This is a genomic window from uncultured Sunxiuqinia sp., from assembly GCF_963974515.1.
GTDB lineage: Bacteria > Bacteroidota > Bacteroidia > Bacteroidales > Prolixibacteraceae > Sunxiuqinia.
The window spans coordinates 57,672-108,482 of the sequence record NZ_CAXBDD010000005.1 but is presented as its reverse complement, the minus strand read 5'-3'; the positions used below and the strand labels follow the sequence as shown (position 1 = coordinate 108,482).

The following is a 50,811-nucleotide window of genomic DNA, read 5'->3' as shown; positions in this document are numbered from 1 at the left end:
CTTCTCGAGTGCTTCTATCTCTTCCTTTTTTAGTGATACATATCTCATAATGAGATAAATATAGCTACTTTATTGCATTAAACCTACAAAATAGGACATGATATTATTCTTAATGCTTAATTGCCGTAAGCATCAAATTATTCAATGTCAAACGTCAATTATTTACCGTCACTGGTCGAAACGTTTCGACCAGGCTAATTAAACAACTTCAGTCCAAAGTAGATGGTTCGTGGTTTCGACGGGCCATAAACATAGTTGCTGTCGCGATATTTCCCCTTGTCGAAATCGTCCTGGTACTGGTTGAAGATGTTGCTCACGCCACCAAAAAATTGCAGTTTCGAATCCAGGTGTGGTAAATTGAAGTCGTAGGACAGTTTCAGATTGGTTTCCCAAAACGGATCCGATTTAAACAGAATATCTTGTTCGGGCGTGCCTGCATCACCGGGCAGTCCGTAGTGCGGAATGAGCATCTTGCCGGTGTACAAACCTGACAAGGTGGCCATAAAGGGACTTTCAGGCGTGAATGTAATCGTATAATAGCCGTAGGAGTTGGGTGTGCGCAGAAAATCTTTTGTTCCGTCAATTTCGGTTGACCAGGCTACCGCATTTTCGTATTGGCTTTTTTGAAGGGTCAGCCCCGCTTCGAACTGGAGTTGCTGATTGAAGTTGGCACGTGCCTCAAAAGTGCCTCCAAACACCTCCGAATTTCCGCCATTTCGTTTTTCAAGAATTGAATTTCCTTCGGGGGTGTTATCCAGCTCTTCCAGAATAAAAGCATCGTTGAGAACGGTGTAAAAACCTTCGATGGTAAACCCATAAATGTGTGTTTCGGTGGCACGATCCCAGTTGAGCGAGCTGCTCAGACTTTGCGAACGTTCTTCGTCCAAGTCGTCGGCCAGTTGCACCTGTTGAATGCCGCCACCTGAAAAAGCAATGTGCATATCGGTGTCAAACGCCTGGGGCGCACGAAATCCGGTTGACCAGGACATGCGGAACTGGGTTTCCTGGTTGAATTTGTACAGGGCGGATAAACGCGGATTTAAAATAAGCCGGTCGACATAGTTGTGCTGATCGGCCCGCACGCCGGTCAGTAAGGTCAATTTCGAACTGACAGACCAATCGCTTTGCAAGTAAAAACCAGTGTTTTTCGACGTTTGATCTAACAAATAATCGTAAGTTTCAATCTCATCCATCACATCATCGTAGTTGTATTCCAAGCCAGTGGTAATCACATTGAGTCCTCCCAGAAAATCGTATATCGTGTGGTTAAGCTGAACGCCGCCCATGAACGTATTGTTCTTGGTGTTGCCATAAGGAGGCAGTGCGTAATGGGCAGCCAGAGCTGCTTCGTCGTCGGGCAATATGCCGGTGTAGTGTTTGCGCTTGGTGTATTGTCCGGCAAAAAAGGCAGCAAAAGTCGTTCGGTTATTTTCAAAATCAAGCGTGTAGTCTGTGCCACCCATCAAAATATCATGCGTCCGTTCTTCCGACTGATCGGCCAGGTAGGCGGGTTCATCGTTCAGGTTTCCACCCCGGCGGTACTCATGCAGACTGGCCATATTCACTTCCAGCTTCTGGTTTTGGCTGAGCCTGAAATAGGAGTTAAAACCAAATGAATTGTTCTGCAATGCGGGCATTTCGGAGTAGCCATCATCGTTGTGATCGTACGATTGACGGTCTCTCCGCGAAACAAAAATCGTTGCCCCGGCGTTGCGCTGCGTGCTCAACAGCGTTATGTTCCCATTAATATGATTGTCGTTGGCCTGCCCGTTAATAATCGCATTGCTAATCGATAGATTGTACGCATTTCGCGACGGGAACTTGGTGATCACGTTCACCGTCCCTCCAATGGCACTTGAGCCGTACAAGGCCGAGGCACCACCACGCACCACCTCAATCCGTTCAACCATTTCGGTGGGAATCTGCTCCAGTCCGTACAGGCCGGTCAATGGGCTGAAAATAGGTCGGCTGTTAATTAAAATCTGCGAATAAGCGCCACCCAGTCCATTCATGCGCAACTGGGTATAGTTGCAGGTCTGGCAATCAGTTTCCATTCGTATGCCCGATTGAAAACTCAGTCCTTCAGAAATCGTATTGGCTTGCACGTAATCAAATATTTTTGAGTCGATCACGTTCACAATCACGGCTGACTCTGTTCTGCGCTTGAAGGTTTTTGTTCCGGTAACCACCACTTCGTCCACGGCCAGGCTCTGCTTTTCGAGCTCAAAGTTCAACTCGATACTTTGTCCCTTGACCAGATTGACAGATTTTCTGACGGGCTTGTATCCAATCATCTTGGCTACAAGCGTATGCTCCCCAACAGGTAGGTTCACCAACAAATAGTGTCCGGTTTCATCGGTCACTGTTCCATAGTTGGTGCCATCAAGATAAATGTTGACGAAAGGAATGTGTTCTCCGGCTGATTGCACATCGCCAAAAACATTGGCATCTGTTTTTTGTGCGACTGAGTGAAATGAATGTAAAAGGCTGATTATAGAAATAAAAAATGCGTAACGTCTCATGGTATTTAACTATTGAATTAATTCACTCAAACCAGAAATGTGCTGCAAATGTTTTTGAAAACGGAAATCTATTTGAAAAAAGGAAATTCGGATTGAATCAGTTGGCATAAAATTGTTAAAAGATGAATTTTGACTGTTTTATATTAAACCAACAGAATTTTATGATGTTATCATTAAATGTGATATTTTAAGCATTGGTGTGCTTTTTATTATATCGATGTTTTTTATTTCTTTGCAGATTATTATTCAAAATCAATCTAAATAGTTTAAAATGGCAATTACTAAAAACAAAATGGTTTCTTTGACTTACGATTTGAGAATCGAAGGAGCAAACGGAGAATTGATAGAACAGGCAACGGCTGAGAAACCACTAAACTTTGTTTATGGTGCTGGCTTGATGATGCCAAAATTTGAAGCGCTTCTGGAAGGGCTGGAACAAGGCAATGACTTCAATATAAATCTTTCATGCGACGAAGCATACGGGCAAATCGACGAAAACGCCATCGTAGATCTTCCAAAACACCTTTTTTTGGTAGAAGGAAAATTTGATGATGAAATCATAAAAGTGGGCAATACCGTTCCGATGATGAGTGCCAGTGGGCAACGTATGAATGGATTGGTGCTTGAAATTACCGACGAAATAGTAAAAATGGATTTTAACCATCCGCTGGCTGGCGAAGATTTGTTCTTTAAGGGTAAAGTGCTGGAAGTCCGTGAAGCAACCGACGAAGAGATTGCGGCAACGGTTCAAGGAGGCTGTGGTTGTGGAAGCGGTGGTAGTTGCAACGATGGCGGCTGCGGTTGCGAAGATGAATCGTGTGCCACCGAAGGCGCCAGCGCTGGCGGTTGTGGCTGTGGCTGTTAAGGATCAGTAAAGGAATGCTCATTGTTGCTTTTGAGCAATCAGAAGCAATAAATTTTTAGTCGATACGCATGAATAGCTTTGGACAAATTTTCAGGTTAACCTCTTTTGGAGAATCACACGGTGTTGGAATTGGAGGAATTATTGACGGCTGCCCGGCAGGTGTCGAAATCGATCTTGATTTCGTTCAAAACGAGTTGGATCGGCGTAAACCCGGCCAATCAAAAATCACAACCCAGCGACAAGAATCCGATCAGGTTGAATTTTTGTCCGGTATTTTTGAAGGGAAAACCCAGGGAACTCCGATTGGTTTTCTAATCAGGAATAAAGATCAACATTCGAACGATTACAACAATCTGAAAGATGTGTTTCGTCCGTCGCATGCCGACTATACCTACCTGAAGAAGTACGGAAGTCGGGACCATCGCGGAGGTGGTCGTTCTTCGGCCCGGGAGACCATTGCCCGCGTTGTTGCCGGCTCAATCGCCAAGTTGATGCTGAAGCAATTTGGTGTCAGCGTTCACGCATTCGTTCAGCGGGTGGGTGAAGTTGAACTTGGGAAAAGCTACAAGGAATTGGATCTGAGTCTGACCGATGGCAATATTGTTCGTTGTCCCGACGCGGAGACCGCTGAAAAAATGATTGCCAGAATCGAAGTAGCAGGAAAAAACCATGATACGGTTGGTGGCATCGTCCAAGGGGTTATTCAAGGCGTGCCGGTAGGATTAGGTGAGCCCGTGTTTAATAAATTGCATGCCGATTTGGGACATGCTATGTTGGGGATCAATGCTGTAAAGGGGTTTGAGTATGGATCAGGCTTTGAAGGAACCCGGCTGAGTGGTTCGGAACACAACGATGTGTTCATCAAGTCAGGCAGTGGTATCCGAACAAAAACAAATAACTCCGGAGGAATTCAAGGTGGAATTTCTAATGGTGAAGACATTTATTTCAATGTGGCATTCAAGCCCATTGCGACATTGCTGAAAGAGCAGCAAACCGTCGATAAAGAAGAAAATGAAGTGACGATTAACCCGAAAGGGCGTCACGATCCCTGTGTGTTACCACGCGCTGTTCCCATTGTTGAAGCAATGGCAGCCTTGGTTATTGCTGATCATTATTTGTTGAATAAAATAAATCAAAGTTAAATGCCTCGTAAAAAAAGACAAAGACGCCTGTTGGCGCCACCTTCAGTAAAAGGTTTTTCCGTGTTTGGACCGAAGAACAGAGCCGAGCAAGTGGTTCTCTTTTTTGAGGAGTATGAGGCCATCAAGTTGCTGGATTACGACAACCTGACACAAGAGGAAGCTGCCGTATGCATGGAGGTATCTCGTCCGACATTGACCCGGATATATGAAGCTGCCCGTAATAAAGTGGCGCGCTCTATGGTTGAAGGTAAGGATTTGCTAATTCGTGGCGGGAATTTCCAATTCGATGAGAACTGGTATCGTTGCAATGATTGCAGTGCCAAGTTTAATATGGCTGATAAGAGTGAAAATTGCCCGGTATGTCATTCAAAGAAAACCATTTCATTGAATGAGTACTACCAAAAAGGTTAAACTTGCAGCGACTCTCCTTCACTTTTTGCAATTAAAACAGCGCCACAGCTATCGCTCCAAACGTTAGTTGCGGTGCGAAACATGTCCAAAATCCTGTCAACAGCCAATATCAAGCCAATTCCTTCCAAAGGAAGTCCGACGGCGGTTAATATGACCGTAATCATCACCAACCCAGCCATTGGAATTGCCGCTGCACCAATGGAGGCTAATAGAGCCGTTGCGACAATAATGGCTTGCTGAATGATGCTTAGATCGTGTCCATAGGCTTGTGCGATGAAAATTGCCGCAACACATTCGTAAAGCGCGGTGCCATCCATATTGATCGTTGCCCCGAGTGGCAGCGTAAAACTGCTTATTTTATTCGAAACGCCTGACTTTGATTCGACCGCTTCAATGGTCAATGGCAGCGTGGCACCTGATGATGAAGTTGAAAAGGCAGTGAGCAGGGGAGTGGTCATATTCTTGAAATGCTTTCGCGGGTTTAATTTTCCTACAAATTTCAGCAATAGCGGAAGTGTGATGAAGAAGTGAACGCCCAATGCTAAAATCACGGTTGACATGTAGATTCCCATTCGCGACATCAGCCCGGTTAAATCATCCTGGTCGGCGATTACCTTGGCAACAATCCCAAAAATGCCAAGCGGCGTAAACCGGATGATGAACATGGTAATCTTCATCATGACATCGAATATGGCATTGAACGCCTTTTTGAGGACTTCCCGGTTTATGAAATCAATTTTGGTAATGAAAAAGCCAAACAGTACAGCAAAAAAGATGATGGAAAGCATATCGCTGTCGGTCAAAGCCTGAAAGATATTCTCTGGTACAATTTCAATCAGTATTTCCCGAAACGAGCGCTGCTTCTCTACCAATCCTTCCACTTCTTCTTGAAAGTTCAAATCAGCTCCAAGCCCTGGTTTAAACAAGTTGACAAAAAGCAAGCCGGTGACGATAGCCAGCATCGACGTCAGCAAGTAATAACCCATCGTTTTTAGCCCCAGCCGCCCAAGATTCTTACCCGTACCAATATTGGTAATTCCAGAGATTAAGGAGCTTAATATCAATGGGATTATTAGCATTTTTAACGATCGAAGGAACAGATCACCCATCCAGCTTATGGCGTTCACCTCGGGATTGCTGTAGCTGGATTTTCGGATGGCGGACCGATAGGACTCGTATTCGTCTACTGTCAACACCCGGCGAAGTTGCGACTGAAAATCCTTCATGGTGTCGTACTGTCCGCCTTGAAGTGGTTCAAGCTTTTCAATCACCTGAACCGGGAGATTCTTCTTGGTCAATTCGTTCAGTGAGTCTTGATCGAACGTATAGCTTGTGGGGAATAGAATACCGTAAATAATAGACAGAATAAGTGCAATCAAGATTTGCCAGTGGAGCTCCAGTTTGAATAAACGCATACGTTTTGATTGAGATTTGTACAAATCTAACTTTTTATAGCATGCTCTGCAACATCCTTTTTATATCAAAATCTTGTTATTTTTGCAGCACAGTACAGGACAATACAATCATTCAAAAATTAACACGATAAAATTATGAAAAACCGATTAATCGGGCGCTTGCCCAAAGTTGGAATTCGTCCAGTTATTGATGGTCGCGAGCGCGGTGTTCGCGAATCACTGGAAGTTCAAACCATGAATTTGGCCCAGGCAGCAGCCAGGCTAATTGAAGAAAATCTGCGATTTCCGTCGGGCGAGAAAGTGGAATGCGTTATTGCTGACACTACAATTGGCGGAGTGGCTGACGCGGCCCATTGTGCCGACAAATTTCAACGTGAAGGAGTGGGCGTTTCGCTAACGGTAACACCTTGTTGGTGTTACGGAACGGAGGTGATGGATAGCGATCCGTTAATGCCGAAAGCAGTCTGGGGATTCAACGGAACTGAACGTCCGGGTGCCGTTTACCTGGCCGCTGCTCTTGCCGGATACACCCAAAAGGGCTTACCAGCTTTTGGTATTTATGGTCGCGATGTGCAGGATGCCGGAGATACTTCCATTCCAGATGATGTGCGCGAAAAGATTCTACGTTTTGCGAAAGCCGCTTTGGCCTCGGCTCAAATCAAAGGCAAATCCTATCTTTCCATTGGCTACACGTCGATGGGAATTGCAGGCTCGATGGTGGATGCCAACTTTTTTCAGGATTATCTCGGCATGCGCACCGAGTTTGTTGAATCGATTGAACTGATTCGTCGGATGGAAGAAGGCATTTATGACCACGAAGAGTATGAAAAAGCTTTGGGCTGGGCAAAAGCGAATTGTCAGGAAGGTGATGATCCCAATGCTCTGGATAAACAAAAAGACCGAAAACGTAAAGACTGGGAGTGGGAAACGGTGGTGAAAATGACCTTGATTTGTCGCGATTTGATGATTGGTAATCCAAAGTTGGCAGAGAAGGGTTTTGGAGAAGAGTCACGTGGCCGCAATGCTATTGCCGGAGGTTTTCAGGGACAACGTCAGTGGACCGATTATTATCCGAATGCTGATTTTACAGAAGCGATCCTGAATTCTTCGTTCGACTGGAATGGTCTGCGCGAAGCCTTTGTTTTTGCGACTGAAAACGACAGCTTGAATGCCGTTCCGATGTTGTTTGGTCACTTGCTGACCAATACCGCCCAGATATTTTCGGATGTTCGAACGTTCTGGAGTCCGGAGGCCGTGAAGCGTGTGACCGGGAAAGAACTTACAGGATTAGCTCGTGGTGGTGTCATTCACCTAATTAATTCTGGCTCGACAACATTGGATGCCACGGCACAACAAAAAGATTCCGATGGAAACGCAGTAATGAAACCCTACTGGGAAATTTCGGGAGATGAAGCACAAGCTTGTTTGGACAACACACGTTGGTGTCCGGCCGACTTAGGTTATTTCCGTGGTGGCGGTTATTCGTCACAATTTAAAACCGCTGGCAAAATGCCGGTAACCATGTCGCGAATCAATTTGGTGAAAGGGCTGGGGCCTGTGTTGCAAATTGCTGAAGGCTGGACCGTTGAATTGCCGGATGATATCCACCGGACACTGGATGTGCGTACCAATCCAACCTGGCCAACAACCTGGTTTGTTCCACGCTTGAATGATTGCGGAGCCTTTAAAGATGTTTACAGTGTGATGGCCAATTGGGGGGCTAACCATGGAGCCATTTCCTACGGTCATATTGGCGCTGACCTGATTACTCTGGCATCGATTTTACGAATTCCTGTATCCATGCATAATGTCGATGAAAACAAGATTTTCCGTCCGAGTGCCTGGGCTTCTTTTGGAACCAATAAAGAAGGTGCCGACTATCGTGCCTGTGAAAACTATGGCCCGCTGTATGGCAAATTGTAAAATTTGGACTATTTTGGACGATTGAATGCGTATGAATCAACTTCATATCAAAACATTAATCAGCCTCCTAATTGTTTTATCGGTAGCAGCGTGCGCTGCTACCGATAAGAATAAAAATGAATCGATGACACTAGAAAAAGGCCAGTACGGCTATGATTTAGAAAGACTTCAAAAATATTACTCAACCATTGAACTGGTTGCCGGGGCATCGCGTGTGGTGCTTGTTCCCGAACTGCAAGGACGGGTGATGACTAGTTCGACCTCAGGTGCTAAAGGATTTTCATTTGGATGGATCAATCACGAATTACTGGGCACAAGCCAATTGTCTGAAACATTCAACCCGTTTGGTGGTGAAGAGCGCTTTTGGATCGGTCCCGAAGGTGGGCAGTTTTCTTTTTATTTTGAAAAGGGAAAACCCATGGAAATGCAAAACTGGCGTGTTCCCGAAGCGATTGACACCTTGCCCTGGGACGTGATTGAAGCCAGCCAGGAAACGGCCACTTTTCAGAAAGCTTTTCGCCTGAAAAACTATTCGGGAACTAACTTTCATATCGAAGCGACCCGACGCGTTAGCATCATCGACCCGATTGAGATTGAAGAATATCTTCCCATCAAGATGGATGAATCCGTCCGGGTGGTGGCTTACGAATCCTTGAATCAGCTTAAAAATGCCGGTGCCAGTGACTGGATCAAAGAAACGGGTATGCCGTCAATCTGGATGCTTTCCATGTATCAGCCATCACCGGAGGTGACCATTGTTGTCCCTTTCAAAAAGGAGGGCGAAGGGCTCGTGGTTACCGATGATTATTTTGGCAAGGTTCCGTCCGACCGGCTCAAAGTGGATGATGGAGTGATCTATTTCAAGGCCGATGGCAAGTTTCGCAGCAAGATTGGGGTGTCGCCAGAGCGGGCATTGCCAACCCTGGGAAGTTACGATGATAAAAACAAATGCCTGACGATCCTGATCTGTTCGCTGGATTCCACCTCGACTGATTTTGTCAATTCTTCGTGGGTTGAATTTCAGGATGAACCATTCAGGGGCGATGCCATCAACGCATACAACGACGGCCCTTTGGCTGATGGTGGTCAGTTGGGACCATTTTACGAGTTGGAATCATCTTCGTCGGCCGCCGCCTTAAAGGCAGGCGAAGTGAAAATGCATTTTCAGCAAACCTACCATTTTGAGGGAGACGAGAAAAGCTTGAATTCCATAGCCGAAAAGCTTTTAGGAGTTTCCATTAGGCAGATAAAATCGAATTTAGAACATAGATAGTAAACTTTCCTAAACTTAAAAACGTGAAAACAAAAGACAAAATCGTACCCAGGGAATACCTTTTTCCTTTCATTTTAATTACCAGCCTTTTTGCCTTGTGGGGATTTGCCAATGATATTACCAACCCCATGGTTGCGGCTTTCAAAACCGTGATGGAAATTTCCAACGCCAAAGCGGCGATGGTGCAGTTTGCATTTTACGGAGGCTATGCGACGATGGCAATTCCTGCGGCTTTAATCATCAAGCGCTACAGTTATAAAGTGGGAATTATCATCGGACTGGCTTTGTATGCCACCGGTGCCTTATTGTTTTTTCCGGCAGCCCAGTTCGAGGTTTTCGGATTTTTCCTGGTTTCCCTGTACATTTTAACATTTGGCCTTGCTTTTCTCGAAACAACAGCGAATCCATATATTCTGTCGATGGGCTCCGAAAAGACAGCTACGCAACGGTTGAACCTGGCGCAGTCATTTAATCCCATGGGATCAATACTGGGTATGTTTATCGCGTCACAGCTAATTTTATCAGCCCTTGAATCGGATAAACGGGACGCCTCAGGAAACTTGATTTTTGAAACGCTGAGTGCGGCCGAAAAGGCTGTAATCCGTACGAATGATTTGCAGATTATCAGAAACCCATACGTCATTCTCGGATTTTTTGTGATCCTGATGCTGGTGATTATTAGCGTTTCCAAAATGCCAAAGCGGGCAAAAGCCGATCATACGATCCATGCCAAAGACATTTTTAAGCGGTTGATTCGCAATGTGAAATACCGCGAAGGTGTTATCGCGCAGGTATTCTACGTTGGCGCACAAATTATGTGTTGGACCTTTATTATCCAGTATGCCGATAATCTAGGGATCCCGAAAGCCGAAGCTCAAGGTTACAATATCGTGGCGATGGCCATTTTTATAGCAAGCCGTTTTGTGAGCACTTTTTTGATGAAGTATCTAAACGCTCGTTTTATGCTGACATTGTTTGCAGCAGGGGGCATGCTGACCACCACGGGGGTGATTTTGATCGAAGGAATGCCCGGATTGTACTTGCTGGTGGCTACTTCTGCGTTTATGTCGCTGATGTTTCCAACCATTTATGGCATAGCGCTCGAAGGGCTTGGCGAAGATGCCACGCTGGGTGCGGCCGGATTGGTTATGGCAATTGTTGGTGGCGCATTAATGCCACCATTACAAGGTTTAATCATCGATCAGGGAACAATTGGCTGGCTGCCTGCTGTTAATTTTTCGTTTATTTTGCCCTTTGTTTGCTTTGTGGTCATTGCCATTTATGGATACCGGACCTTGAAAATTCATCTGGCATAGGTCTTTGTTGAAGCAGATGATGGTTGAAAAAAAGTTGGAGGCTTAAATTATAAAGACTATGGAATTTACTTTTAAACTGGACGAATCGTCTTCTCAAACCAAGTTGCAGCAGTTGATTCATGCCATCAATGAAGCCATCAGCAACGGAACGTTGAAGGAAGGCGATTTTTTGCCATCGGTGAATAAGTTGAGCCGAAACAGTGGCTTGTCGCGCGATACGATTTTTAAAGCCTACACGACACTCAAGCAGCGCAGTGTCATCGCTTCAACCCCAACCAAAGGGTATTTTGTAAGCAACGAATCGTTTAAAGTGATGATGTTGCTCGACGATTTTAGCGCGTTTAAGGAGCAACTCTATGGAAGTTTTCGAAATGCTTTGCCTGAGAATTATTCGGTTGATTTACTTTTTCACCATTACAATACGGCTGTTTTTGAGCAGTTGATATTGAATAGTCTGGGACGCTACAGCATGTATGTGGTGATGAATATTCACAACGAGCGCCTGGAGCCGGTGCTGACGAAAATCGATTCCAACAAGCTGTTGATTCTCGATATGGGCAGACCTGACAGTCCCGATATTGCCTACATTGTCCAGGATTTTAAGCAGGCATTTTATCGCTGTCTGGAGGAAGGAAGCGAGCAGATTGCCAAGTACGAGGAGTTTAATTTAGTGTTTCCGGAGTCTACGCCACATCCAAAAATTACTGTAGAAGTCTTTAAACGGTTCTGTGAGCAGCATCAATTTAAATACGAACTTGTTTCAAAAATTAAAAACAAAAACATTGGAAAAGGACAGGCCTACCTGGTCATCAAAGACGAAGATTTGGTGCACATCATTAAGCAATGCAAAAAGAAAGGCCTGAAGCCTGGCGAAGATGTTGGAATTATCTCCTACAATGATTCGCCGATGAAGGAGATTGTGGGGAGCGGAATTACTGTGATTTCGGTCGATTTTGAAGCAATGGGGAAGCAAGTGGCCCACTTCGTTGAAAGCAAGCAAAAGATCTTTGAAACGCTTCCAAGCAGGTTGATTATGCGGGGATCGTTGTAGTTGGAAGAAACTGTCCGGGCCGGGACAACCCATTGATCCCGACCCGGACATTTTTCTTGTAAGTTCACTGAGCTAGAATAGGTCTTTCTTCCGGAAGATAATGATTCCCGTTACCGACATCAAGGCTGAGAAAATAACGATGGCGAAGAAAGCCCAGCTTTTTTCTTCCAGGTTGTTTGGAACATTCATCCCATATAAGCTGGCAATCAAGGTCGGGATCATCAGAATGATGGAAATGGAAGCCAGTTGCTTCATCACGACGTTCAGGTTGTTGGAAATGACCGAGGCAAAGGCATCCATCATGCCACTTTGGATATCGGAATAGATTTGAGACATTTCCAAAGCTTGCTTATTTTCAATGATGGCATCTTCCAGCAGATCCTCATTCAGTTCGGTCATACTCTTTTTAAAGGCATTACGAATTTTAGCCAGAACAATTTCATTGGCTTTCAGCGAAGTAATAAAAAATACCAGGCATTTTTCCATCTTCAGCAGCTTGTTGAGCTCTTTATTTCGGATCGATTTTTCCAGCTCTTCTTCAATGCGTGCTGTTTGCTGATTGATTTGTTTCAGGTAGCTCAGGTAAGTACTACCCGATTTTAGAAACAATTTGATGGTGAAGTTTAGTTCATCATGGATTAGTTGGTTTTGACCGCGGTAAAGTGCCGGCTTTTCGAAAGGCAAAACCTCGTTGATCGTAGAGCATATGGTGATTGTGATGTTACTGACTCGAAAAATGCCAAGAGGCACTGTGTAATAAGGAACGCCATTGCTTGGGCTTTCCACCGGTATGCGCAAAATAATGAGTGACCAGTCATCGTCCACTTCGTAACGCGGGCGTTCGTCTACGTCCAGAATGTCCTGAATAATGTCTGCGGGAACAACGAATTCGGTTTGCAAACGGTCGATTTCGTCTTGTGTCGGCTGAACCACATTGATCCAGCAGCCTGCTGCGGCTTTTGGGGTTTCAACGTAACCACCAAAGCTCTTGAAAATTTTAAGCATGATTTTGCCTCCTTTCATTCTCTGCAGGAGGCTTTGGGCCCCTACAGCGAGGTTAATAATTCATTTTTCTTACGACTCGGGCCTTCGTCCATGTGATTGCTTTTTAATTGCGGTGCAAATCTAGCTAAAAAGGGAGCTTAAAAAGAATAAAATTGAATGATTGTGGAAGAAAAAAAGGAAAGAACAAATAAAGGATTTTAACCTATTGGTTGTTAACTCCAAGCTAAAATCCTTTGGTCGAAAGTCGTTTCTATTTTGGCAAGCTGCGTTTTTCAACGCCTTCGAAAGTCATTTTCACAGGTTTAATGGTTCCATCTTCATTGAAATACATGCGATCAATACATACCACGCGATGGTCTCGGTCTTTGTTTGGAATCGGCCGGCGATGGTAGATGATATACCAGTCGTCCGTTCCCGGGATATTCATCACCGAATGATGACCAGCACCGGTAGCAATGTCCGGATCCTGTTCCAAAACGGTTGCCAGGCGCTCAAATGGGCCAAACGGACTATCGGCAATGGCATAGGCTACTTTGTAGGTTGAATTGCCCCAGCCGCCTTCCGACCACATGAAATAATACTTTCCGTCGCGGATGAAAAAAGTCGGGCCTTCCACATAGCCTTCGGGCGTAATTTCTTTCACCATCTGGCCATCTTCAAACGGAATCAGGTGGGTGAAATCATCGCTGATTTGTCCAATGTTGCAATGTCCCCAGCCCCCATAAACAATGTAATACTTGCCATCCAATGCTTTAAACACATACTGGTCGATGGGCTGTGCCCCGTTGTAAAAATCCTGAATTAGCGGGCGTCCGAGTAAATCAACATAGGGGCCTTCAGGCTTTTTTGCCACACACACGCCAATGCCTCCCTGTTTGTTCTTGTCTCCCAGACTGGCATCATACATCGGCCCGCTTTCGTTCTGAATGTCGTTGCCGGCAAAGAAAACGTAGTAGTTTCCATCTTTCTCAATAATTGATGGTGCCCACATGGCTTTGTTCACCCATTTGACAATGGTGGTGTCAATCACGCGTTTGTGTTTGGTCCAGTGGACCAGGTCATCCGACGAAAAGGCATCCAGGAACACCTGATTCTCGTATTTGGCCGAGTGGGTGGGGAAAATCCAGTATTTTCCGTCCAAAATGGCTACTTCCGGATCAGCATACCATTCTTCTGAAATTGGATTGCCTGAGGTTTGGGCTTCCGCTGTTTCTTCTTTTTGCTTTTCTTTCGTTTGGCCGCAGGCCATCATTGCCGCCATGGTCAGCAGTAAAATCGAGTTCTTCATGCGTAACTTGTGATTTAGGTATTTGAATGTTGTCCGAGTTGCTTAGTTAAATAGCTTTTTCAGCTTGTCGCCAACGTTTTTTATCGATTTATCCAGCTCCTCTTTCGTCGATTTCTTTATCTCATCCTGAATTTGCTTTTTAGCCTCGCTCATATCCATCGACACTTTCGGATCTTTCAAATTGCCGGAAATGCCAACGGTAACTGGAATGATGGTGATGTTTTTTGTTCCGGGTAAAAATCCAAGGGCGCTGTTGATATCATCACTGATATCTTCGCGGTTCACTTTGAAGTCCATTTTTAGATCCAGAATTTGGGCTACTGAAAGCTTTCCATAGATTGAAACTTCCTGATCAGCAATCTTGGTCTGGAACGGTCTCATATCAACATTGCCGTTATCCAGACTAAAGTGGGCTGTAAAATCGTCCACCCGGACATTTTTTAATTTTTCTTTTTTGATGAAATTTCTGATTTGATCAAAGGTTGGCGAATCAACAATTTGAAGATTTTGGGTATTGAACAGACCGCTTCCATCAAGGCTCGATGGAATAATATCGAGTTTCTCGTTGAGTTGCCCGTTGAATTTTAGCTTGGTCGATATTTCGCCCTGGCTGCGTGCCGCAATCGGAAGGTACTGCTGCACCAATCCAAACGAACGATAAAAGGCCGGAATTTGAACCGTACTCAGGTCGATATCAAAATCGAAAAGCGGCTGGTTGGCATCATTACTTTTGTAGGAGCCATCCACCGTAAGTTTTCCTTGCAACATATTCATGTTCAATTGCTTCAGTTCGAGCATGCGGTCTTTCACGACGATGGAACCAACAATGTTGTTAATCTCCATTTTGTCGAAGCTAGCCCGGTTGATTTTGGAATTGAACGCCAGGTTCAGGTTCGCTGGCACCTGAAACGCGATCACACTGTCTGTAGCCGTTGTTGCCACGGTGTCTTCGGCCATCAGGTTGGCGAGTTCATTAAAATTTACATAGTTTGAGTTCAATGTAAAATCGCCGTTTAAGGTTTTATCCATCAAGAAGTAGGGCAGATAATTCGATAGTTTCCCTTTTAGCTGAAAGTCGCTCTGCCCGGCTTTTCCATCAAACGAAGTCAGCGTGATGGCCGTATTGTCGACTTTTACGGTGCCTGATTTTATCTCAACAGCTTGGGTGATTTGGGGCGTTTTAATCTTGAAATCACGGAAGTCGAATGCACCGGACGAGGCAATCTTTTCGTAATCTTCCTTTTCGATGGCCGACATTCTGCCTTTCACGGACAGGTTTCCTTCCATGAAACCCTGTAGTTCAATGCTGTCCATCGGAATGACATCAGCCAGGCCTGTAAAATCGATTTTACCATTGAAATAGGCATCGAACTGCGGATCGCTCATCGGGTGGGTGAGTGTCAGGCGCGCATCCACTGGGTTTTCGCGAATTTGAATATGGGCATTGGATACATCCACCGTCAACAAATCAAAATTGCCCTGGGGTTTGGTAATCTGTCCATCCAACGAAATTTGCTCCACTTTCTCAGGCGAGCCGGCGTATTGCAGGGTGGCATTCTTAACGTAGATCCGCGCATTGATTTCCGGATAGGTTTCTTCGTAGAACCAGCCTTTCACATTTCCTTCAAAACCAGCTTCTCCGGTCGTTTCAATGTCTTTTAGATACGATTGATAGCTTTGTGGCACCATGGCCAGCAAGGTTTCAAAATCGCTTTCAGGCTGCTTAAATTGCAAGTCGAAATACATGCTGTCGGAGGGCATTTCAAAACGGCCGCTCAAATCAAGGGGCAGTTCATTCAGATGCAAAGTCGATTCGCCAAACTCAAAATTCATTTTATCGTAGTCGGCCATCAGTTGGCTTTTTACCCTCAGTATCGTGTTGGAAATGTATTGGGTTGAATCGTACTCCACTTTGAATTCACCAATTTCCGCATCCAAATCAAAATGGGTAATGGTTCCGTCCATCCGTCCGTTGGCATCAAGGTTCGAGTGTAGCAAAGCCACAACTGTAGCTGTAGCTGCATCCTTGTATATCAGGCTCAAATCCCGCACTTCAATATCCTGAAGCGAAATGGACATGCTTTCGCCCGGCTCATCCGATTCCGTTTCAGCACTTTCCTTCGCAATGTCCCAGTTCACCTGCCCCGATTGGTTCGAAAGCAGATTCACTTGCGCTTGGTTTAAACGCAAGCTTTGGATGGTAAAATCTTCGCCTTTAAATAAATCGCTCAGCGAAATGTCGGTGGCAAGTGACTGCATGGAGACCAGCGTATCGCTTTCAAATTCTCCGATACCAACGACAGTCAGGCCTTCCAATTCCATCATCACATTGGGAAAACTTCTCCACAGGTTAAGGTTGAAATCAGTGAACTCGACTTTAGCATTCACATTATTGTTGATGGCTGTTTTCACCTTGTTCAACAGTGGGCCTTTAAAAACAACAGGCAAAACAACAATTGCAGCGATTAAAAGGACCAGGATTGCTGCTATGATAATCAATAGTTTTTTCATTGGATCAGACTTTTATAATTTATTAATGTCTTTTTCTTATACAGGCAAATGGTCCGATTTACTTATCATCAGGCCCATTTTTTTTGTTAATTTTTTTATTCCTCTAAGTTATGAAAGAATCATGCCAAATGCGGATTTTCGATCAACAATAATTGGCGCAGCAGGTTAATGGCCGCTTGTGAGGATCGCAAAATATTACGTTCGCGGTTATGTGCAAAAGTATAACGTTCCAGTTTGATGTTCTGTTTACTGATCACGGCGATCCAAACCGTGCCGACAGGTTTTTCGGCAGTTCCTCCATCCGGCCCGGCAATGCCGGTTGTAGCCACCGCGTAATCGGTGTTCAGTGATTGCTGAACGCCTTGCGCCATTTCCAGGGCCACTTCCTTGCTAACGGCCCCGTGGGCTTCAAGTGTTTCGGATTTCACGCCCAGTATGCCCACTTTTACTTCGTTTGAATAGGCCACAATACCGCCTTTCAGGTAGGCTGAACTTCCGGAATTGGTAGTAAACATATGCGCAATCATGCCGCCGGTGCAACTTTCGGCAATGCCCAGCGTGGCTCCGGCTTTAACCAGCAAATGGCCGGTTACGCCCGCCAGAGAATCGCTGTTGTACCCAAAAATATGCTCCGGAATCAACAGTTTGAGTTGATCAATCTGCCGGGCGACTTCCTGTTGCAAGCTTTCCATCTGGTTGCCGTACGCGCTCAGGCGCAGTCGGATCATCAGCTGGCTCGGCAAGTAAGCCAGCTTAATAAAATCGGGTAGGGCGGTTTCCCAGGCTTCAATTTTCTCGGCCAGCATGGATTCGGGGATGCCGTAAACCAGCACCGTCTGGTGGAAAATCGATTTGGCCTTGCCGTTTTTTGCCAGGCGGGGCAGCACTTCTTCGCTCATGATGCTTTTCATTTCAAATGGCACGCCCGGCATGGAAACAAACAGGGTGTCGCTCTTTTCGAACCACATGCCCGGGGCTGTTCCGGTTGAGTTATTTAAAACCGTGCATTTGGAAGGAACCAGCGCCTGGTCTTTGTTGAGTTGGTTCATGCTCACGTTGCGCTTGGTCAGCCGCTCGGTCACATTGGTCAGCACCTGTTCATTCAATACCAATTCGCAGTTAAAGTAATCGCACAGCACTTTTTTGGTAATGTCGTCCTTGGTTGGTCCCAGTCCACCCGTGACGAGCACCAGATCGGCATGTTTTTCAGCGTTTGCCAGCGCTGCCATAATATGATCGTGCTGGTCGTGTACCGAGGTGATTTGAAAAACTTCGATCCCGTGCAGGTTCAGCTGTTCGCCCATCCATGCCGAATTGGTGTCAACGATTTGACCAATCAATATTTCGTCGCCTATGGTTATGATTTCTGCCTTCATTATTTAAAGTATTGAATTTGATAGTTTTGAATTTATGAGTGGGGAGAGTGAAAACGCGAGATCATTCGCTCCCCATCTCTCTATCCCATCTTCTCTCGCACTCTAAGATGCTCCATTTTTCGGGAGATCGTTACATGTTCACCAGCATTCCAATAATATTATCGTATTCCTCATCTAATTTCCTATAAACCGTTAGTTCTCGATGCGTTTTGATTCGTTCCATAGTTTTATCATTGAATGGTTATTACCTTTTTTAAATCTCCCCATCCCACTTTCTCATCTTCTCATCGCCTCCAGGCGTTGCAGCAGCGGTGGATGCGAATAGTGCACAAACACATAGGCCGGGTGAGGGCGTAGGTTACTGAGGTTTTTCACAGAGAGTTTTTTCAGGGCCGAGGCCAGTGGTTCCCCATCGTAGTTTTGTGCGGCAAAAGCGTCAGCTTCGTACTCATTTTTACGCGAAAAAAGATTCATGCCGATGCCAATCATTGATGACAGGGGCGAGTACAAAATGCCAAAAGCAATTAGTCCGATATGGAAGCTGGGTTCGCTGACGCCCAGGGCTGCCGAAAGGGCCGGACTATCGATCAGCAAAGAGAAAATGTAAAGCATCAGCCCGGTTTGAATGATGCCGAGGAGCAAGCTCCAAAGGACGTGCTTCTTCTTGTAGTGCCCGATTTCGTGTGCCAGCACGGCCACCAGTTCCGGGATTTCCATGTCGTTGATCAGCGTGTCGTAAAGCACAATGCGCTTTTTCGGGCCCAGTCCGGAGAAATAGGCATTGGCTTTGGTGGAACGTTTGCTGCCGTCGATCACATAAATGTTGTCGAGCTTGAAGCCCACCCGGTTGGCAAAATCCTGAATGGCCTGTTTCAGTTCACCTTCTTCCAAAGACGTTTGCTTGTTAAACAGCGGCACGATGAGCGACGAGTAGAACATGGCCATGAAAATAGAAAAGCCGCTGACCACAAGCCATACATAAAGCCAGAACCATGCTCCCGTTTTAAGGTAGATGAATAGGATGAGCGCCAGCAACCCTCCGCCAATCAGCGCGCCAAGCAGCCAGCCTTTCAGCTTGTCGAGCAGGTAGGTTTTGGGCGTGGTTTTGTTGAAGCCATATTTTTCTTCAATCACAAAGGTGCTGTATAAGTCGAATGGCGTGGTGAGCAGATCGGAGGCCAACAGCAAAATACCAAAGAAGATTAAGGCCGACCACACCGGGCTGGCGGATACTGAAAGAGCCCATTGATTGACGAGGGCGAACCCTTCGAGAAAAAGCATCAGTACAATCAGCACAAAGCTGAACGAGCTGGTTAGCATGCCAAAGCGGTGGTTGGTTTTTGAATAAGCTTGTTGGGTGCGGTATTTGTCTTCGTCGTAAATGCCTTTTACTTCGTCCGGTAGCTGGGTGCTCCAGCGGGTGGTGTTTAAGTAATCGAGTACCCGTTCAACTACGAAATCCAATATCAGAATACCAAGAATAATCCAGAATAGCATTGTCATTTTATGCGATTTTAAAATGCTTTCAAAGGTAAGAAAAACTGGGTAGTTGCCGTTTGGAGCCGGAATGAAATTTCTGGTCCCTGTCAGCGTTCTGGCCGACCTGTTCAAAATTCCAAATTCCATCCGCCAGTTGGCGGCTAAAATCCAAAGTGATTGTTTCAGGTGGCGTGTTTTATAATCACGCAATTGTTCAAAGGTCGATTACCGAAATCAGAGTATCCGGAATCCAGTCTTAACCACAGATGGATTCACAGAGTTTCATTGTCGCTAAACCCTTATACTGACCGATTGAGCGAAGCAGGCAGGCCAGCGCCTGATCCTTTGCGTTGTTTTGATAAATTCAGTAGAATGATTCTGAATTGCTATTGTGCCAGTGAATTTCATTTTCAATTGAATATTTTTAAGAGGAATAATATATTTTTGTTTAGTGTCTTAAAATGGAACGTTGACCTGAAAAAAATCTAAATGAAACGGATCTTTGCTTCCAGCTTGCTTTTCTTGCTAGTCACCGCCTCTTTTGGGCAATCGCCATTTCAAGTTGGACTATACACCGAAGGTGGCTTATTTTTCCCAGCTGAAATCAGTTCGGAATTACCATCACTTAAACAGGGTTTTATGGCCGGGGGCGGTTTGTATATCGCAAGTCCGGTGGTTGAAAAGTTCGCAGTATCGGTGGGCGTGGGGTATCGATACAAAGAAAATCATCAGAAATACTCCAATACATTATCATGGTACCCACCAACTAGTGGCGGTTATAGTCCCTATGGTTATGGCCCCACGGCTGAAGCAGAACCATTCGATGGTATGGTCCGCTCTTGGATACCTTTCCAGCAACATTACCTGATCGTGCCTTTGCGATTAAAATATTTTGTTTGGAGGCAGCTTTTTGTAGCGCCGGGAATTGATGCGGCATGGTTGCTCAATTACAATTACATTCGCGAAGAACTTGAGCTGGACTGGAACATCGGGCTAGGATGGGAGCTTGGCCGGTTACAGTGCTCGCTGAGTTATTGCCTCGGACTTAAGGATCAGGTAATGGGCGACGTCGATGGCTACGAAGAAGAATTGGGACAGGCATATCGCAGCCACCTGCTGACCATGAATTTGTCGTATGCTTTGTGGTACAAAAAATCGAGATGAAATTCACCCGCCCGGTAATCCTGCATTTGGCTTACTTCTTTTTATCGACGATGGCCGTCGGACAAACCGGATTTTCCTATTTTTTGCTGGAAGCTTATATGTTGGACACTCGTGGTACCAGAAATGGACTTGCAGAGCTTGGTGAAGAGATTATTGGGCTAATGAGTTTGAGCGGGGGATATGAATTTCAGCTCGATGATTCTAGGTCGGCAGGATTGGATGCCGATCCTGCCATAGGAAATTTTGCCCCTGAACATTGCGAACAACTCAGCCTAAATAATCGCAGATCGGAATCCTTGGTTATTTAGGCTGATTTCGAATCGAAGCGTGCAAAATCTGTGGGCAAGTTTCTATCCCTGCAACTAGTTAAACTTTTTCAGGATGGCGTTCACCGCTTCTTTGTGGATGGTAAAGCCCATCATTTTCAATTTGATGTAATCTTCGTGAAAGAAGTAATATCCAAACTTCGGATCGTCGGTCCCAACATTTCGCGAGCCGGAGCTGGAGTCTTTAATCAGATACCAGTCGTCGCCAGTTCCTTTGTAGTTCTCCAAAATTCCAATCAGGTGCATGCCGTGATCGTCGGTGGTTGTTTCGTTTGAGAAACGGAATTGGCGGGCATCTTCGTTAATAAACTCAGAAGGAATATCATAGTCCGGAATCAGGGCGCAATTGGTTTCGCGGCTAAATCCTGTCTCCGATACATCGCCGCCGATGCTCATGCTGTAGCCCCTCTTGATGGCGTTTTTCAGCGCATCCATAAACACATCAAGCGGAACGTTATAATACTCATCGCTGTGCCACCAGTTGTCCGGAACTTTGTATTCCACTTGTTGCCAGTAAGGTTCTTGCTTGTATGATAAAATCTCGACAAAATCGTTGGGGTCCAGTTTCAGGTAATCGGTCATGTAGCTTTTGGGTGTATATCTTTTTCCTTCAACTGTAAATTCGACCGGAGGCTCTCCAATGTGATGATTCATAATGGCTTTAATGGTCTCCAGACCGTAATCTACATTCCAGGCATTGTTTGCTTTCATCGACTGCAGGAACCCGCGCATTTCTTCCATCATTTTGGCATGGGTGTGAAACTGGCGACCGTGCAACAAGCCCGTATACATTTCTTCCGGCACAATGCCGTAGCGGTTCATCATGCGGGCAACGGCATTGCCTTCCGAGCCCTCGTCGAAGTTGGAGTCGCCACGTTTTTCAATGAATCGGCGGGCCTTTTCAACATATTCCCAGTAAACGGTATAAATTTCAGACAATTCCACCTGCTTGCCGGTTTGGCGGTAAACCTCCGATTCGTAGAATGAAGTGGTTGAAAACGACCAGCAAGTGCCGGCGTTGCCCTGCGACTCGGTTTTGTGGCACCAAACCGTTTCGTAAAGCGAAGGATCATTAGGAAGATCTACGTCCGACTGGTCCATGTTGAACCGGATAAATGGCTTTTCTTCTTCCAGCTGTTCATTGACAGCCTTTACATCTTTCAAAATCGACTCGTAGTAATAGCCTTTTCCTTGCTCGTAAACTTCAACTTTCCCCTTGCTTTCGTTTTTTTGCGCAAATCCGCTAAGCGCCATTATTACCGCGAGAAGTGTTAACAACATTTTATCCATATCGATTTTTTTTGTTCCCGCCAAAATAACCATTATCAGTCAATCAGTCGATGAGCGATGTCAGGAATTACGTCAACAGCAAGTTATTTCTTAAAGCGCATTGTAGTTGCGCAATCAAAACAGAGAGCAAGCATTGGAAGCTTTCTGGAAATTTATTTCGTTTTTTATTTTTCATAACAATCGAATAAAGATAGCCAACGTTCCTGTGTTTTGCCTTGCTATGAAAGAGCCAGCGGCTATTCAATGATTTCTTTAGTAACGAAATATTCCCTCGCGTGGGGGAATTGTGGATGTGTTGAATCTTTAAAACTGACATTTGGAAGCTTGTTTTCCCCCGAGTTCTATTATTTTCGCATAGAATAATTTGCACGATCTCGGATCAGCCCAAGAATTGTTTATGCGAGACAAATGGCATGATGGATAGTGGCTGGATGAACGGGCTGACAAATTATCTGATAACAAACAATTCAAAACTCATGAGAATACCTTTAGCGCTGATTGATAAGTATAATGTCCCGGTTCCCCGGTATACGAGTTACCCACCCGCCAACTTTTTTGGCGACGATTTCACAACGAACGATTATTTGGCGGCTGTAGAAGCTTCGAACGACAAGCAGCCCGAGAATATTTCCATTTACCTGCATATCCCGTTTTGTACACAGTTGTGTTTGTATTGTGGTTGTAATACGCATATTACCAAGGATCAGGACATCATGAAAAACTATGTGGCTGCCTTGAAAAAGGAGATTCACAAGGTGGGCGAGTTAATAGACAAAAATCGCAAAATCTCGCAAATCCATTGGGGCGGTGGTACGCCCAATGTTTTGCCTGCTCAATACATAGGCGAGATCATGGAAATCTTCACGTCAAATTACAAGTTTATAGAGCGTCCCGAGATTGCTGTTGAGTGTAATCCTGCACATCTGGACCAAGCGTATATTGATGCTTTGGTTTCCTTTGGCTTTAATCGCATCAGCCTGGGGGTTCAGGATTTTCAGCCCAAAGTGCTGAATGCTGTTCACCGCGAAGTACCCGTCATTCCTATCGAAGAGCTGGTGGCTATGATTCGCAGGCATCCAGGCGTTTCGGTAAATCTCGACTTTATTTATGGTTTGCCATACCAAACGGTGGAGTCGTTTGCTACAACGATGGACAAAGCCGTTGCGATCAATCCCGATCGGCTGGTTACCTTTTCATATGCGCATGTTCCGTGGGTGAAAAAAGCTCAAAAGAAACTGGAAAAATTGGGTTTGCCCGAAGCGGAAGACAAAGTGAAAATGTTTGAAGTAGCTTGGGCGAAAATGACCGGTGCAGGCTATGTTCCCATCGGATTGGATCATTATGCCAAACCCGAAGATGATATGGCCGTAGCACTGAAAAATCGCTCGCTTCACCGGAACTTCCAAGGTTATTGTACCCGCGAAACCACGGGGCAAGTGTATGCTTTTGGGGTAACAGGCATCAGCCAGTTGGAAGATGTCTACGCGCAAAATGCCCGCACGGTCAAAGAATATATTGATACGATTGAACGGGGTGAAATTAAAGTGGTGAAAGGCTTTTCGCTTTCTGACACGGACAAAATCATCCGGCAGATTATCAACGAAATTATGTGCAACCAGTATTTGTCGTGGAGACAGGTTGCCGGGCAGTTTACTATGGAAGTGGATGCACTGAAGAAGCTGCTGAATTTTGAGGAAAGCAAGCTCGATGAATTTGTGAAAGACGAGCTTCTATCATACACAACCGACGAAATTGTCATCACTGATTTGGGACGATTCGTGCTGCGCAACATCGCAGCCGTGTTCGATATTCGCCTGGAAGGAGCTATCCAGAAATTTTCAAAATCAGTTTAAAATGAATAAAAAAGTAGCTGTTATTGGTGCCGGATTGAGTGGCTTGACAACCGCTTATTACCTTCGAAAGAAAGGGATCGATGTTCAGGTCTTTGAAAAAGCCGGCCGGATTGGCGGCGTCATTGAAACCCGGGAGGAAGATGGCTTTCTGTATGAAAATGGCCCCAGCACCGGTGTACTTGGGCAACCCGAGGCAGCTGCTTTAATTGAAGAGCTGGGAGAAGCTTGCCAGCTTGAAATTGCTGACGAAGATGCCAAGTATCGCTGGATTTGGAAAGACGATCGCTGGCATGCCCTGCCATCCGGATTGTGGGGTGGAATTACCACCCCCTTGTTTTCGTGGTACGACAAGTTCCGGATCTTGGGCGAGCCGTTTCGCAAGCCGGGAACAAATCCTGACGAATCGCTGGCCGATTTGGTATTGCGCAGAATGGGAAAGAGTTTTCTGAAGTACGCCATCGATCCCTTTATTCTGGGGGTTTACTCAGGCGATCCGAAAAAGTTGATCGTAAAATATGCTTTGCCGAAACTTTACAGTCTTGAGCAAAACTATGGTAGTTTTATTGGGGGGGCCATCAAAAAAGGCAAAGAGCCCAAAACTGCTTGGGATAAGAAAGCGACCAAAGAGGTTTTCTCACTTAGGGGAGGATTAAAATCTTTGGTTAATGCCTTAAGCGAGCAGATTGGCAGCGAACGCTTTCATCTGAATCAAACGAACTTAAAGGTTGAATATTCCGGGGAGAAATACCAAATTGCTGATGATGCCGGCACAATTTCGGAGTTCGATCAGGTTATTTCAACGGTTGGCGGATATGCCTTGCGCCAGTTGTTTCCGTTTTTTCCTGCGGCCGACCTGGCGAAAATAGAAGCGATGAAATATGCCCGCGTTGTGCAGGTTTCGGTTGGGTTTAAAAAATGGGAAGGTATGCCAATCAAGGCTTTTGGCGGCTTAATTCCTTTTCACGAAAACCGCGACATTCTGGGTGTTTTGTTTCTTTCTTCCTTTCTAAAAAGCCGGGCCCCGGAAGGTGGAGCGCTGTTGTCTACTTTTTTAGGCGGTGTTCGGAAACCGGAAATGGTTGATCTGCCGGACGATGAAATCAAATCCATAGTGGAAAGAGAGCTAAAAAGTATGCTGGGGCTAACAAAATGGCAACCTGATTTGTTGGTTATTAATCGTTATCAGCACGCTATTCCGCAGTACGGAATCGAATCAGCCGGGCGTCTGCAAGCAATTGCGGATTTGGAAGCTGATTTTCCGGGCTTGTTCTTGGGTGGCAATATTCGCGATGGAATTGGGATGGCCGACCGGATAAAGCAGGGAAGAAACCTGGCGGAAAGTGTTGCAGATTAGCGAATATCAAGTATCAAGCATCCTTAATTCATGAGAAATAATCAAGTTGCATCAGCTTACCGAAATCTTCAACAGCAAATCTGCAATGCCTTGGAAACAGCCGACGGAAGCGCTGTTTTTAAAACAGATCATTGGGAAAAAGAAATAGGGCATGGATTTACCATGGTTTTAGCCGAAGGCGACGCCATTGAAAAGGCGGCTGTTAACTTTTCTGCAGTAGGAGGTCAGGTGAGCAATCGGATGCGGAAGGCCCTGCACATTGATGATGGTGAAGATTATTTTGCTACCGGTATTTCGTCGATCATTCACCCCAACAACCCCCATGTGCCCATTACCCACATGAATGTCCGCTATTTCCAGCTTAGCTCCGGCAAAGCGTGGTTCGGTGGCGGCATCGATTTAACGCCACATTTTGTCGATCGGGAGGAAGCTCGTTGGTTTCATCAGCAACTGAAAGCGGTTTGCGACCGGTTTGATTTGTCCTTTTATCGGGAATACAAAGTCTGGGCCGATGACTATTTTTACTTGCCACACCGGGAGGAAACTCGTGGTGTGGGCGGAATCTTTTTCGATCATCAGGATGGAGCAGCTGAAGCAAATTTTAAAAAGTTTTTTGGGTTCACCCAAGCACTGGCCGAAGCTTATCCCAAGATGTATATTGAGCTGATGAACCGGAGTCGCAGGCGGAGTTTTTCGGAGCAAGAAAAGCAATGGCAATACCTGCGAAGAGGCCGCTATGTAGAGTTTAATCTGCTTTATGACAGAGGGACCAAATTTGGTCTTGAGTCGAATGGGCGAACAGAATCCATCTTTTTGAGTATGCCGCCGATGGCGTCGTGGACGTACGATTTTCAGCCTGAAAAAGGCTCGCGGGAAGAAGAAACGCTGAACCAGTTGAAAAAAGGTATCGATTGGATTAATGGATAGAAGTAAGAGCGGGGACCAGGTTAGAATCACTGAACCAAGTCGTGATCCGTGATGTTCCAATTTATATAAATTGGAAAAGAATGCTCAAAAGAATTATTCAAACATCGAATTCAAAATCTGTTTTTATGATCCGCCTCATGGTCGGTGTTGTTTTCTTATCAGAAGGCATTCAGAAGTTTCTGTTTCCAGCCATCCGGGGAGCCGGCCGCTTCGAAAAGATTGGGCTGCCATCTCCGGAATTTTTGGGCTCTTTTGTGGGCAGTTTCGAAATCGTCTGTGGTTTGCTGATTTTAATTGGCCTGTACACGCGTTTGGCCAGTATTCCTTTGATCATCATTATGCTGGTGGCTATTTCCACAACCAAAGTTGATATTTTGTTGAACGATGGTTTTTGGATGATGATGCATGCCGCGCGAACCGATTATGCCATGTTGCTGGGAAGCCTCTTTTTACTCTTGAAAGGGGCCGGGCAGTGGTCGGTGGATTGGCAGGTTGAGAAGAAGCTGAATTGAGTGGGTGTTAATGCGCCTAAAAAAAAGCCCCGCAATTGCGAGGCTTCTATATTTAGATGGCCTGCAATGGCTTATTCATTAAACCAGGCGTCGACCAATGGTTTGTGTTCGTTGTACCAGTTCAGGGCTGCTTCATCTTCACTTCCTGCGTTTTCTTCAATAGCCAGCATTAATGAACCCAGATTGTCGTCGTTCATTTTAAAATTACTGAAAAAAGTTGCCAGTTCGGGATTGGCTTCGGCCCATCCTTTGGTCGCAATGACTGAAATCGTTTCGGCAGCACCCATGGTTCCTTTGGGGTCATCAAGGATTTTCAGGTTGTAGCGTGCAAATTTGGTGTGAGGCTTCCAGCCAGTGACAACTACCCAGTCTTCTTTATCGTAGGCTCTTTTGAGAGACGCCAACATTCCGGCTTCGCTTGAAGTCACCAATTCGTAATCCAGGTTGTATTCGTCGATCACCTTTCCTGTGACACTCATGATACCTGCTCCGGGGTTGATTCCGATAATTTTGCCGTCAAACTGGCCTTTGGCGCTGTTTAATTCATCAATGGAATTGATGTCAACGTATTGTGGAACGACCAGGCCCAAGCGTCCTTCTTCGTAAACAACGCCCAATCGTTCAACCTGATCGCCAAATTTTTCCATGTACGGCTGGTGGGTGATCGGCTCCCACACCTCCATGAATACATCGGCATTTCCTTTGGCCACAGCTGCAAAAACCGGAGCTACGTCGGCGTTAACCAGTTCAACTTCATAACCTCGTTGTTCCAGTGCCACTTTGGCCAGGTGGGTGTTGGCAATGCATTCAATCCAGTTAACCATCGCAATGGTCACTTTTTTATTCTCTTCGTTCGTGGCGCCTTTCTTGTTTCCGCCACCGCAGCTGGTTAAAAAAACTGCTAAAATCAAGCTAAATCCTACTAAAATGTTTCGTTTCATCTTATTACTTTTTTTGTTTATTTCCTAAATTTTGTGTAATTCGGTCGAGGATGATCGCCAGTAATACAACGGCGAGTCCGCTCTCAAACCCAAGACCGATTCGTAATTGACTGATTCCCTGCAGTACTATTTCGCCCAGTCCTTTGGCGCCAATCATACTGGCAATAACCACCATGGACAGTGACATCATAATGGTTTGGTTGACTCCGGCTAAAATGGTTGGCATGGCCAGTGGTAATTGCACTTTAATGAGCAATTGCCGGGGAGTTGCGCCGAAAGCTTTGGTGGCTTCCACAATGTCTTCGGGCACTTGCTGAATTCCCAGCGAAGTAAGCCGGACAACGGGAGGCATCGCAAAAATAATGGTAGCAAAAGCTCCGGGCACTGTCCCCAGACCGAAGAACAACACTGCCGGAATCAGATAGACAAAAGCCGGCATGGTTTGCATAAAGTCGAGAATGGGCCGGATGATGCTATTGGCCGTTTTGTTTTTCGCAGTCCAAATTCCTACGGGAATACCAATCGCCAGCGCGATGATGGCCGAAGCCAGAACCAGCGAGAAGGTTTGCATCGTCTCTTCCCAGAACCCGGTAAAATAGATAAACACCAAGCCCAAGAGCGTGAGTATGGCATTTTTGCGCCCTGCTTTCCACAACGCCACACCCGTAAAGAGGACGATGGTCACGTAAAAAGGCAGGCCAATCCAGACACTTTCTATGACCTCGATCAACGAGCTCATACCGGTATTAATGCCATCAAATACGCCTGAGAAGTTGTCAGTCAGCCAGTTGACACCATTTTCGATATATTGTCCGATAATCATAATTCAATTGCCTTTTGGATGATATCATTAATTTCTCCTGTATCCTTACCCGTGGTTTCCGCAATGAGCGAAGTGGGTGTGACCACCCCCAGGAGGTGATTGTCCACGTTGACCACCGGAATTGGTAAGTTTGTTTTGCTAAGCAGTGGAAGCATATCTTCCACGGTCGTATCGGGGTTTACCGTCATCACCGAATTCTGGATAATGGATTCAATGGTTTTGATTTCCCTCTTTTTCAGGTCCACAACATCTTCTATTTTCACAAATCCCAGGAAGGTGCGGTTCGTTCTTACCACTGGCAATGAGGTTACCCCAATATCGCGCATGGTGCGCAAAACCACTGCCGGACCGTCTTTTTTCAAGCGGGCCAGCTTGGGCTTTTTAAACATGATGGAGCCTGCGGTGACAATCTTGCTACGGTCAACATTCTCGACGAATGACTTGACGTAATCATCGGCCGGATTGGTAATAATATCCTCTGAATTACCCACTTGAACAATGATGCCATCTTTCATGATGGCAATGCGGTCGCCCAGCTTGATGGCTTCTTCCAAATCGTGGGTGATAAAGAGGATGGTTTTTTGCATTTTCTCCTGAAGCAGCAGCAGTTCATCCTGCATTTGCGATCGGATCAAGGGGTCGAGGGCCGAGAAAGCTTCGTCCATTAGCAATACTTCCGGGGCGTTGGCCAGGCCGCGCGCCAAACCAACACGTTGTTGCATTCCACCTGATAACTCGCTGACTTTTTGGTTCTCATAGCCTTTTAGTCCCACCAATTCAATGGTTTCCTCTGCTTTTTTGTCGCGTTCAGCCCGGTCAATGCCCTGAAGTTCAAGCCCGAAGGCGACATTGCTAAGTACCGTGCGATGAGGGAGCAATCCGAAATGCTGAAAAACCATCGCTAACTCGGTGCGCCGAATATTTAGCAGTTCCTTTTCGGACATGCGGGTGATTTCTTTATTATTGATGTAGACTTTTCCGGCGGTAGGCTCTATGAGCCGGTTGATACAACGGAGCAGAGTTGATTTCCCACTTCCAGAAAGGCCCATAATCACAAAAATCTCCCCTTCGTTGATGGTCAGGTTGGCGTCTCTAACTGCAACATTGCATTCCGTGGCTTCCAGTATTTCAGCCTTACTTTTGCCTTGATCAAGCATTTTAAGGGCTTTCGATTTTCCTTTTCCGAAAACCAGCGAAAGATTTTCAATTTTTATTTTTTCCATGTTGCTACTAAAAATAGTATCCAATGTTGATGTTAAAACGCTTCATCCAATCCGCGTCGCTGTCTCCAACTCCTAATCCTTCGCCAAATGTTGCGTTTAGCCATGGTTGATTTTTACCCATCGCATAGTCGATGTAGGTATAAACGGGCCCGGCTGAAACTAAGATGCCAGGAATCAGGTGATGCATATCAGCGTAATCATCATTCACTTTATCGACAAATGTATAATCCACATAGGCCTGTAAGCTTTTGATGGGCCCAAAGTCGACTGGGAAGCTTTTGGCGATCCCTACCGCATAGGCATTTGCCTTGGCAGCTACGTCGTATGGTGAGCCATAGGCACCCATTTGAATAATGTCGAGCGACTGCCCGTCATCGGCTTTGGCTTTGTAGTTGTAATTGATGTAAGTTCCCTTAAAATTCCAACCTTTGCCCCAGTCGGCCAGTAGATGCGCTGCAAAAGCTGTACTTGTTTCAGCTTCATCAAGCACACTGTTGTAGATACCTCCTACTTGGCCTGACAGGCCTACTTCAACTTGCTCGCTGATGTGGTAGGCTGCCCGTACATTCAACTGGTTCAACTCGCGAATGTGCGCATCAACTGTTGAGCTGCCAATTTTACCAACGCCCGGAGTAATATCATACGAATATCTTCCTGGTCCGCTGGCTCCATAGGTAACTGCCCCGCCTGCTGTTGGGCCTTCGGGCTCGGCCTGGCGGTAGTATGCAAAACTCAGGTCGAGTTTGTCAATTCCGTTGTAGTCAAACTTGATTCCCATGTCGTAGTCGTCTTCCAGACCAAAATAGTACTGTCCCTGAAACCACCAGGAGTGAGATGCATACTTCGTTATCCCAAAAGGCACCTGGCTGACACCGAGTTTCATATATAGGTTTTCGTTGAATTCGTAGCCTAAATAGCCGTGATGGATAAAGTGTGTCCCGAATGTGGGGTAGAAGCGATATTCAAAACTCAGGTCAATTCCACCTGCGGAGCCATCAACATTTAGGCGCCAGGTGTCCCAGGTGAATTCTGGCTGCGTTTTATTTTCGACCCAGCTTTTTGAAAACATGTTGAAACGCACGGCGCCGCCAACTTTAAAGTAGTTTTCTTTTTCTTGCGTAAGCCCTGATAAACTAAAAGTAAACAGGCATACAAATAAAGCACTTAGCTTGATTGTTGTCTTAAGCGAACTCTTCATAATGGTAAATAAATAAGATTTTTGATTTTTATACAATAATTCTACGTTGCAAGCGTTGGAGGTTGTTTCTATAGGACAAAAGTATAAAAAATGAATGGTTTCCCAAACGACGTCCGAAGGCGAGTCCCAAGTGTGCCAAAAATGAATGTCTCTATTTTATTAGCTTTTTTCGAGTTGATGATACTGCGATCATTGAAGGATAGGTGTTTAAATTGAAGGCTTATCGGGTATTTTGATTCTGTAAGTACAATTAACACACTTTTTGTATATGCAAGCTTAATCTAAATTTTACATGACGATAAATTGATCTTGTAAGAACAAGTTTTTATAGGTTGGTTAAAGTGACTTTGCGGAATTCAACTTCAGCACCTTCGGCTTGCAGGGCCAGTTTTCCTTTTTGTGCGGTGCAGTTGTACCCTGCATTGACCAGGTCGCCATTAACCCAAACGCGGACACTATCTGCTTTGCACTCGATTGTCATTTGGTTCCATTCGCCCAGAGGTTTTTCCGAACCGTCGGTCAGGTTTTTAATCCGGCGTTCCTTGCCTTCGGTAATACCCCAATTTTCTTTTGGACCACGGCGGCTTTCCATATCCGGAACGGTGATGTCTTCCACAATACACCAAAAATCACCTGCATCGCCATGTTGCATTTGCACTTCCAGCGATTGTGGAAACATGTTGTACAAAGCCCGTGGAGTTGAAGCATGAATTAAAACGCCACAGTTTCCGGGTTCCCCGGCAAACCGGTATTCCACGTCCAGCTTGTAATCGGAATATTCTGCATCGCTGATTAGGTGGCCTCTTGGTTCACCCAGGCTGACCAATAGTCCATCGCGAACAAGAAAAGGTACCGGAGCCTCTGGATTTTCGTCTATGGCCGGCACATCCATGTGCCATCCGCTAAGATTACGGCCGTTAAACAGGTCCTGCGATTGGTTGCAGGCGGACAAAACAGCTATGAAAAGGATTAGAATAGGGTTCGGTGTTCTCATCGTCGCTATCATTTTGATAGCTAAGTTAGTGATTCTTATTGAAAAGCAATAGCTACTGTAAATGTTGAAGTTGAAATGGTTGTAATAGCTGCACTAATCTCGGATAATGACCTTGACCAATTTCCTTGTAAAATAATTTTTCCGGTAGAAAAAGAAGGCCACTAGAGCCAGAACAGCCGTTGCTATTCCGATGGTGTAGGAGATTTCTTTTGACAGTGAAAATCCTTCCGGGGCAAAGAGCAGGTAGGTGACAATTACCGCGGTCATAAACGCTGCTGGTATTAATGTTACCCAGTAGAATTTTCGTTCTTGCGCCAGGTAAACGGTGATGGTCCATAAAACAACCATCGCCAGGGTTTGATTGGCCCAGGCAAAATAGCGCCAAATGACGCTGAAGTCGATCTGAGTGAGCAAAAAGCCAGCTAAAAACAGCGGAATGCTAATAAACAGCCGGTTTTTAATCGGCCCTTGTTTGAATTTCATGAAATCGGCAACGATCAAACGTGCGCTTCTGAAGGCAGTATCCCCCGAGGTGATTGGAGCCGCCACGACACCAAGTAAGGCCAAAAATCCACCAAAGGTTCCCAGCAAGGAGTTCGAAATTTCATTCACAATAAATGCCGCATTGCCACTGTTTGCTGTCATCATTTCGTTGAGTTCGCGGATTCCTCCGAAAAAGCTCATGCTGATAGCCGCCCAAATCAGGGCAACCACTCCTTCTGTGATCATGGCCCCGTAAAACACTCTACGCCCGTATTTTTCGTTGGTCAGACACCGTGCCATTAAAGGCGATTGGGTCGCATGAAAGCCGGAGATCGCTCCGCAGGCAATGGTGATAAACAACATCGGGAATATGGGAAAGTCGGCTGTGTTTACATGGAAGTTTTGCATGTTGGCCAAACTCAGCTCAGGAATGTGATAACCTTTTACAAAAAGGGCAACGATCAGTCCAACAGCCATAAAGACCAGGGCAAAGCCAAAAACGGGATAGATTCGCCCAATTACTTTGTCGATAGGGAGCATGGTTGCCAACAGGTAATAGGCGAAGACGACCCATACCCAAAAGGTTGTGGAAGCGAAATTTGGAGTCAGCCCCGAGAGAATTTTCGCCGGGCCCATAATAAAGACGGCTCCCACGATGACCATTAGCAGCACGGTAAAGGCCCGCATAAATTGTTTGGTACCCACACCCATATAAATGCCCACAATTTCGGTTATGCTCAATCCCCTGTGTTTAATGGAAAGCATTCCGGAGAAATAATCATGTACAGCGCCTGCAAATACGGAGCCCAAAACAATCCAGATAAAGGCAACCGGTCCCCACATGGCTCCGGCAACCGCACCAAAGATGGGCCCCAATCCGGCGATGTTCAAAAATTGGATCAGAAAGATGCGCCACCAGGGTAACGGCATATAATCTACGCCGTCAGTCATCGAGTAGGCTGGTGTTTCCCGGTTGGGATCAGTCCCTGCAATCCGTTCAATAATCCTGGAGTAAATAAAATACCCAAGCAGTAAAACGGATAGTGCAGCAAAAAAAGTAATCATTGCTTGGTTCGTTTAAGATGGCGGACCTATTTTTATTTTCGCTTGTTCAAATTTGTATTTTCGGCTACTTCTTATTCTGGCTTCTGTCTTCCGGGTATTCGATACGGATGTGATAAATATTCATTAGTTTCTCGAGAATTGTTTCCTTAAAGATCCGGATCTCCCGCAACGTCAAATCAGCATTGTCAAGTTGCCTGGTATCAATTTTGTCTTGTACAATCTTTTCAATCAGCACCCGAAGGTTCTCCAACGACTTTTCTTTCATGGCGCGGGCTGCCGCTTCAATACCGTCCGTTAGCATGACCACGCTGGTTTCCTTATTTTTGGGTGGTGGCCCGGGATAGGTGAACTCTTTGGGGTCAACTTCTTCGTTGGGGTGCTCGTTTTTGTAAGTGGTATAAAAGTATTTGGCCTGCGAGGTTCCGTGGTGACTGCTGATAAACTCAATCAGTACTTCAGGGAGTTTGTGGCGGCGGGCAATTTTTACGCCACGGGTCACATGGTCGATGATGATTTTTGCACTTTCCTTATTGTCAAGTTTGCTGTGAGGACTCATGCCAGCAGCCTGGTTTTCGATGAAATAGGCTGGTTGGTTGGTTTTGCCAATATCATGGTACAAAGCCCCCGCACGCACCAAAAATGGATTTCCGCCAATCCGCAAAATTACTTCTTCGGCCAGGTTGGCTATTTGCATCGAATGTTGAAAAGTGCCGGGTGCTTCCTGAGCCAGTTTGCGCAGCAGTGGCTGGTTTGTGTCAGAAAGCTCGATAAGTGTGACATCAGACACAAAACCGAAAAGCTTCTCAAAAATATAAATCAAAGGGTAGGCGAGCAGGATGAGCAAGGCATTGCCACCAAACCATTCCAGTTCTCTCCAGGGAATTGATTCGATGTTTCCTTCCTGGATCATGGAAAGGGCAAGGAAAACCACGGAGTAAGCGAGGAAAACCCAGAATGCTGTCAGAATCAGGTGCGAACGGCGGTGAAGTTTGTCCAGGCTGAATACTGCAATGATTCCGGCAACTTGATTCAGAAAAATATATTCAAAATTGTTTGGTGCAAAATAACCGATTAAGAGTGTTGTTACCAGCAGGGTGAAAATTGCTGTCCGCGAATCGAAGAAGATACGCAGCAGGATCGGCAGGATGGCTACTGGTACCAGGTATAGATTCATAAAGTCACGGTCGTTTACAAACCGTGAAGTAAAAACCATTAGCACAATCATAATCAGGATGAAACTTAATCGACGTTTTTGATTGAAAATTTCGGGCCTGAAATAGTACAGATAGAAAATCAGAATCAGTAAGCAAGAAATAATCAGTATGAGCTTGCCCAAGATCAGCAAATAACGCTCAATGTCTTGCCCTCGTTTGGTTTCATAACTCCTTTTCAACGAATCCAGAATGACATATTTATCCGGGGTTATAATATCACCTTTAAAAATGATTCGTTCGCCGGCTTGGACCATCCCCTGGGTAATAGAAACTTCGTCCAGTCTCTTTTGTAATTCGCCCATGTTAAATTCTTCATCGTAACTAATATTAGCTACAATAAAATCGCTTAGGTTTACAGTTTCGTAGAAGGTGCCAAAATCATTACCCAGACTGCTTCTAATTGTGTCGCTCAGCTTTTGATACGCGGTTTTAAGTGTCAAGAGCTCATCAGTCGGGACATGCTTGGCCAGCTTGTCTTTTATAAGAATCACTTCGTTTTTATTCTGTAAGCCCGGGTGATTTTCGGGCGCCTGCTCAATCAATCCTGTTTCGTATAGCTCAGCCAAAAAATGCGATAGATTCCTAACGGTTGCTGTATCTAGGTCAAACTGTTCAAGCGATTTAGCCAGGTTGTTGGTTTGCACCATGCGTTGAAGTGTATCGATCTTAAGGTAGGGGATGTACTTGCTTCGAACAGAATCCTGGTCCAGTTTAACATCCTCATCGGCTTTTAAAATGGCAAAATTAAAAGGAGCAACCAAGGTTTCGTGCCGCCATGGCGAATTCTTCTGAAATTCATATTTAAACCGGCTCTCTCCCGGAATAATCAGATAAAGCAGAAAAACGGTTGCCAAAAATGCGAATGCAATGTAAAAGAAGTGGTAATAGCGGGCCAGTCGCGTTAATAACTTTTTCATAAATACCTTTTTAAAGACTTTCCAATACGGTACAAAACTAGTCTTGAAGTTTTATATTTGAAGAATTAAAAATAACAATTTCTTTCGTGAAACACGCCATGCAATCAGATTTCTGAACTTGATGAAGTCGAACAGGCTTCGGATTAGCAGGTTGCCGTTTGAAATTGAAAAGTAATAGAAAGAACAGATGAATTACGGAATTTCCGGATTAAGCATCATACCGCTTCGCAAAGACCCCTCAGAAAGAAGTGAAATGACCAGCCAGATTTTGTTTGGTGAACATTTTGAAGTACACGAACAATTTATGGGATGGTGCCGGATTACTTCGGCTTACGATGGCTATGAAGGATGGGTAGACCAGAAAATGATCACGGAATTGTCCGATCGCACTTATCTGAAGACGGAGAGTTCTCCTTTTGCTGTTTGTACGGATATTTTTAACTTGATTCCACTAAATGGCGAACAAAACATGATGATTGTTGCCGGCAGCACACTGCCTTGCTGGCGTCCGTATAAAAAGGAATTTTCAATCAATCGCGATGTGTATCAGATGACTGGAAATTATATGTATCACCGGCCGGCCGATGCACGAAAATTGATCATTCAACAGGCTTTGATGTATTTCAATGTGCCATATTTGTGGGGCGGACGGTCACCGTTTGGTGTTGATTGTTCCGGCTTAATCCAGGTAATTTACAAGCAGGCCGGAATAAAAATTCCGCGCGATGCCAGCCAACAAGTACATGTGGGCACGGCTTTTTCGTTTGTGGAGGAAGCGCAGCCCGGCGATTTGGCCTTTTTCGATGACGAAGAAGGAAATATCATCCATGTTGGTATTATTTGGGAGAAGAACAAGATTATTCATGCTTCAGGAAAAGTGCGCATTGACAATGTAGACCAGTTTGGAATTTTCAATATCGAGACCAAACGTTATTCACACAAGATGCGCGTGATGAAACGAATTATCGACTAGCATTGCGAAGAGCCCGGTTTATAGGCTATTCAGTATTTATTGTATTAATGACAAGCAATCAAGAGACAAATGACAAAAACCTATACCTACGCATATCCGCGGCCTGCAGTCACCACCGATGCCATTATTCTGAAGAAGGAAACTGCTGAAATTTTGTTGATCCGGCGGGCAAAAGACCCCTTTAAAGACCGATGGGCTTTGCCTGGTGGCTTTATCGAAATGGACGAGGTGCTGGAAATCGCCTGCAAACGGGAACTGAAGGAAGAAACCGGTCTGACGGTGGAAAAGCTGGAGCAGTTTCGGGTTTACGATGCCGTAGATCGTGATCCGCGTGGACGGACGCTGTCGGTTATTTTTTATGGTTTTGTTGAGAAAGAGGCGAACGTGAAAGGTGGCGACGATGCTGCTGAAGCGGCTTGGTTCAGAATGGAACATTTGCCGGAGCTGGCATTCGACCACGCCGACATTATTCTTGACTTCTTGCGCTTACTGAGTCTCTCACGCTGATGCTTGCCAGCAAAATGGCATAACTTTCGGACCCACAGTTGAAAAGCAGATCCAGGCAGCTCAAATTCGGGGCAAAACCAAATTTGTCGTCAAATACCTGTGTATAGGTTTTTGGTTTGAAGAAAGGGTCGGGTAGCGCTTTTTGGGGTTTCGGATGAATCGCTTCGCGATAGTTCAGGCAGTCGACAGGCACTTCTTCAAAATTGACAGTTTGTTTGATCGTCGGATTTAGCTCCAGAATGGCCAAAACAGTTTCGAGTATTTGCTGATTGAAATCGAGCAAAAAGGCATGCTGTTTCGCAAAAAACGGACGAAAATCATCTTGCAGCACTTCAAAAAACGGCGAACTTTGATAGGCGGAAATAATGGCTTGCCAGTGGATATGCTGCCAGTTGGTGTCGTACGAAATTCTGATGTCTTTGATTTGTTGTTTTTGGCTGCGTCCCTTTTCAACCGGAACAATGATCTGTTCCGGGCCATTTGCAGCTAAAATAATACTCCGGTTTCGGTAAGTTTGCTTCACGAAGTTTTCAGCACTCTCCATCCAGATGGTTTGGTGAGCGAGAAATTTCGAGAGGTACTGAACCGGCGGAAAATAGGCCGTACTCAGCAGAATATCCTGATCAATCATCTTGATTTATTCCTTAAAAAAGCTGCTGTCGTCATCGTTCTCATCGGTCATTTCAATCCCTTCGATGTGTGTTTTTTCAGGAGCATGTGCTCGAGATAATTCCAACTCTTTAATTTTCCTTTGTCTTTCCTTAAGCTGGCCCTTTAGTTTCCATAACTTTGGATAAGCAAATGATAGCGCCAAAACGGCCCCCAAAATAATACAAACAATTAGGGTTAGAACGAGCGGGACATCGGTGATTTTCCAGAAGAATACGTTCAGTGTAATAAGCACGGTGTTTTGCAACGTAAAAATGACCAGTAGTAAGGCCAGAATCAATAAGACAATTATTCCTGCTGACATATGATTTGTTTTTAGGGAAATTAATAAAAAAAAGGATACCGAAGCAAATCTTCAGAATCCTTTTTTTCAGAATGTTTCGGGCTTGGCTAATGAACCACGTTAAATAACCTGTTCCAGCGGATGTTGTTTGGCAGACCTTTTTCTTTATCGAGCGACAGCCAGATAAAGACTGCTTTTCCAACAACGTGATCTTCGGGCACGAAGCCCCAGTAACGCGAGTCCGCCGAATTGTGACGGTTGTCACCCATCATCCAGTAGTAGTCCATGTTGAAGGTGTAGTTGTCCGTAGCGATGCCATCAACATAAATGGTACTGTCTTTCACTTCCAGTTCGTGATTCTCATACAGATCGATAATGCGTTTGTAAAGTGGAAGGGTCTCCATATTCAGGGTCACCGTCTTACCCTTTTGGGGAACAGTCAGCGGTCCAAAATTGTCCACGTTCCACTGGAAATTCGAATCGTGTGGAAAAATGTTCTGATCCCAATTTCCGGCAGGCATATTTACTCGCTTGATTGAGGTAACATTATTCAGTTTCTCCAATTCTTTCACATATTCATCGGTCAGCGGATACAGGTATTGCGAGCCCGAAAATACCTGTTGGTCAGCCCGTGAAATACCGATTTTCTCCAAGGTGCGCTTGTTGATCGGGGTTCCGTTGGTGGTGATAATGTAATCGTACTGGACTCCCGGAAACTCTTTCTGTTGCTCTCCATTCACATACAGTTGTCCATCTTTCAGTTCCAGCACATCTCCCGGTGTCCCCACACATCGTTTGATGTAGTTTTCGCGTTTGTCAACAGGTCGGCTAATGATTTCGCCAAAAGTTCGTTGGTCGCTCCAAATCCGGTCGCGACCGTATGATCGGATCAATTGATAGTAGTCCTGGGTCGGCATGTTCATCGCCACTGTATCGCCATGCGGGAAGTTGAAAACCACCACATCGTTGAGTTCAACATCGCCAAATCCGGCCATACGCTTGTATGGGTTTTGAATCCACTCAACATATGACTTCCGCGTTGTGGAAAGGGGCATGGTGTGGTGAACAAACGGAAATGACAGTGGGGTGTTGGGCAGTTTGGGGCCATACGCTGTTTTGCTTACGAACAGAAAATCACCCACTAACATCGACTTTTCCATTGAGGAGGTTGGAATGGTGTAAGCCTCAATAAAAAACATCCGGATGAAGGTGGCAGCGATTACTGCAAAAATGATGGCATCCACCCATTCAACTACTTTAGTTTGCTTGCCATCGGGCGGGTTCTTTTTCTTCCAGAAGGCCCAATGTACTTTTTTGGTGACATACATGTCGAAAATAACTGCCAGTCCGATAAACCACCAGTAGCTTTCCATCCAAATTACCCACAGACTGTAAATCAAGGCAACTACGATGAACTTGAACCATTTGTTCGTCAATATTTCTCTCATTGATTTGGAGTATATTATAAATTTAATAGATCATTCATGCTAATAAGACCTTTTTTGTCGGCACTAAATTCAGCAGCCAAAACTGCTCCCAGGGCAAATCCCTGACGGCTTTTTGCGCTGTGTTCAATTTCAATGTAATCAATGTCTGATTCGTATTTGATGCGGTGGATTCCCGGAACATCGCCTTCTCGAATGGCTTCAATATGCATTTCGTCGTCGCTTTTTGGGGTGTCCAGTGTCCAACTTTTTTTGCCGGGATGTATTTCAAACAGATCTTCGGCCAAGGTAATAGCCGTTCCGCTGGGGGCATCCAGTTTTTTTGTGTGATGAACTTCTTCCATGCTGATGTTGTACTCCGGACGGACTTTCATGAGTTCGGCCAGCTTCTTGTTTAAGGCAAAAAACAGGTTAACGCCGAGACTGAAGTTGGAAGCATAAAAGAAGGTTCCCTGGTGCTTTTTCATTTCGTCCAATACTTCCGCTTTGCGATCGAGCCAGCCGGTCGTTCCACTAACAACGGGAACTCCGCTGGCAAAGCAGGTTTTATAATTGTCAAGTGCTGAAGCCGGAATTGTGAATTCAATCGCTACATCAACTTTTCTCAGATTTTCTTTTGTCAGGTCGTGTTGGTTCTCCACGTCAATGGTTAAAACAATCTCGTGCCCGCGCTCTTTCGCAATGGCTTCAATGGCTTGCCCCATTCTTCCGTAACCAATAAGTGCTATTTTCATTCTATGTCATTTTTTTTGAAAGCATACAAAGATATAAATTACACGATAAATGTATAATTCTGATTGGATGGATGAAACAATTTTCGCTGAACAAGGAATTTTAGTGGTTGAAATAAGTGAATCAAGTTGATAAAAGAACGATAAATGGACTCTAAGATCCAACTTCAACCATTCGGTCACTTGCCATAAATGAATGTTCCGGATTTTAAGGCGCAGTAATTCTCCAATTGAAGTCCTCATATAATTGTTTAAATTTGAGGTCCATTTATAAAAATAGGAGATTTGTATGAGAAATCCAGTTCCCAGAGTTGCCGCCATTCATGATTTAAGTGGTTTTGGCCGGGCGTCGCTAACCGTTGTCATTCCCATACTTTCGTCTATGGGCATTCAGGTTTGTCCATTGCCAACAGCTGTTTTATCGTCGCACAGTGCGTTCGATGATTTTTATTCGGTTGATTTAAGCCCACAGCTTCAGCCGATGATTGACCATTGGAAAAAGTTGGACCTGAGTTTTGACGCCATTTATTCGGGCTATTTGGGGGCTGCTGAGCAAGTGGACACGGTGGCTCGTTTTATACATGATTTTTCAGCCAATAATCCGTTAGTGGTGGTAGATCCGGTGCTGGGAGATAATGGCAAGCTTTATTCGGCTTACACGCCAAAAATGGTGGCTAAAATGAAAGAATTGGTCACCTTGGCTGACTTAATTACGCCCAACCTCACCGAAGCCGCTTACTTGCTCGGAGAGAAGCACAATGCAGATATTGAGCTGAAGGAGTTGAAAGAATGGGCCATGCGTTTGGCCGAAATGGGGCCCGAAAAAGTGATTGTTACGAGTGTGCCCGATCAATTAAAAAATAACAATACGTCGGTTGTGGCGTTTAATAAAACAGATCATCGCTTTTGGCGAGTGGGTTGCGATTACATTCCGGCACATTATCCGGGAACCGGCGATGCTTTTGCCAGCGTGATGGTTGGGTCGCTGCTGCAGGGCGACAGTTTGCCCATTGCGCTTGACCGGGCCGTACAATTTATTTCGCTGGGTGTTCGTGCGACCTTCGGACACAATCATCAGGCCAACGAGGGCATTTTACTCGAAAAAGTACTGCCATCGCTTAATGCCCCGGTGCAAATTAGTAGTTATCAGTTATTGGATTGAAAAATATGAAAGATATTCGCTTGGTGGCCACCGACTTGGATGGCACGTTTTTAAAAAATGATAAGTCAATTAGCGAAGAAGATTTAAAAATGCTGGAGCTTCTCGGAGAGCGCAAGGTGATTCGGGTGGTGGCAACCGGCCGGAACTTCAAGAAAGTACTGGAGGTATTGCCGGATCATTTACCATTCGACTACGTCGCATTTTCGTCGGGTGCGGGTATTTACGATTGGAAGAAACGTGAGTTGGTGTATCGTCAGAACTTGAACCGGGAAACCACGAATGGCATCATTCATTTTTTTACTGAAAAGGATATGAATTTCCACTTATTTCGTGCTGTACCCGATAATTTCAGATGTTGGTATTTTCGGGGGAAGAACTCGTGCGAAGAATTCGAGCGATATTTCGACTTTCACAATTCGGTATCTGAATTATTGCCGGTTACAAAAAAGCTCGTGGATGATGCTTGCCAGTTTTTAGTGATTTTCCCAAATCAGCCGGAAACTTTCTTGCAGGTGAAACAAGACCTTGAAAGCCAGTTCGACGATATTAAAGTGGTGCGCACCAGTTCGCCCTTGGATACCGACTACATTTGGATGGAGGTTTTTCACAAGGATGTATCGAAAGGCAACGCCGTGAAATTTTTGTGTGAACAGAAAAATATTCATCACCACATGACATTTGGAATTGGCAATGACTACAACGATTTGGATTTATTGAATTTTACCTCCTTTTCCTACCTGGTCGAAAACGGACCTGATGAGCTCAAACCACACTTTCGAAAAGCCGTTTCGAACGAAAACAGTGCCTTCAGCAACAGCTTGAAAAAATATTTGTAGCTTTTTTATTCGCCAGTCAGGTCGCCCTTGGCTGGTTTGTAGTGCCGCTTTAGCCAGGTGGCCAGACCGTCAAGTCCGGGAAATAGCACCCTTTCGGTAATGTTGGCCTGGTCTAGTTTATCGCGCACTTCCCATTTCAATTCCTTTGGAATGATAATCCGCCGGTAGAGTTCGGGATGGTCGACCAGCCACTCGTCCATAATGCTTGTGGGTTGGGTCATCACCGAAAAAAAGGCATATTGGTTGACAATGCGCTGATCGATGGAGGGCGGTTCAAAAAAGATGACTTGCTCCTTGTTTAATTTTTTATCGAAGTCGGATAAGGACATGATGCTTTCTTCCAGCATTTCGATGGTGAAAGCGTTGCACCTTTCTTCGCGCAGCAAGTGGTTTAGCGGTTCGGATACCAGTCGGTTTACCTTCACAAAATCCACTTTCCAGATCACGCCGTCCAAATCAAATTTTTCGGTGTTGGCCGTGGCAAAGTGCATGGCAATAAAGGGCGAATAGGTCCAGTCCAGCAAGCGGGTGGGGAGGCCGTGGTGTTGCGCCATCACCAGCGAACGCCAGAACGAAGCGGTCAGTTGGGCATCTTTCGAGATGCTATACTTTCGAAAATTACGCAGCAGGTGATATTCCAGTTCGGGACGCTGTCCACAGTTCCGCAGAAAGCTGTTTTTCAGTTCATAGCTGGCATCCGAAAGTCCTCGAAAGGCATAATCAGATCGGTATCGCGTCAGGTGTGCCTTCCAGGAGTCGCGGTACACTTCTTCGCACAGCTCTTCCCAACTGTGCACGATGAAGTCATTTTGGTGGATTTTTTCTGATTTCATTGGTCCCAAAGTTCATTAAAAAAAAGGAATTTTACCCGAAGGTTAGGTCCGTTTTTTTCTGAAATGGTCCTCGCCTGTTTCAGCCATAACGCGCAATTCTTCATTCAAGTATAGGTTCTGTGTCAATCGTTAAATATTCTGAAAAGATTTTTTGCCAGTTGTCACTTTCTCTGTAAAATTCTAAATTAGCTGGCTAAACTTGAAACTGAGAAAAATGAGGGAGCGATTAATTATCTTTTTGTTGTTGGTCGGCTATGGTTTTGCTCCCGCCTTTTGCCAGTCAGAGAATGATTTTGACGAAGTTCTGCAGGTTCCCATCTACTATCCTGAAATTAACCCTGAAAGCCCCATTGGTATCTTTGCCTTCGATCTGCCGTTTTATTTTCCTTCGGCAAGCCCTAAGAAACATCAGCTTTCGGTAGGCTACACCATGGCCAATGTCTGGCATCCGCAGGCTCGTTTTCTGTATCCGCAAAACCTGACCGGCAAACAGCAAAATGAGCTGAAGGATATCTACATGTCTTGGCGGCCAGAGTATTTTGACGCGATGGAAATTGAGACGAAAGACAAGTTATTTCAGTCGGATGGGGTATTGCACCACCTCAAGTTTTCGTATCTCAACACCTGGACCAGCAAACACAGTCTGATTGTGAATTTCAATGTGCATCAGTTATCGGGGGGCCAGTCGCCACTCACATTTTTGGTTAGCGATAGCTTTATTGAGGCGTTTCACTCTAACTTTGCCATCGAAGATAATTACGGACGACGTTTGTTTCCGTTCAACCGGGCCTCCATTCAGTTTGATGATGAAACCGGAAACTCGTTTCGTAAAGATAAAGGCGATGTGTTTACCACCATCATTGATGGGCACTACTATCGGCAGGTTTTTACGCGCAAAACCCAAAAGTGGCATTTCGATACGCAGGTCGGAGCTCATTTGTCCATTCCGCTGAATGAGCTTCATCCCTACATCATCCCGGGACTTTCCGTAGGCATTCGCAACGATCTCAGGCTTGGTCCTAAAAGCAGTTTGACGTGGGCCTTCGACGGAGGGATCACTGACCAAACGTCATTTAAAATCGGCGATGGTATTCGGGCAATTGACTGGCAGTACCGCAAACACGGCCGAAGTTTGCTGGCCCTAAACCTGATGTCGCAAAAGAAGAACACGGTGGTGATTGGCTTGCTGCTCAATTACCAGGATCCTTTAATGAAGGGCAATTCATTTTCGTGGGATCAAACCGGATATTATGAAATTGGCGTGGAGGTATTGGAAGAAGGGGATGTTTGGGAAGGCGAACCAATTTCCCAGGAGTTTTACCTGTCGAAAATTACCCCGGCTTCTCTTTACCATTTTTCACTGAAGACCTATTTCATCCTTGGCTTTCATAAGAACGGCAACGAGTTTAATATTTATTGCGGCGAAGATTTGTTTTTAGTGAACAATGCCCCCGATATCCAGTTCAGTTTTCAATACCGGTTTGCTCCGTTCGGAAAGAAAAAGTGAGACTTTTTGACTTCAGTTTTCTGCATATTTAGGTCAGGTGTGTACTGGTTTGGATTGAATGACTGATAGTTGTTTTGAATGAAAATTAACGAAGACTGTAATCCAAGTGGTATTTTGTCACGTCCTATTGGATTGCTTCACGCCTCGTTTATATTTCTTCGCGTGTCATTGGTATTGTTTCACGTCTTGTTGATGATGCTCAGTATTGATTGGTATTTTATCAATTCTGGGTGACATTCTTTTCAAACCCAATGGTCAATCTTTTTTGAACAAGGCAGCGGGTTTCACGTTTATAGGTCAAAACTTATTTTGAGATGGCAGATATTAAGGAGAAAAGGGAGCGTTTACCCCGCTGGATGAAGTCGCCACTGCCTAGTGGTGAGAACTACTCAAAAGTGAAGCGATTAATAGCCGAGCACAAATTAAACACGATATGTACCAGCGGTAATTGCCCCAATAAAGGCGAATGCTGGAACGCCGGAACCGCCAGTTTTATGATTCTGGGTGACAAATGTACCCGGAATTGTCGTTTCTGTTACGTGAAAAACTTGATTCCCGATCCGGTGGACTGGGAAGAGCCGCAACGGCTGGCCGAAACCATCAAGACGCTGGGTTTGAAACACTGCGTGATTACCTCGGTTGATCGTGACGATTTGCCGGATGGTGGCGCTAAATTTTGGGCAACAACCATTTTGGCCATCAAGGAGGCAAGCCCCGGGACGACCATTGAAACATTGATTCCGGATTTTCATGCGAAAAAGGAGCTGGTGCAACAAGTGATTGATGCTAAACCCGAAGTGATCTCGCATAATCTGGAGACGGTAAAGCGCCTGACGCCGAAAATCAGAAGCACCGCGCGTTACGATCGTAGTTTAAAAGTAATTTCGTATATCGCCGAAGCCGGCATAGTCGCCAAATCGGGCATCATGCTTGGCTTGGGCGAAGGGCCCGACGAAGTACTGGAAGCCATGGACGACTTGAAAGCCGCCGGATGCAAGGTGCTGACTCTGGGGCAATACCTTCAGCCGGCCCCCAACCTGATGAAGGTGGTGGAATACATCACCCCCGAGCAATTTGAAATTTACAGAAGAGAAGCTTATAAACGAGGCTTTCGATATGTGGAGAGCAGCCCGTTGGTACGTTCTTCCTATCACGCAGAAAGGCATGTGAATGCCTGAAATGTTAGTTTATGGAAACACAATTACATCATGTTCTGGAGTTGGAACAACTGACTCCTGAAACCTTTCTGATTCACCTGGATCGTCAAGATTTTAGTTTCAAACCCGGACAATATGCCATTCTTCGAAACCCGGAAACCGGCGAAGGGCGCGAGTATTCCATCTACAGTGCGGACAAGGAAAATCGGCTTTCGTTTTTAGTGCGAGAGATTAAAGAGGGAGAATTTTCTCGTTACCTGAAACACTTAATCGTTGGAAGTGAATTGGTCGTTGAAGGGCCGCGTGGCTTTTTTATTTTGGATGAAAAGGCGTTGAACGGACATCCCCTGCTGTTTATCGCCACAGGAACTGGCATCAGCCCATTTCATTCGTTTGTTCAGAGTTATTCCAGTTTGGATTACCAGGTACTCCACGGCGTTCACTTTTCCGACGAAGCCTACGGAAAGTCTGCTTTCAATGCAGATCGCTATTTGCTTTGCTCCTCGCGCGAAGACAAAGGCGACTATTTTGGCCGGGTGAGTTATTACCTGAAGGAACATCAGGTGGATCAAGACCTGATTTGTTACCTGTGCGGGAATTCAGATATGATTGAGGAAGTGACAAATATTCTGGAAAGCTATGGCATTTTGCCCGAAAACATCCGGACTGAGGTCTTCTTTTAGACTTAGCTTGATTCGTTGCGGTCATTTTTGAACATTTCAGTCAGCAATAGGTTGTTTTGTTCGCATACTTGGTGCGATTTCTTATTTTTGCTTTCATGTATCTGCTAAATCTTATTCATGAGAACAATTTGGATCGAAGAACAACTCAAAAAAGCCTGTCCTGATATTCATTTGTCCTGCATTTCCTGTTCGGTCTCCATCCAGGGGTTTCAGGAAGATTTGTGGAAACTGGTTGATGCGAAGAGCCAGGAAATAATGGAAAATTTGACGATTGAAGAAATCCGTCACAATCCCAACATCGCGGCGGCCCGCGAAGCTTATAAAGCCTGTGGTAAAGATCCGGCGCGCTATCGCTTGTCAGCCGAAGCCTTGTTGCGCCGGGTGGTGAGTGGCAAAGGCCTCTACCAAATAAACAATGTGGTTGATCTGTTGAACCTGGTGTCGATTAGTACAGGTTTTTCGATTGGAGGCTACGATGATGACAAAATTGTTGGTGACATCGTTATGGGAATCGGTCGACCCTATGAACCGTATAATGGCTTGGGACGAGGCGAGATGAATATTGAAGGCATGCCTGTCTTTCGGGATGAAAAAGGTTCTTTTGGAACCTCCACGTCCGATTCGGAGCGAACAGGCGTAAGTGAAAATACCCGACGCTTTTTAATGGTGATCGTTTCGTACCAGTCGATTAAAATGCTGGCGGAGGCTACGCAAATGGCAATCAAATACCTGAAGGAGTTTGCTGAAGGAAAGAACGTTGAAGCAGTAATAGTCCCACAATGCACACAAAGGAAAAATGGAGTTTAAAAATTATAGACCGAACTATGATTCAACTAACTTTGTGTTCCTAGTGCTTTAGTGGGATAAAAAAACGAGCCAGTGAGATACATTTGTAAGTTTTTATTGAAGCTGTGGGGTTGGAAAACCGTCAATGGCGTAATGCCGCATAAAAAAGCCATCATCATCGGAGTGCCACATACCAGCGCCTGGGATTTTGTGATTTCGTATTTGTTTTATACTTCCGTGGGAGGCGTGGCTCATGTGATGATTAAGAAAGAGTTTTTCTTTTGGCCGGTGGGCTATTTTCTCCGAAAGATGGGGGCGCTACCCATTGACCGCTCTAAAGGAGCCACCGTGGTCAAACAAGTGATCAATGAGATGAACAATCGCAATAAAATGCATTTGGCAATGACACCTGAAGGGACCAGAAAGCAGAACAAGCACTGGAAAGCTGGATTCCATACCATTGCCAAAGCAACCGGAGCAACCGTTTATTTGGGGTTCTTCGATTTTGGGCGGAAGGAAATTGGATGGCTTGAAACGCTGCCGCTAACAAACGATCCGCAGAATGATATCAAACGAATGAAGGCCTATTACCGTAATAGAAACGTAAAAGCCAGATATCCGGAGCTGTTTACAGCGGAGGAGTAAGGTTGCAATCGGTTATTTAGTCAATTGGTCATTGATTATTGGTCATCAATAAGAGGATCAGAACTAAAATTAGTATACTATGACAGACAACTTGTGTATTGCTCTGGTGCAGTGCGAATTGGTTTGGGAGCAGCCGGCTGAAAACCGCAAGCATTTGCTTCACTTATTGGACGATCTTGCCAGTGAAACGGACTTGGTGGTTTTTCCCGAGATGTTTGCCACTGGCTTTAGCATGCAGGTGGAAAAATGTGCTGAAGCGATGGATGGAGAAAGCGTTCAATGGATGAAGCGATTGGCTGCTGATAGACGGCTGGTGGTGGCTGGAAGCCTCATGATTCGCGAGCATGGAAACTTTTTCAATCGCTTTATTTTTGTGTATCCCGAGGGCAAGATGGAATATTACGACAAACGTCACTTGTTTTCGATGGGAGAGGAGCACTTGCATTTTACTGGCGGGCAGACGCGTAAACTGATTCAAATCAAATCATTTCGGATTCTGCCACAGGTTTGCTATGATTTACGCTTCCCCGTATTTAGTCGAAACCGGCAGGATTACGATCTGTTGATCAACACAGCCAACTGGCCGGCCCCCCGCCGCGGAGCCTGGAAAACCTTGTTGAAAGCGCGTGCTATTGAGAATCAATCCTACGTTGTAGGTATCAACCGTATTGGCAGGGATGCTAATGGGATCAACTACGTTGGCGATACGTGTTTCGTAGATCCGAAAGGCAAAGTGATGGTTGCAGCCGAAGACAAGAAGGAGCAGATCATTACCGCCAAACTCTCCAAGGACTCGCTTGAAAGGTTCCGCAATAACTTCCGTGTTTTGCCCGACGCCGATGATTTTCAGCTGACGTGATCAATCTCTGTCGAGTCTATTTTCCTACTCTTGAATGCTCTTATTTAGAAATGAATTTTTCAATACAGAAACGAATAACTATAAAGTTAGTTTGAAAACTAAAATATTAGTTGTAAGTTTGAATTGGAATTCCAAATCATTAATCATTCTTAAAAAATCATGCTATGACACCACGAGAGACTTTTCAACAAGCAGATTATTTCACATGACAAATTTTTTTCGATTTCAAAACTAAAGAATTAGTTTTTTAACTATTCCCATAGTTCAGTGGCCTGATTTTTGTAGTTGCTTCAACCTGAATAAAAAATGAACCTGATGAAAGAATTGACAAAAGCTGAAGAACAAGTCATGCAATTGCTTTGGAAGAAGGAAAAAGCCTTTGTAAAGGAGTTGATTGAACAGATGCCCGAACCGAAACCGGCGTATAACACAGTTTCAACCATCATAAGAATTTTAGAAAAAAAGGGCTTTGTGGCTTATGAGGCTTTTGGAAAAACACACCGTTATTTCCCGCTGATCAGTAAAAAGGAGTACACGCGGAAGTACATGAAAAACTTCATGAAAGGTTATTTCAGCAATTCATTCAAGGAGATGGTTTCGTTTTTTGCGCGCGAAGACAACATGAGCCTGGCCGAACTGGAAGAACTGATGAAAGAAGTGGGCAAGGATTTAAAAGACCCTAACAACAAACGCGATGAATAGCTTTATCAATTACATTTTGGAATCGGGCCTTAGCCTGGGAGCCTTGGCGCTCATTTATTACGTATTTTTGCGTAACGAAACCTTTTTCAAGGCCAACCGCTTGTTTCTGCTTTTAGCCGTTGTTTTTTCAAGCTTACTGCCTTTGTTTCAGTTCAAAGTTTTCGGGTCGTCCGGTCAAGGCAATGCGCTACTGGCCGGATTCGGAACATCCAATATGCTGGAAACAATTACGGTTAGTAGCTCGGGCTTTTCCAATTCGCTGGCCAACTGGATTTCAACCAGCCAGCTGTTGGTTTATGCTTATGTAGCAGGGGCCATCATCATGGGTTTGATTGTGCTCGTCCGGTTGACTCAATTGGCTTACGTCATAAAAAAAGGCCAGTTGGTCACTAAAAATGGAATCAACTACGTTTATATCGACGAAAATTCAAGTCCGTATTCTTTCCTCAATTATTTGTTTGTAAGCCGGGCCCTGGAAGAACAGCCGGGCTGGGAAAAAATGCTTGCACACGAAAGCGAACATATTCGCCAGGGACATACGGTGGATATCTTAATACTCGAACTCATCAGCATTTTTCAGTGGTTCAACCCGTTTTTCTGGCTGCTCCGGCGGGTGATTAAAGAAAACCACGAATACATGGCTGATCGGGCAGTATTAAATCAGGGCGTGGCCGTTAATCATTACAAAGCGGTTTTGGTCACCCAGTTTATTGGTAATCAGTTTTCGATTGCCAACAATTTCAATTCTTCATTAATTAAATCAAGACTAAAAATGATGACAAAAATAAAATCTTCAAACCAAGCCAAATGGCGCTACCTGCTGGGCGTGCTGATGGCTTTTACCCTTGTGCTGGTATTTGCCTGCGAAAATAAGGATGAGAATTTTACTGAAAACCAAACAACGGAACAAGGAGTTCAGCTCAAGTCGGCAAATGGTGAACAGCCACTATTTTTGATTGACGGCGAAATGGCCGACCACGATGCCATGGAAAAATTGGATCCGAATAGTATTGAATCTATTGATGTCCTGAAAGGAGACAATCCGGCTATGGTTGAGAAATATGGTGAATTAGCAAATAATGGGGTAGTCATGATCACCTCGAAGAGTGGCGCACTGGATTCCAAGAACAATGCGGTTAACGAAGTGGTGGTCGTTGGATACGCCGGACAAA

The 50,811-nt window shown here is 45.1% G+C and carries 45 protein-coding genes (1 of these 45 cut by a window edge); 25 read left to right on the top strand and 20 right to left on the bottom strand.

Annotated features, from left to right (window positions below):
* Positions 1-194: 194 nt before the first annotated feature.
* Positions 195-2,522 (bottom strand): TonB-dependent receptor, encoded by a 2,328-nt coding sequence (locus tag AAC033_RS02900; protein WP_339735195.1) that lies wholly within the window; start codon positions 2,520-2,522, stop codon positions 195-197.
* 271 nt (positions 2,523-2,793) lie between these two features.
* Between AAC033_RS02900 and AAC033_RS02895 the strand changes: the two genes are divergently transcribed.
* The 3 genes from AAC033_RS02895 to AAC033_RS02885 all read left to right on the top strand — a co-directional run bounded on the left by AAC033_RS02895 (position 2,794) and on the right by AAC033_RS02885 (position 4,940).
* On the top strand, positions 2,794-3,387 hold the full coding sequence (locus AAC033_RS02895) for an FKBP-type peptidyl-prolyl cis-trans isomerase (protein WP_339735193.1): 594 nt from the start codon (positions 2,794-2,796) through the stop codon (positions 3,385-3,387).
* Positions 3,388-3,455: 68 nt separating this feature from the next.
* On the top strand, positions 3,456-4,529 hold the full coding sequence (gene aroC / locus AAC033_RS02890; RefSeq protein WP_339735191.1) for a chorismate synthase: 1,074 nt from the start codon (positions 3,456-3,458) through the stop codon (positions 4,527-4,529).
* Complete coding sequence (locus tag AAC033_RS02885; RefSeq protein ID WP_339735189.1) at positions 4,530-4,940, top strand: DUF134 domain-containing protein; 411 nt, start codon at positions 4,530-4,532, stop codon at positions 4,938-4,940.
* Here AAC033_RS02885 and AAC033_RS02880 read toward each other — a convergent pair.
* Positions 4,937-6,355 carry a dicarboxylate/amino acid:cation symporter gene (locus tag AAC033_RS02880; RefSeq protein WP_339735187.1) on the bottom strand — a complete coding sequence of 473 codons (1,419 nt, stop codon included), beginning with the start codon at positions 6,353-6,355 and terminating at the stop codon, positions 4,937-4,939. The genes AAC033_RS02885 and AAC033_RS02880 overlap by 4 nt on opposite strands.
* A gap of 135 nt (positions 6,356-6,490) precedes the next feature.
* On the opposite strand from AAC033_RS02880, the gene AAC033_RS02875 reads away from it, so the two are divergent.
* From AAC033_RS02875 to AAC033_RS02860, 4 genes are all read left to right on the top strand, one after another.
* Positions 6,491-8,278 carry an L-fucose isomerase gene (locus AAC033_RS02875; RefSeq protein ID WP_339735185.1) on the top strand — a complete coding sequence of 596 codons (1,788 nt, stop codon included), beginning with the start codon at positions 6,491-6,493 and terminating at the stop codon, positions 8,276-8,278.
* Between the two features lie 124 nt (positions 8,279-8,402).
* Positions 8,403-9,551: a DUF6786 family protein gene (locus tag AAC033_RS02870; protein ID WP_339735183.1), complete on the top strand. Its 1,149-nt coding sequence runs from the start codon at positions 8,403-8,405 to the stop codon at positions 9,549-9,551.
* 23 nt (positions 9,552-9,574) lie between these two features.
* On the top strand, positions 9,575-10,867 hold the full coding sequence (gene fucP / locus AAC033_RS02865) for an L-fucose:H+ symporter permease (protein WP_339735181.1): 1,293 nt from the start codon (positions 9,575-9,577) through the stop codon (positions 10,865-10,867).
* 58 nt (positions 10,868-10,925) lie between these two features.
* Positions 10,926-11,918 (top strand): GntR family transcriptional regulator, encoded by a 993-nt coding sequence (locus tag AAC033_RS02860; protein ID WP_339735178.1) that lies wholly within the window; start codon positions 10,926-10,928, stop codon positions 11,916-11,918.
* A 72-nt stretch (positions 11,919-11,990) separates the two neighbouring features.
* Here the strand turns inward: AAC033_RS02860 and AAC033_RS02855 are convergent, their stop codons facing one another.
* The 5 genes from AAC033_RS02855 to AAC033_RS02835 form a co-directional block, all read right to left on the bottom strand.
* Positions 11,991-12,923, bottom strand: a complete 933-nt coding sequence (locus AAC033_RS02855) for a magnesium transporter CorA family protein (protein WP_339735176.1) — start codon at positions 12,921-12,923, stop codon at positions 11,991-11,993.
* A 250-nt stretch (positions 12,924-13,173) separates the two neighbouring features.
* Positions 13,174-14,211, bottom strand: coding sequence for a glycoside hydrolase family 43 protein (locus tag AAC033_RS02850; protein ID WP_339735173.1), 1,038 nt, complete (start codon positions 14,209-14,211; stop codon positions 13,174-13,176).
* A 42-nt stretch (positions 14,212-14,253) separates the two neighbouring features.
* On the bottom strand, positions 14,254-16,722 hold the full coding sequence (locus AAC033_RS02845; protein WP_339735171.1) for an AsmA-like C-terminal region-containing protein: 2,469 nt from the start codon (positions 16,720-16,722) through the stop codon (positions 14,254-14,256).
* 119 nt (positions 16,723-16,841) lie between these two features.
* Complete coding sequence (locus tag AAC033_RS02840) at positions 16,842-18,098, bottom strand: competence/damage-inducible protein A (RefSeq protein WP_339735169.1); 1,257 nt, start codon at positions 18,096-18,098, stop codon at positions 16,842-16,844.
* Positions 18,099-18,374: 276 nt separating this feature from the next.
* Positions 18,375-19,601, bottom strand: a complete 1,227-nt coding sequence (locus AAC033_RS02835; protein ID WP_339735167.1) for a M48 family metallopeptidase — start codon at positions 19,599-19,601, stop codon at positions 18,375-18,377.
* A gap of 465 nt (positions 19,602-20,066) precedes the next feature.
* Between AAC033_RS02835 and AAC033_RS02830 the strand changes: the two genes are divergently transcribed.
* Together AAC033_RS02830 and AAC033_RS02825 are read left to right on the top strand one after the other, a co-directional pair.
* Positions 20,067-20,741 carry a hypothetical protein gene (locus AAC033_RS02830; RefSeq protein ID WP_339735165.1) on the top strand — a complete coding sequence of 225 codons (675 nt, stop codon included), beginning with the start codon at positions 20,067-20,069 and terminating at the stop codon, positions 20,739-20,741.
* Positions 20,738-21,049: a hypothetical protein gene (locus AAC033_RS02825; RefSeq protein ID WP_339735163.1), complete on the top strand. Its 312-nt coding sequence runs from the start codon at positions 20,738-20,740 to the stop codon at positions 21,047-21,049. The genes AAC033_RS02830 and AAC033_RS02825 overlap by 4 nt, the downstream gene beginning before the upstream one ends.
* A 54-nt stretch (positions 21,050-21,103) precedes the next feature.
* Here AAC033_RS02825 and AAC033_RS02820 read toward each other — a convergent pair whose 3' ends face one another.
* Entirely contained in the window at positions 21,104-22,357 is a 1,254-nt protein-coding gene (locus AAC033_RS02820; RefSeq protein ID WP_339735161.1) for a C1 family peptidase, read from the bottom strand.
* A 476-nt stretch (positions 22,358-22,833) separates the two neighbouring features.
* Here AAC033_RS02820 and hemN point away from each other — a divergent pair, with 476 nt between their 5' ends.
* From hemN to AAC033_RS02800, 4 genes are all read left to right on the top strand, one after another.
* Positions 22,834-24,210, top strand: a complete 1,377-nt coding sequence (gene hemN, locus AAC033_RS02815; RefSeq protein ID WP_339735158.1) for an oxygen-independent coproporphyrinogen III oxidase — start codon at positions 22,834-22,836, stop codon at positions 24,208-24,210.
* 1 nt (position 24,211) lies between these two features.
* Entirely contained in the window at positions 24,212-25,564 is a 1,353-nt protein-coding gene (hemG, locus tag AAC033_RS02810; RefSeq protein ID WP_339735156.1) for a protoporphyrinogen oxidase, read from the top strand.
* Between the two features lie 30 nt (positions 25,565-25,594).
* Complete coding sequence (gene hemF / locus AAC033_RS02805) at positions 25,595-26,491, top strand: oxygen-dependent coproporphyrinogen oxidase (RefSeq protein WP_339735154.1); 897 nt, start codon at positions 25,595-25,597, stop codon at positions 26,489-26,491.
* A gap of 125 nt (positions 26,492-26,616) precedes the next feature.
* Entirely contained in the window at positions 26,617-27,003 is a 387-nt protein-coding gene (locus AAC033_RS02800; RefSeq protein WP_339735152.1) for a DoxX family protein, read from the top strand.
* Positions 27,004-27,074: 71 nt separating this feature from the next.
* Here AAC033_RS02800 and AAC033_RS02795 read toward each other — a convergent pair whose 3' ends face one another.
* From AAC033_RS02795 to AAC033_RS02765, 7 genes are all read right to left on the bottom strand, one after another.
* Positions 27,075-27,944 (bottom strand): glycine betaine ABC transporter substrate-binding protein, encoded by an 870-nt coding sequence (locus AAC033_RS02795; protein ID WP_339735150.1) that lies wholly within the window; start codon positions 27,942-27,944, stop codon positions 27,075-27,077.
* A 4-nt stretch (positions 27,945-27,948) separates the two neighbouring features.
* Positions 27,949-28,767 carry a proline/glycine betaine ABC transporter permease gene (locus tag AAC033_RS02790; RefSeq protein ID WP_339735148.1) on the bottom strand — a complete coding sequence of 273 codons (819 nt, stop codon included), beginning with the start codon at positions 28,765-28,767 and terminating at the stop codon, positions 27,949-27,951.
* Positions 28,764-29,990, bottom strand: coding sequence for a glycine betaine/L-proline ABC transporter ATP-binding protein (locus AAC033_RS02785; RefSeq protein ID WP_339735146.1), 1,227 nt, complete (start codon positions 29,988-29,990; stop codon positions 28,764-28,766). Before AAC033_RS02785 ends, AAC033_RS02790 begins: the two co-directional genes overlap by 4 nt.
* A 7-nt stretch (positions 29,991-29,997) precedes the next feature.
* Positions 29,998-31,188 (bottom strand): hypothetical protein, encoded by a 1,191-nt coding sequence (locus AAC033_RS02780; protein WP_339735144.1) that lies wholly within the window; start codon positions 31,186-31,188, stop codon positions 29,998-30,000.
* 325 nt (positions 31,189-31,513) lie between these two features.
* Positions 31,514-32,182: a DUF1080 domain-containing protein gene (locus tag AAC033_RS02775; protein WP_339735142.1), complete on the bottom strand. Its 669-nt coding sequence runs from the start codon at positions 32,180-32,182 to the stop codon at positions 31,514-31,516.
* Between the two features lie 93 nt (positions 32,183-32,275).
* Positions 32,276-33,730: a carbon starvation protein A gene (locus AAC033_RS02770; RefSeq protein ID WP_339735139.1), complete on the bottom strand. Its 1,455-nt coding sequence runs from the start codon at positions 33,728-33,730 to the stop codon at positions 32,276-32,278.
* A 64-nt stretch (positions 33,731-33,794) separates the two neighbouring features.
* Positions 33,795-35,861, bottom strand: coding sequence for an HDIG domain-containing metalloprotein (locus AAC033_RS02765; RefSeq protein ID WP_339735137.1), 2,067 nt, complete (start codon positions 35,859-35,861; stop codon positions 33,795-33,797).
* 187 nt (positions 35,862-36,048) lie between these two features.
* On the opposite strand from AAC033_RS02765, the gene AAC033_RS02760 reads away from it, so the two are divergent.
* Entirely contained in the window at positions 36,049-36,834 is a 786-nt protein-coding gene (locus AAC033_RS02760; RefSeq protein ID WP_339735135.1) for a C40 family peptidase, read from the top strand.
* A 69-nt stretch (positions 36,835-36,903) separates the two neighbouring features.
* Positions 36,904-37,341, top strand: a complete 438-nt coding sequence (locus AAC033_RS02755) for an NUDIX hydrolase (protein WP_339735133.1) — start codon at positions 36,904-36,906, stop codon at positions 37,339-37,341.
* Here the strand turns inward: AAC033_RS02755 and AAC033_RS02750 are convergent.
* The 4 genes from AAC033_RS02750 to dapB all read right to left on the bottom strand — a co-directional run bounded on the left by AAC033_RS02750 (position 37,301) and on the right by dapB (position 40,472).
* Positions 37,301-37,972, bottom strand: coding sequence for a WbqC family protein (locus tag AAC033_RS02750; RefSeq protein WP_339735131.1), 672 nt, complete (start codon positions 37,970-37,972; stop codon positions 37,301-37,303). The two genes, AAC033_RS02755 and AAC033_RS02750, sit on opposite strands and share 41 nt — an antisense overlap.
* Positions 37,973-37,978: 6 nt before the next feature.
* Entirely contained in the window at positions 37,979-38,314 is a 336-nt protein-coding gene (locus tag AAC033_RS02745) for a LapA family protein (protein ID WP_339735129.1), read from the bottom strand.
* 86 nt (positions 38,315-38,400) lie between these two features.
* The gene (gene lepB, locus AAC033_RS02740; protein ID WP_339735127.1) at positions 38,401-39,741 is read right to left on the bottom strand and encodes a signal peptidase I; all 1,341 of its coding nucleotides are present in this window, start codon (positions 39,739-39,741) and stop codon (positions 38,401-38,403) included.
* Between the two features lie 14 nt (positions 39,742-39,755).
* Positions 39,756-40,472: a 4-hydroxy-tetrahydrodipicolinate reductase gene (dapB, locus tag AAC033_RS02735; protein WP_339735125.1), complete on the bottom strand. Its 717-nt coding sequence runs from the start codon at positions 40,470-40,472 to the stop codon at positions 39,756-39,758.
* Positions 40,473-40,758: 286 nt separating this feature from the next.
* Here dapB and AAC033_RS02730 point away from each other — a divergent pair, with 286 nt between their 5' ends.
* On the top strand, positions 40,759-41,631 hold the full coding sequence (locus tag AAC033_RS02730; RefSeq protein ID WP_339735122.1) for a pyridoxamine kinase: 873 nt from the start codon (positions 40,759-40,761) through the stop codon (positions 41,629-41,631).
* Positions 41,632-41,636: 5 nt separating this feature from the next.
* Complete coding sequence (locus AAC033_RS02725; protein WP_339735120.1) at positions 41,637-42,467, top strand: HAD family hydrolase; 831 nt, start codon at positions 41,637-41,639, stop codon at positions 42,465-42,467.
* A 5-nt stretch (positions 42,468-42,472) separates the two neighbouring features.
* On the opposite strand, the gene AAC033_RS02720 is transcribed toward AAC033_RS02725, so the two are convergent.
* Positions 42,473-43,300: an FRG domain-containing protein gene (locus AAC033_RS02720; RefSeq protein ID WP_339735118.1), complete on the bottom strand. Its 828-nt coding sequence runs from the start codon at positions 43,298-43,300 to the stop codon at positions 42,473-42,475.
* 214 nt (positions 43,301-43,514) lie between these two features.
* Between AAC033_RS02720 and AAC033_RS02715 the strand changes: the two genes are divergently transcribed.
* The 8 genes from AAC033_RS02715 to AAC033_RS02680 form a co-directional block, all read left to right on the top strand.
* On the top strand, positions 43,515-44,807 hold the full coding sequence (locus tag AAC033_RS02715) for a hypothetical protein (RefSeq protein WP_339735116.1): 1,293 nt from the start codon (positions 43,515-43,517) through the stop codon (positions 44,805-44,807).
* A gap of 314 nt (positions 44,808-45,121) precedes the next feature.
* On the top strand, positions 45,122-45,985 hold the full coding sequence (gene lipA / locus AAC033_RS02710) for a lipoyl synthase (RefSeq protein ID WP_339735114.1): 864 nt from the start codon (positions 45,122-45,124) through the stop codon (positions 45,983-45,985).
* Between the two features lie 11 nt (positions 45,986-45,996).
* Positions 45,997-46,647, top strand: a complete 651-nt coding sequence (locus tag AAC033_RS02705) for an FAD-binding oxidoreductase (RefSeq protein WP_339735112.1) — start codon at positions 45,997-45,999, stop codon at positions 46,645-46,647.
* A 117-nt stretch (positions 46,648-46,764) separates the two neighbouring features.
* Positions 46,765-47,454, top strand: a complete 690-nt coding sequence (locus AAC033_RS02700) for a phenylalanine--tRNA ligase beta subunit-related protein (protein ID WP_339735109.1) — start codon at positions 46,765-46,767, stop codon at positions 47,452-47,454.
* A gap of 72 nt (positions 47,455-47,526) precedes the next feature.
* Positions 47,527-48,078 (top strand): 1-acyl-sn-glycerol-3-phosphate acyltransferase, encoded by a 552-nt coding sequence (locus AAC033_RS02695; RefSeq protein WP_339735107.1) that lies wholly within the window; start codon positions 47,527-47,529, stop codon positions 48,076-48,078.
* 79 nt (positions 48,079-48,157) lie between these two features.
* Entirely contained in the window at positions 48,158-48,937 is a 780-nt protein-coding gene (locus AAC033_RS02690) for an amidohydrolase (RefSeq protein ID WP_339735105.1), read from the top strand.
* A gap of 315 nt (positions 48,938-49,252) precedes the next feature.
* Positions 49,253-49,639, top strand: a complete 387-nt coding sequence (locus tag AAC033_RS02685; protein ID WP_339735103.1) for a BlaI/MecI/CopY family transcriptional regulator — start codon at positions 49,253-49,255, stop codon at positions 49,637-49,639.
* A protein-coding gene (locus tag AAC033_RS02680; RefSeq protein ID WP_339735101.1) for a TonB family protein crosses the window boundary here: on the top strand, positions 49,632-50,811 show its 5' portion. Its footprint extends 335 nt past the window's final position; only the first 1,180 of its 1,515 coding nucleotides appear in the window; it begins with the start codon at positions 49,632-49,634; the stop codon falls past the right edge of the window. The genes AAC033_RS02685 and AAC033_RS02680 overlap by 8 nt, the downstream gene beginning before the upstream one ends.

Coding starts and splice junctions, on each gene's coding strand:
- AAC033_RS02825 (WP_339735163.1), top strand. CDS start 20,738: ATGAAATTCACCCGCCCGGTAATCCTGCATTTGGCTTACTTCTTTTTA.
- AAC033_RS02875 (WP_339735185.1), top strand. CDS start 6,491: ATGAAAAACCGATTAATCGGGCGCTTGCCCAAAGTTGGAATTCGTCCA.
- AAC033_RS02860 (WP_339735178.1), top strand. CDS start 10,926: ATGGAATTTACTTTTAAACTGGACGAATCGTCTTCTCAAACCAAGTTG.
- AAC033_RS02835 (WP_339735167.1), bottom strand. CDS start 19,601: ATGACAATGCTATTCTGGATTATTCTTGGTATTCTGATATTGGATTTC.
- AAC033_RS02880 (WP_339735187.1), bottom strand. CDS start 6,355: ATGCGTTTATTCAAACTGGAGCTCCACTGGCAAATCTTGATTGCACTT.
- AAC033_RS02850 (WP_339735173.1), bottom strand. CDS start 14,211: ATGAAGAACTCGATTTTACTGCTGACCATGGCGGCAATGATGGCCTGC.
- AAC033_RS02830 (WP_339735165.1), top strand. CDS start 20,067: ATGAAACGGATCTTTGCTTCCAGCTTGCTTTTCTTGCTAGTCACCGCC.
- AAC033_RS02755 (WP_339735133.1), top strand. CDS start 36,904: ATGACAAAAACCTATACCTACGCATATCCGCGGCCTGCAGTCACCACC.
- AAC033_RS02820 (WP_339735161.1), bottom strand. CDS start 22,357: ATGGATAAAATGTTGTTAACACTTCTCGCGGTAATAATGGCGCTTAGC.
- AAC033_RS02800 (WP_339735152.1), top strand. CDS start 26,617: ATGATCCGCCTCATGGTCGGTGTTGTTTTCTTATCAGAAGGCATTCAG.
- AAC033_RS02795 (WP_339735150.1), bottom strand. CDS start 27,944: ATGAAACGAAACATTTTAGTAGGATTTAGCTTGATTTTAGCAGTTTTT.
- AAC033_RS02770 (WP_339735139.1), bottom strand. CDS start 33,730: ATGATTACTTTTTTTGCTGCACTATCCGTTTTACTGCTTGGGTATTTT.
- AAC033_RS02715 (WP_339735116.1), top strand. CDS start 43,515: ATGAGGGAGCGATTAATTATCTTTTTGTTGTTGGTCGGCTATGGTTTT.
- AAC033_RS02885 (WP_339735189.1), top strand. CDS start 4,530: ATGCCTCGTAAAAAAAGACAAAGACGCCTGTTGGCGCCACCTTCAGTA.
- dapB (WP_339735125.1), bottom strand. CDS start 40,472: ATGAAAATAGCACTTATTGGTTACGGAAGAATGGGGCAAGCCATTGAA.
- aroC (WP_339735191.1), top strand. CDS start 3,456: ATGAATAGCTTTGGACAAATTTTCAGGTTAACCTCTTTTGGAGAATCA.
- AAC033_RS02745 (WP_339735129.1), bottom strand. CDS start 38,314: ATGTCAGCAGGAATAATTGTCTTATTGATTCTGGCCTTACTACTGGTC.
- hemF (WP_339735154.1), top strand. CDS start 25,595: ATGAGAAATAATCAAGTTGCATCAGCTTACCGAAATCTTCAACAGCAA.
- AAC033_RS02750 (WP_339735131.1), bottom strand. CDS start 37,972: ATGATTGATCAGGATATTCTGCTGAGTACGGCCTATTTTCCGCCGGTT.
- AAC033_RS02845 (WP_339735171.1), bottom strand. CDS start 16,722: ATGAAAAAACTATTGATTATCATAGCAGCAATCCTGGTCCTTTTAATC.
- AAC033_RS02760 (WP_339735135.1), top strand. CDS start 36,049: ATGAATTACGGAATTTCCGGATTAAGCATCATACCGCTTCGCAAAGAC.
- AAC033_RS02840 (WP_339735169.1), bottom strand. CDS start 18,098: ATGAAGGCAGAAATCATAACCATAGGCGACGAAATATTGATTGGTCAA.
- AAC033_RS02855 (WP_339735176.1), bottom strand. CDS start 12,923: ATGCTTAAAATTTTCAAGAGCTTTGGTGGTTACGTTGAAACCCCAAAA.
- AAC033_RS02790 (WP_339735148.1), bottom strand. CDS start 28,767: ATGATTATCGGACAATATATCGAAAATGGTGTCAACTGGCTGACTGAC.
- hemG (WP_339735156.1), top strand. CDS start 24,212: ATGAATAAAAAAGTAGCTGTTATTGGTGCCGGATTGAGTGGCTTGACA.
- AAC033_RS02720 (WP_339735118.1), bottom strand. CDS start 43,300: ATGAAATCAGAAAAAATCCACCAAAATGACTTCATCGTGCACAGTTGG.
- AAC033_RS02780 (WP_339735144.1), bottom strand. CDS start 31,188: ATGAAGAGTTCGCTTAAGACAACAATCAAGCTAAGTGCTTTATTTGTA.
- AAC033_RS02765 (WP_339735137.1), bottom strand. CDS start 35,861: ATGAAAAAGTTATTAACGCGACTGGCCCGCTATTACCACTTCTTTTAC.
- AAC033_RS02895 (WP_339735193.1), top strand. CDS start 2,794: ATGGCAATTACTAAAAACAAAATGGTTTCTTTGACTTACGATTTGAGA.
- AAC033_RS02705 (WP_339735112.1), top strand. CDS start 45,997: ATGGAAACACAATTACATCATGTTCTGGAGTTGGAACAACTGACTCCT.
- AAC033_RS02900 (WP_339735195.1), bottom strand. CDS start 2,522: ATGAGACGTTACGCATTTTTTATTTCTATAATCAGCCTTTTACATTCA.
- AAC033_RS02785 (WP_339735146.1), bottom strand. CDS start 29,990: ATGGAAAAAATAAAAATTGAAAATCTTTCGCTGGTTTTCGGAAAAGGA.
- AAC033_RS02870 (WP_339735183.1), top strand. CDS start 8,403: ATGACACTAGAAAAAGGCCAGTACGGCTATGATTTAGAAAGACTTCAA.
- AAC033_RS02690 (WP_339735105.1), top strand. CDS start 48,158: ATGACAGACAACTTGTGTATTGCTCTGGTGCAGTGCGAATTGGTTTGG.
- AAC033_RS02700 (WP_339735109.1), top strand. CDS start 46,765: ATGAGAACAATTTGGATCGAAGAACAACTCAAAAAAGCCTGTCCTGAT.
- lepB (WP_339735127.1), bottom strand. CDS start 39,741: ATGAGAGAAATATTGACGAACAAATGGTTCAAGTTCATCGTAGTTGCC.
- hemN (WP_339735158.1), top strand. CDS start 22,834: ATGAGAATACCTTTAGCGCTGATTGATAAGTATAATGTCCCGGTTCCC.
- AAC033_RS02775 (WP_339735142.1), bottom strand. CDS start 32,182: ATGAGAACACCGAACCCTATTCTAATCCTTTTCATAGCTGTTTTGTCC.
- AAC033_RS02730 (WP_339735122.1), top strand. CDS start 40,759: ATGAGAAATCCAGTTCCCAGAGTTGCCGCCATTCATGATTTAAGTGGT.
- lipA (WP_339735114.1), top strand. CDS start 45,122: ATGGCAGATATTAAGGAGAAAAGGGAGCGTTTACCCCGCTGGATGAAG.
- AAC033_RS02725 (WP_339735120.1), top strand. CDS start 41,637: ATGAAAGATATTCGCTTGGTGGCCACCGACTTGGATGGCACGTTTTTA.
- AAC033_RS02685 (WP_339735103.1), top strand. CDS start 49,253: ATGAAAGAATTGACAAAAGCTGAAGAACAAGTCATGCAATTGCTTTGG.